Raw genomic sequence first — 57,671 nt, 5'->3', positions numbered from 1 at the left:
AGCCGCTTAATACAATAACTCAAAGAGAACTTCCCGTTTGATGATGTTGCCCGTTGATTTTTCAACGGGCTTTTTTCTTCTGCAAAGCCTACCTGACTCCAAATACATTGACAGTAGCTATAGATCCAATCCGAACAAAAACACTGAGAATGTCCAGCACAATACTTCCGACAAAGTGACCAACCCATAACTTTTCAATGACATAAACCGTTTATATTCCGCTCCCAAACTCTCACCAGCTCATCCTCCGGATGTATGGAGCAAGATATATGAAAGAAAGAATAGCCTGGGTGGATATATCAAGAGGAATGGCTTTCCTCATGATTATTTACTCACATCTCGATTTTACCAATGAAACACTCATGGCGTATTTCACGCCAATGTTCTTAACCACTTTCTTTTTTGTTTCTGGTTACTTGTTCAACACAAAATACAGCTTTATTGAAGTTATCGAACAGAGATTCCGAACCATTCTGATCCCATTTTTTATTTATGGCGTTATCAATATAGTTCTTACACAGATATTAACTTTTGGAGACAAGCCACCAATTGCAGAAGCGTTTTACAACTTCTTTATGCAAATACGCGGGCATGACGATGGTCTTTGGTTCCTGGCGAGCCTGTTTGTGTCTACAATACCGTTTTATTTTATGGTCAAGTACACAAAAGGCGTTGCTTTAATCGCACTTTCGACGCTTTTTATGGCGGTAAATCATTATATAAACTCGGCACCAATCCCCTGGCATATTGAGCTAATCGCACCCTCTGTGTTTTATATGTCGCTGGGTTTTGTTTATAAACAATATGAACAAGTTTTGGCTCGTATAATAACAGCCAAAGTAGCGATAATATCTGCCTTAGTTTATCTTCCGCTAGTTACTGCTCATTATCGAAATTTTGCAGAACATGTAAGCTTTACGACCACGAACTATGTGTTAGATGGTTTAGTCATCACCTTGCTTGGCCTGATTATCTGTATCTATGTTTCTAAGAAAGTAGACAAACTAAGTGGATTTCTAACCTTTATTGGTTCAAATTCGCTGCTTTATTTTTGCTTGCACGGAAAAGTGTTTTCTATACAACAGAAAATTATTTACACCGTATTCAATCAGCTACAGCTGGAGATCACTCCGGCAATACAATTAGCGCTTGGTTTTACCATTACTATTCTGACAGCCATTATTTTGATGCTACCTGTTACTATCATTAACAGATACTTCAAGTGGACAATCGGACGAGGCTTCCGTTTAACTGGTAAGCCATCCCCTCTTCAAGCTTCATAATATAAAATCAACAGAGGGTGTAAGTCGTTTCACCCTCTGTATCTTCCTTCATATTTGAAATATCCCAGCTGTGACATATGCTTTCTAATAAGGGAATAAAAATTCCTATAGAAAAAAGAATAGTAAATAAATGTCATTGGCTAGAGTCAGGATATGATCAGATATCTTTGGGTTGTTTTAGTTCTATTGAGCCACTCTTTATCAGCTTCAGGTCTGAGGATTGATGACGACTTTAAACACTTAAATCTGCCGCCTCCTCTGGCAACGCTAGTCGATCACAACGACCGCAACGCAGAACAAATTTTTGAGCTGACAACCTTTAATTCCAAGTTATATCAAACCTCCATCAATCCAAATACCGATAATTACTGGTATAAAATCGAACTGTTCGCCTCACAACTCAGTAATCCCAAAGATCTAGCTCTGGTGTCTCAAAATCACCTGTTACAACACCTTGATATTTATTTGTTTAGAGATGGGGAGTTAATTCAATCGAAGCTGCTTGGCATCCATAGCCGACCGGCTACAAACGAGCTCTATCAGGGGGTGGTATTCAAATTTACTATGGCACCCAAAGAGCAAATTACGTTGCTAATACGAAAGCAAAGCGATGGCCCTGCGATTTTACCGCTTAGCCTGATGGATACGCAGACATTCGAAGACACTCAGACGCAAACGCTCCTGTTTTGGGGGGCAACCATCGGCATATTTCTGGCCCTGGCAATATACAATGCCGTTGTTTTCTCTCTCAACTTTAACAGCGCACAATATGGCTGGTACTTGCTGTTTCAGTTACTCATGTTCCTGAACTTTGCACCTTTGCACGGGTTTGGGTATCTGCTATTTCCAGACCAGTTTGTGCGCTTGTTGGCCAACAACATGGGTACCATGCACCTAATGTTGTTATGGTGTGCACTTATGTTTGCCAAACATTTTCTTGATATCAAAAAATATCGTCCAAGGCTTGGTATGGCGCTCAATAAAAGTGTCTGGATATTCTTGTTTCTGCTTGTTGTCAATTTTCAAATAACTGAGCTACAAAGAATGTACGTCACCACTGTAATGCTCATCATTGTCAGTTACGTATGTATTAGCTCTGCCATCGTTGCTATTAAACATAAATACTATCCCGCTTCATACTATCTTCTATCGTGGTTGAGCACCTGTTTTGGAGCTAGTGTTGGCTTTCTTACCTACAGTAATCTGATTCCACAAAACATGGTGACAATGCACGCCTTTATGCTTGGCGTTTTAGGTGAACTGTACCTGCTGTCTATTGGCCTTGCCAAACGCCTGCAATATCATGAGCTACAAGACAGACAGCATCGCCTTCTGGATCAAACCCTGAACATGCCAAATCAGAACTTTTACCAATATGCTCTTAAAAAGCAATTCCGAGAACAAGAAGTCGACACAACAAAAATTCGGCTTATTTTGATTTACATGGAAGGTTTGGATCACCTTATTAGTGCATTAGGTACCGATAAGGTAGCCACTGAAACCAGAAGTGTAATGCTGAAGGTCGGCAAAAAAGTATCCAGGCTACCCTGGCAGCTTAATATTCACCTAAACAAAAGCCACTTCGGCATTTCTATTCCACCTATGCAGACCATGGTATTTGTAGATAATGAAGTTAGTGTTGAACAACAGGTTAAAACGTTGCTTGAAATCTGGCGGGTTGAATTAGCGGATACCCTCTATTTTTCAGATATTCACGTGAGAGCTGCAAGTGTTGAGTGTGGCGACGACGATATCACAAACCTTCACCAAAAAGCATATATGGCACTGTTAGAGGCGCAAAAAAGTGGAATGCCATGGCTACCGTACAACAAGCAAATGATTGAGAAAGTAGAAACTCATATTCATATTTTGCACGAGTTACGGCTAGCTATCGCAAATCAGGAAATTGATATTTTTGTTCAACCTAAGGTAGATATTACGAGTAACAAAGTCATCGGTGGCGAAGCTTTGATGCGTTGGCCTCATAAACAACTCGGTATGGTGCCTCCCAACGTGTTTATTCCGTTGGCAGAACAAAGTGGACTCATTCACAGCCTGACTCTTATCGCTATCAACAAGATGTTTGCCTGGATTGTGAACACACCAAAACACTTTAGTTTGTCCATAAACATATCCGCTATCGATCTGATGCAAGAGGATTTTATCAATCACCTCGAACATGCCAGCACCCAGTATGCAGTTGACCCTGCCCGCATTACATTGGAAATAACGGAGTCTCAGGAACTGGATAATTCGAAACAACTAATAAAGAAAATAGGCGCGATAAAACAACTCGGCTTTGCTATTTCGCTAGATGACTTTGGTACAGGGTATTCCTCAATGGCTTACCTCAGCCAATTGGCAGTCGATGAAGTTAAAGTAGATATGATGTTTGTTAAAGAGATACAGAATAATGTCACCAATCAGGCAATCGTTAAAACCCTGCTCAACATGGCTGATATTTTAGGAGCTAGGGTCGTAGTTGAGGGGATAGAGACAAAAGAAGAGCTAGCCATGATTCGTGAATTGGGTGGTTGTGTTGGGCAGGGATATTACTGGTCTCAGGCAATTGCTGTGGAAAGTTTCCAACAGCAATTTCTGGACGCTGAAGCAGATGACAAGGCTTTAGTTAATAGTCGCTAGGGTCTGCTAGCCCTAGCTCCTTCCATGCTCAGACATATAATCGATGTCCGGCCCTAACGGTACCACTTGTGTCGGGTTTATCATCGTATGGCTGAAATAGTAGTGACGTTTAATATGGTAAAAATCGACTGTTTCAGCAACGCCCACGTACTGATATAACTCCCTCATATACCCACGGATATTTTTATACTGTTCTATTTGCTTTTGATTGCACTTGAAATGACCAACGTAAACAGCGTCAAACCGAATCAAAGTGGTAAACAGGCGCCAATCGGCTTCGGTGATTTGATCTCCAATCAGGTATCTTTGATCCGCTAATTTTTCCTCTAACTGACCCAGTGCATCAAAAAGCGCTGTGTAAGCATCTACATAGGCTTCCTGACTGGTAGCAAATCCCGCTTTATAAACACCATTGTTGATATTGTGATAAACGAAGTTATTAACCTCTTCTATTTCACTAGCCAACTCAGCCGGATAGAAATCCAGTGTGTTCCCTGTGACTTCATCAAATGCAGAGTTAAACATACGAATGATTTCCGACGATTCATTGCTCACAATCCGGTTCAGTTTTTTGTCCCATAAAACGGGCACTGTTACTCGACCGGAATAGTCAGACTTATTTCGGGTATAGACCTGATGAAGAAAGTCGTAGTCAAATAAATGATCGCCTGTACTGTGATTAGATTTATCAAAAGTCCAACCGTTTTCCAGCATATCCGGGCTTACAACTGATACCGTTATATGCTCTTCAAGCCCCTTGATTTTTCTGAATATCAAAGTTCGGTGTGCCCAGGGACAAGCAAGAGATACGTACAAATGGTAACGGCCTGATTCAGCCTTAAAACCACCCTCTCCTGTCGGCCCTGCAGAACCATCAACCGTAATCCAGTTTCTCAACTGTGCATCTTCGCGCTGAAAAGTCCCTTTGCTTGATTTGGTGTCATACCACTTGTCATGCCATACACCGTTAACTAGTAAGCCCATCTTTACTCTCCTGTCCCAGGTTTTGCTGATACTAAGGTAAATCGAATATAAGTGCAGTAACGGTGTCGTCACCGCTGTTTTTTAGCTCTAAGCTATCTTGATTTTCAACTTTCGCTCCATCTCCAGGACTCAGGCTTGTTGCATCAACTAAGAGCGTCCCAGTAACCTGATGAACATACACGTTTCTTCCTAGCTCAATATCAAAGTCTATTGTTGAGCCAGGCTCAAGGATAAGCTGATGCAACTTAGCGTCCTGTTTAATTTGTAGTGTTCCATTTTCACCCGTTGGTGTTGCTATAGTAGTAATGCCTTGATCGTGACCAAAATCTTTCTGCTGATAACCCGGTGTTCCACCAAATTCGTTTGGTTCTATCCAGATTTGCAAAAGAGCCAGCTTGTCGACCTGAGATGCATTGTATTCACTGTGATAGATACCTTTGCCAGCGGACATCAATTGAAATTCCCCTGCGGGCAATACCCGTACATTCCCCTCGCTATCTTTGTGTTCAATACTTCCATCGGTGATGTAAGTAATAATTTCCATATCACGGTGGCCGTGAGTATCGAAACCCGCGCCCGGATAAATGAGATCATCATTGATAACCCTTAGGGAAGAAAAACCCATATGAGCAGGGTCGTAGTAGTCAGCAAACGAAAATGAGTATTTGGTATCGAGCCAACCGTAATTTGCCTGTCCTCTATCTTGTGCGTACCGTACAGTAATCATGTTTACCTCTTCATCTTCAATTTTTTTAATCAAAGTACAACACCATCTAATTGTATTGCTTCTTGATATTGAATCTAAGTTTAGTTGTGCTAGATTCATTTAAAAATCGGAACATTTTGAATTATTAATTCAAATTATTTGAACATGGAAGCAGATGCATCAGGCCATCACAATTGAAGCACTTCAGGCGTTAGACGCTATCGACAAAAAGGGCAGCTTTGCCGCTGCTGCAGAGTCTTTGTTTAAAGTACCTTCAGCACTCAGTTATACGATTAAAAAGCTTGAAGAAGACCTTGATATAACGCTATTTGACCGAAGTAAGCAAAGAGCACAGTTAACGCCCGCAGGGCGATTAGTACTGGAACAGGGCCGAGAAATCTTGCTCGCGACGAATAGGCTCATTGATTCAGTTAAGCAACTGGATTCTGGCTGGGAGCGAGAAATTCGTATCGCGCGCGATACCACAATATGCCAAGCGCCACTGTTTGATTTGGTCACTCAGTTCAATCAACTTGAACACAATGTCGACGTTACATTAGGCGTCGAAGTACTAGGCGGCGGCTGGGATGCTCTGCACAGCAGAAGAGCCGATATTGTTATTGGCGTATCCGGAGAGCTACCAAAAGGGCTGTTTAAAACCCACAAAATTGGGACACTCTCCTTTGTGTTTGCGGTATCAAGCCAACACCCGCTAGCAGGCTTCAAAGGTGTGATTGATAATGAACAATTGAGAAAATACCCTTCCGTTGTTGTCGCCGACACTTCGCAGATATTGCCTGTACGCGATAGTGGACTCTTCCAAAGTAAGCAGGTACTCAGAGTCAGTTCCATGGATAGCAAATTGGAAGGACAGCGCCAGGGCTTAGGCATAGGTTTTTTGCCACTACACATAGCAAAACCAATGCTGGATTCTGGTGAACTAGTCGAAAAACAGTGTGCAATCCCTCGCCCGGATCAGGATATCTATATCGCATGGCACAAAGACCAGCAAGGTAAAGCATTTGAGTGGTTTATCGAAAAGCTTTGTCAGGTCGGTTGGTTACAAAACCACTAATTCACTTGAGTTAAGCCAGCAAAAGGCGCAGAATGCGCGGCTACCTTCTAACTGAGTATCCAAACTATGAGTTTTTCCCAACTGGGCCTTTCTTTAGAAATCTTAAAAGCCATCAAAGAACAAGGTTATGACACACCATCCCCGATTCAACTGCAGGCGATTCCTGCTGTATTGGAGGGTAAAGATGTTATGGCCGCAGCCCAAACTGGCACAGGAAAAACTGCAGGTTTTACGCTGCCAATACTGGAAAAACTGAGTAGTGGACCAAGAGTTAAAGGTAACCATATTCGAGCACTTGTACTCACACCGACCCGAGAACTGGCAGCACAGGTTAACGACAGTGTAGTGAAATACAGCAAGTACCTACCACTACGTTCAAACGTTGTCTTTGGTGGCGTAAAGATAAATCCGCAAATGATGAACCTTCGCAAAGGCAGTGATGTACTGGTTGCGACACCGGGCCGCTTATTGGATCTGTACCAACAAAATGCAATTAAGTTTTCTCAGCTTGAGGTGTTGGTACTCGATGAAGCGGACAGAATGCTGGATATGGGGTTCATCCGGGATATTAAGAAGATCCTGGAGTTATTACCTGCTAAGCGACAAAACCTGCTGTTTTCGGCCACCTTCTCCGCCGAGATTCGTGAACTAGCGAAAGGACTGGTAAATAACCCGATAGAGGTTTCGGTAAACCCGGCTAACTCTACTGCAAGAACCGTTGAGCAATGCATTTATCCAGCAGATAAGCGCAAAAAAGCTCCCATGCTCAAAGAGCTGATACAACAAGGTGACTGGCAGCAGACACTGGTATTTTGTCGAACTAAACATGGTGCTAACCGCCTTTCTTATTACCTGAATGATCAAGGCATCACTGCAGCCCCTATTCATGGCAACAAAAGTCAGGGCGCACGAACCAAAGCACTGGCAGATTTTAAATCAGGAGATATCCGGGTTCTGGTAGCAACGGACATTGCAGCTCGAGGTATCGATATTCCACAGCTTCCACAGGTGGTGAACTTTGAGCTGCCTCATGTCGCTGAAGACTATGTTCATAGAATAGGAAGAACCGGTCGAGCTGGTGAAGTTGGTATGGCCTACTCTCTGGTATGCAAAGATGAAGCAGCCGAGCTGTTCGGTATTGAACGGTTGATTCAAAAAGTTCTACCTAGGTTAGAGCTAAAAGGTTACCCGGTAACCAACACCCTACCGGAATCAAAACTGGATACCCGTCCAATGAAACCTAAAAAGCCTAAAAAACCGAAAAAGCCTAAAGCAGACCACACAAACGGACAACGTTCAGGAGAGAATGCAAAAGGCCATAAGCCTGCAGGCAAAAACAAGCGCCATTTTAGTAAAGGAGGGTCGTCAACTTCTAACACTGGAAGCACCGAAAAACGTAGAAACCCACGTCCAAAAAATAAGTCTCGCCGTCCATCTGGAAATCAAGCGTAACCTGAGCGACTCACCACTATTTTGCTCACCTTTATTTGACAGTTAAAAACACCTTATATTACACTTTAACTGTCAATTAAATGGTGAGCATATGAACTTCTATTCAATAAACCAGTTAAGCGAGCTGGTAGAACTGCCTGTCAGAACAATACGGTTTTATATCCAGAAGCAACTGGTCGATCGCCCGATAGGTGAAAGAAAAGCCGCGAAGTACAGCGAACAGCACGTCGAACAATGCCTGCAGGTCAAGAAGTGGAGCCAGGCAGGTTTGTCTTTAGATAAAATCGCACTCGCTTTAAAAGAACCACCCTCCGATATCCCTGAACCTAAAAGAAAGCCAGGGGAAATCAACATGCTTACGTCCATTCATATTGCTCAGGGCATTGAGCTGCAGATAGATCAAAGCATAGCTCGCCTCGAACACACCACCATCCAATTAATCGCTGAATCCATACTTAAAACTCTGGAGAGCAAAGATGACTAATCATTTAAAGGGATTTACCAGCTCGCCCCTGACTGGTGTCAATATTAATATTAAATTCACACTGCCAATGGTAACCACAGAGCTGGTGCAGCGATTTTTTAATGACAGTGATACTGTTATAGAAGCGTGTTATCAGTTCCCTATTCCCCGTGAAGCTGTTGTCGGAAATGTTGAAGTTCTTATCAACGACAAACTCTATAAAGGGCAGGTATTAGAAAAATCCGAAGCCGAAGAACGTTATGAAGAAGGCATAGCAGAAGGCAAACGCACGGTTTTAGTCAAAGACATTGGCGACGGACTGTACGAACTCAATCTGGGAAACCTTGCTCCTGAAGAGAAAGCTGAAATAACTCTCACTATCCACCAGCTCTGCCATGTCGAAAGTGATCAAATACGTTATTACCTGCCTACTGTTATTGCTCCTCACTATGGTGAGAAAGATTTCTTTAGCTCCCCAGAACCTGTTGCCAATGCTCTCGTTAATTACCCTTTTACCGCCCAAGTCGAGACACCTAAGCAAACCAAGATTTGCAATTCATCTCATGCCATTAAGGTGGATGAAAACAGCAACATCCGTTTTTCTGGCTACCTAAATCAAGACATCAAATTCTATCTGAAATGCGAAGAGGTAACCTCAAACTTTATCACAGCGGCATTTGGTGACCAATTCGCGACTCTAGGTAGTATCATTCCCAAAAAAGAAAGCCACTTTGACTCGTACTCAAACCGCGCGATTCAGCTTCTGGTGGATTGTTCAGGGTCGATGTCAGGCGTATCCATTGAGCATGTGTCATCGGGTTTGCAGGAAATATTTACAGAATTTCCGACAAGCAGGCCAGTAAACCTTATTGAGTATGGTTCAGAACCTAACAGTGTCCATAACCAACCTCTTCCCTTAACTGAAGATATACTTGAAGCCGTTAATTCTCTCGACGCAGACTTAGGCGGAACTAACATCGAAGACGCACTTAAATTGGCTATCGACCAACTACAACACTCAAAAATGGACGGTGATATTGTTCTTCTGACCGATGGTCAGGTATGGGAAGACGAGCGAATTAAAGCGTTGACGTCCAAAGCAAAGATTCTTGGTATTCGTATATTCTCGATTGGCGTTGGGTTTGCAATATCTGAGTCAGTACTTCAGCGGCTATCAGGTAAAACTGGTGGAACATTAACGCTGGTTAATCCCCACGAGAACATGGCTAATGCCCTCTATCGGGTAATCATGCAATCTAGCAAGATCAGTCAGCCCGGAACAATCAAAGTATCTCCGGCAATGCCAGCGCGCGACAAGATACACCGCCCAGGTTACTTCTATTCAAAGCAGAGTAGCCCAGTTGCGATGTTGACCGACGATCAACCAGATTCAGTGTCAGCCAATGATTCGGATACGGTCTCTGTGTTACTGGCTCCTGAATCTATGCACGAACCCGTGTCCCAACTAGTCGCAAAGTTACTTATCGATCAGATGGAGAATGAACAGGAGACCGATGCAATAAAACTCGCTACACAAGCCAATATTATTTCACGCTACACTAGCTATAGCATGGTCAGCGATGAAACGGTTGCTCTGGCTGATGGCCTACCTGAACTTGCTGCCGTACCTCAAATGGAGAAGAGGAGTTACTCACAAGCATCATCAACCTTGAAGTGTGAACAAGAGGCCTCTTATCTGGATATACCACCATTTCTTCGCAGAACGGCAGACCCTGAGCCCTTACCAGATATAAGCGATGCGCTGTTAGATGCAATAGAAGCCAAAGGAGACAGCAGGCTGCTAAAACGAGCCAAACGCATCAGAAAAGTGAAGCTTTACTATAATCTAAGCGATCTTGAACAACGTCTGGACAGAAGAAGTGACCATGCCCGCCCGGCGAAAGAGACATTGTGTTACAGCTACCTAGTAAGCCAGGGGTATGATATTGACGAAATCAATAGTTACCAGCTAGAAAGTGAAATGGCAAACTGCGCATCGTTTATATTGGCTCTGGCTGAAGAAGCTAACTACTTCTTTAATACACGGGTATCTAAGCTGCTTAAGGCAAAGTTAATATAGTGTTCGGCCTAGTAATGGCTGCGTAAATGCAGCCATTATACTCAAACGAGCTCAAGATGAGCTCCCGAAGGGGAGTTTTATTGCCTGATATCGCTTAAGAAGCGACGATATTCCTCATTATTGGCAAGTTGGCTAATCCCCTGAGCAATAAGTGCATCTATAGTTTCAGGCGGCAAGCATAAATCAGTCGGTATATTATTAAAAAAATCTTTTTCGCTCTTGTCCGATATTTCTTTCAAATTGATATCAACAAAATAAGAAGATACAGGTGTTCCAGGACTAGAATTTCTTTGGCCAGCTTGTTTAATCGTTTCTTTAATCAAACTTTTAGAAACATCATTATAGCGATGAATCTGTATATCCGTCATTGAATCTATTGTAGTCGCTAGGTTAGGCTCGAAAGAGGAGCTATCCAATTTTGAAAATGGCTTAACCGAAGCATCAATAGATATAACCATTATGTGAGATTTAATATCTGAACGATTAAATTTTAGGTGGCTATCTTTCTTTGCAGTCAATAAATCGCGAATAGCGACTAACCCCAGGTTATCCGTAATCCCACCATCTACCAAGTGTACATATTGTCGCTTCGATTTTTCACTGTAGCTTTTTAACCCTTCAACTGTCGATTTCTCGATACTGCTCGCGTACTCGCTCGACTCTAAATCAAGCAAGTTTGGGGGATCACAGCCTTCGTGGTTCTTTAAGAGAATAGGGCTGAACAAAACGGGAACAGCAGAAGAAGCAGCAACAGCGCTTGCCACCGAATAGCTTGATAGATCTGTACACAATAAATCAAAGTATTCTTGAATAAATGGAAAGTGGACTCCACCACCCATATCGGTAGCATTAATTATGATTAAGGGACTCTCTTCTTGATTGAAATCGGCAAAAGTAGCATCTGCAAATAACTTTTCTCGATAATAGCCTACCACCTCATCAGTTCGTCCATTAAAAGATAGCCACTGTCTTGGGCTAAATGCTCGCCAAAACAGATCCGTGCCTACGTCGTGAGAAAGAAAATCCTCCTCAAAGTTGGTGAATATTTTATCCCCATACAAACCATAATATGCAGCAGTAAAGCTCCCTCCAGAAACAGCGCTAATTACGTCCACTTCACTTAACAACGATTCATCTATGCCATCATGAGTTACGATTTGTTCTTTTAAAGCTTTTAGCACACCATAAGAGAACGCCGAAGCTCTACTGCCTCCACCGGACATTGCTAATATTATTGTGTAATTGCCGTTGTCATGTTTGGCGGCCGCATTTGAATAAGAGTAGTGATCGTTTGAGATGCTGCCATTGGGTAAGCTAATCAACAGGTCGTTAGTTGGAGTTCTATCGGGGTCAGGTACAATTGCTATAACTGTTGCAACCACAATTAAGAGGAGAATAAAAATAGACCGTGAGCGCATGATGTTATCCTTACAGGGCTCGTATATCAAAAACCCAATCAAGGTGTTCTTGATACCTTTCCCTAGTTAAAGCGAGACTTCAGGACGGTAGAAACACTTTCTTGTTCCGAAACACAGAAAGGTACACAATATGTTAGGAGAAAATTTGCACCCATTACACTTTCTAAGTTATTGGATAAGAACTTTTCGCCATGGTTAAACGCCACTAATAGCCCCGCCACAACCAATGAAACTGTCAAAACTCGCTTAAATATCGCGTGTTCTACTGCCGATTTTAGAAACTTATTGATATACATTTTAAGCCTACAAATAGAAATTGAACAATCGTTCAGATAAACTTATCAACGTCCTAGTAGAGATACAAATCCAATTTCTAATAACTCATATCCATTAGTTATTGTCGGAAATTGTGTGATCGTAAGGCGGAATCATAAGATTTAACTCCAGTTGAAGGTGAAAAAGCTGAAAGACAAAGTTTTAGTAAGCTACGTTGAAAATAGTTCGGAAGTGTTTGGGCTGTTCAATCTCATCAAGCATAGCAACAGCAAAGTCTTCAGCACTGATGTTACTTTTACTGCCATCTTTATTGGCCAGCATTGTTCTTCCGGCTAGCCGAAAACTTCCGGTACGCTCTCCTGGTGCTATCATTCCTCCTGGTGCCAACACCGTAAAGTCGATATCTGCAGAGAGCATTTGAGCATAGGCGCGACGCATACCTGTTGCTTCTGGCAGAATGCTCGCTGGAGTCAACTCTAACGCGCTGGTTCCATCTGGCATTTGTAGTGAGCTTCCACCACCCACCGTCAACAAGCGTTTTCCCGCCTTTATTTGAATATCAATAAGTAGCTGAGTAAAAGCTTCCGCTTCTTTGACCGCATCATCTGTGTTACGCGGGCTTAGGGCAGATACAATCACATCGGCATGCGTCGCAAGCTCTATGACAGAAGGAATGTCATATACATCGGCTTTAACACAATCAACCTGGTCGTTATTTTTTATTTTGTCTGTGTTACGGGCAACTGCGATAACGTTATGTTTACGCGATGTCGCTTCGTCCAGAATACGGCTACCGATCATACCACTCGCTCCAATTAGCAATATTTTCATCAAAAATCTCCTTAAGTAATAAATTCAATTAAACAATTAGATATTAAAGTAACTAAATCAGTAATCTGGCTGCTTCTGGATTGTTGTAAAACTCTGTATGGTCAACCTGTTCAATGCTGTCGCCTATCACTTTTAAAATGGTTGGCACTCCGATGGAGCCAACTCGTTGCATCAATTCAATCGCCTTGCTTGAAGCAGCTTTCACTTTGTCGGCCATTACCTCACTACCAACGAGCTCTGCTTTTTCTTTCGGCACTCCCTCTGCAATCAGGGTATCAACAACATGCTGGCGATTTTGAGCTGAAATTCCTTCAACAAAGCCTTTTTCTTCCAAGCGTTTGCAAATGGAAAGCTCCTTCTCAGGACCTAGCTCACGAACCAAAGCAGCGGCTTGTGCAGAATAGGTAGAATCTAATATCTCGGAATCTGAGCGCACGATATTCTCGTTATACGCCTTACTGAAAGTTTGACCTGTTAACTCTTTAATTTTCGCGTCTGCTTTCAAAACGTATTCTCCTTTTCCTTCAGTCATTCGAGGCGCATTTTCCCCCTCAAATAGATGGCGGTGTAACAATTCCACTTCCGCACCGTATCTGATTAGAGCGTCAAATACTGGAGCTGCGCCGTAGCACCAACCACAGTACGTGTCATAGATGATGATAAATTTACTATCGGCCACAACTGCCTCCTCTTGCTTCACTTAATAGTATCTACAAAGGAAAATATACAGGCTCCATTTTGTATGGTATACACAGATAATGTGGAATAACTATTCGCTTTTAACTGACAATGATTTCTGAATTACGCTTTAACTTAAATCGTCTCGCCTATTTTGTTGCTATTGTTGAAGAAAAAACAATCACAGCAGCTGCCAAGAGACTAAACCTCAGTAAGGCTGTAGTGAGTAAGCAGTTACAATTACTTGAAGAAGAACTGGGCGCGACTCTATTGGTCCGTAATACCCGTCATATGCATACAACGGATGTAGGGCAGGCATTTTATCTTCACAGTAAAGATCTACTCAATCAGGCTCGTGCTACATTTGAATCTGTCATTGAAAGAAGTAAAGAGCCTTCAGGCGTGATACGGTTAACGGCTCCGGTAGATTTTGGCATCAACAAACTTGCACCTTTTATTTCCGAATTCAGCCAACGTTACCCGAATATTGAAATCGAAGCACAACTGAGCGATGATCGACTCGATATCGTTGCTCACCGCTTTGATCTGTCATTTCGTATCGGTTGGCTTGAAGATTCTAGCAACAGGGCCCGAAAAATTGGAACCTTTAGGGAAGTCGCAGTAGGCTCAACCACTTTTGTAGATAAATGGCAACCCACTAACCCTTCCGATTTATCCAAGCTACCGTTTGTTTCGTACAATGGGATTGAATCCAGTCATCGTGTGTTTACAAGGGATAGCCAAGAACATGACGTCGCTCTTAACTCAAATGTTACGTTCAATGTAACTGTTGCGGTAAAAGAAGCGCTCTATTCCGGTCAACATTTTGCTATTCTCCCTGATTTTACTATTCAACAAGATATAGTTAAGGGGAAGTTAATTGAAATTCTGCCAGACTGGAAACTTAAGACTGGAGGAATACACGTCGTAAGTCCTCCAAGCCGACTTCGCACGCGTGCAATTCAGATATTTTTAGATGAGTTAACCAAACAAGACAGTCTAATGCTTATTTGAATAAGTTAGCTTATATTAGCTAATCTATTTCTTTTTACAAAGGGCTTCATTTTTGAGTATGTGTATTATGTGTTGAGTTGTAACAAGGTTATGAGTTTTTGATCAGCTTTAATCTAACTTAGATGCGTCTTCAAGAACTCAATAAACACTTTTGTTTTTGCAGGCATCACTCTACCGCTTGGTATTAATGCATTCACAGGGGGGCCAGATATTGATGTGCTAGGGAGAAGTTCTACCATGTCTCCACTTTTTAGCGCTTGGCTAACCGCTTTGTCATACACTTGCGCAATGCCTAAGCCTGATACAACGGCATCAACTAACGCCCTTCCATCATTAAATACCGCTATTGGTGATATTGATATTTCAGAGGTTTTTCCGCTAGCGTCTTTAAAAAGCCACGGGCGGATTTTCCCAGTTGGAGCTCGAAAGGCTACGGAGTTATGATTGCGCAACGCATTTAAGTCTTTGGGGGCACCAAATTCTTCTATGTATCTTGGAGAGGCGCAAAGTATTCTTTTGGCCTGACCTAAGCTTTTAGCAACAAAAGAGCTATCATCCAGTTCTCCAATCCGAACTACAACATCCCATTCTCCTTGAACAGCATCCTCAAATCGGTCTGTAAGAGATAGCTCAACCGTCACTTTAGGGAAATTATCGGTAAATTCTCTCAATGTATTAACGATATTGCGCCCAATTGCGTTAGGAAGATTCACTCGCAGTTTACCTGTCGGCTCGTCTTTTCTTGCTTCTAATAAGAGCCTCGTTTCATTAATGGTATCTAGCGCGTGCTTCGCGGCCTCAAAATAAATCCTTCCTTCTTCCGTCAAACTAACTGAGCGCGTTGTGCGATTAAACAGCTTTAACCCTAGCTCCGCTTCAAGCTTTCTAACGGCTTTCCCAGTTCCTGATTTCGTTGAGTTAAGGGAAGCTGCTGCTAAGGTAAAGCTACTAAACTCAGCGACAGCAACAAATGCAACCATTTCATTCATGAGTGCGTTTTTAAACATAATTGTGTCCAATTAGGATACTATGAATATCAAAATAGCATGTTTACCCCTTAAATAAAAACCAATAATCTTACCTCACTGGTTCGAAGCACAAGCTTATACAAGCAATACGCTTCAATACGGTGCTCAGAATTAAACAGAGTATGTGTGTTCTGAACTTAACCGAATATGAAATCAACTTGAGGAAGAAACATGTCTCTACAAAAACAACTAGATACTTTTAAAGAACAATTCAAGAAGCAAGCTCCTGCACCCGCTTATGAAGCATTCAATCGCTCAACACAAGAGCTGATTGAAAGTGGCCAAGCAGATAATGCCCTAAAGGTCGGAAACGAAGCCCCTGATTTTGTATTAAGTGACTCTGAAGGTAATGACGTCGCCCTTAAAACACTATTGGCTAACGGTCCTGTTGTAATTAGCTTCTATCGCGGCGTGTGGTGCCCATACTGCAACATCGAGTTGCAAGCTCTGGAAGCGGCTGCAAAGGATATTGCAGCCAAAGGGGCAACCCTTGTTGCTATTTCTATGCAGGGTGCTGCGGACAGCCGTAAGTCTCAACGTGACAATAACCTTAGCTTCCCAATTCTGACTGACAATGCTGGAGAACTAGCGAACAAGTTCGGTATTCGTTGGCAGGTTCAGGATTATGTCATCGAGTTTAAGAAAATGTTCAATGTTGTTCTTCCTGATATCCATGGTGATGGTCAATGGAATCTACCGATGCCTGCGCGTTATGTGATAGACACAGACGGAACAATTGCCTATGCGGAAGTAAATCCAGATTACACGCAACGACCAGAGCCGAGCGACCTGTTCCCTGTACTCGATTCACTTACAAAAAAATAAGCTCTGTTACGCAGCGCTAAAAAATTAAGTCGCAATATTAAATAGCTTAGATATTTATTCTCATGATAGGGGTGGCAGTAGCCGCGCTCGCTCACCCCATTAAAAATGAATTTAGAAGGTAAGTAAGATGAAAAAGCAATCCATTAATAAATAAGCGATAAGCTGCAGCTTCTCAGTTAGCTCTACATAAAACAGATCTGATATCTTGATTCAGAAATAGGGGGAGTTGTTCAGTTTCAGTTGGATTGACCACCTTTAGAAACGGTGGTCATCGATCTTTTCGAATACCTAAAGTTATCTGAGGAGCAACCTCAAGTTAAGCTATAACAACCTTTACACCTTTCTCTTCAAATGCCTGAACCTGCTCGCCTTTGATGCCATCATCCGTAACCAAAATGTCGATGGTTTCTGTCGCTAACACTCTGTTAAAACCAACACGCCCCACCTTCGTTGAATCGACAACGGCAACAATGCTTCGTGCGCAAGCCGCCATTACCGCACTGATGGAGTACCCTTCATTAAACGTAGTAATGCCTTTGTCGGGCTCGATGCCATCTGCACCGATAAATAGCATGTCAGCAGAAACACCATCGAGACACTGTTCAGCCTTAGTACCGTGAAGAGATTTAGTCTTGGCACGATAGGTACCACCACAAATAACGAGGGTGGTATTAGGTGCATCAGCAAGAGCCTGCGCAGCAGGTAGATTATTGGTAATGGCAATCACACCACCATGTTCAGCGATGTGATTCGCTACGAGATGTGTTGTACTACCGCTGTCAAGTATTACTGAGCTGCCCGGTGATACCATATCAGCAGCAGCGACGGCAATGCGTTCTTTAGCACTCGCATTAATCTTGTATCGACTTTCGAGCTTAATTTCGCTTTCAGGCTCTTTAATGGTATGAGGCAATGAGTCTAATGACTGTGCCCCACCGTGAAATCGTTTAAGTTTGTTTTCTTTCTCAAGCTTACGAAGGTCTGCGCGAACAGTCACTTCTGAAGTATTAAAGTAATCAACCAGTGCTTTCACTTCAACTCTGCCGTGTAGACTGAGTTGCTGCAATATGTATTCGTGTCTCTCTAGAACGTTCATTCTATACGTAGCCTTGCATTTTCGTTTTGTTTTTATTCACAAAGCGATTATGCATTTTGAAAAGCCTTACGTAAAGAGTCGTAACTCTTCAAAATATGAACCAACCCTAAACTAGAACGACTTCGATTCCTTTTGCCTGAAACTTTTTAATGTACTCTTTCGATATATTGGTATCAGTAACCAATACGTCTATGAGTTCAATATCCAGCACACGGTTAAAACCAACCCGCCCCATCTTAGACGAATCGACAACGGCGACTATTTTGTTGGCGCATGCGGCCATCACCGCACTAATCGTGTAGCCTTCGTTAAACGTTGTAATTCCTTTATCTGGATCAATACCATCTGCTCCCAAAAACAGCATATCAGCCGAGACACCATCTAAACACTGTTCGGTTTTTGAGCCATGGAGAGACTTCGTTTTACTTCGGTAAGTTCCTCCACAAATCACTAAGGTCGTATCCGGAGCCTCTTTTAAAGCATCTGCCGCGGCAAGGTTATTAGTAATGGCAATAATCCCACCGTTTTGTGCAAGTTCCTCGGCTACAAGATGAGTTGTACTGCCGCTGTCTATAATGATTGAGTCGCCAGTTCTTGCAAACTCCGCCGCTTTTTTGGCGATACGCTCTTTTGCACTAGTGTTAATTTCGTACCGACTTTCCAGAGTCACTTCGTTAAGGGAAATATAATTATTGCTGTTGGTAACCAACGGTAAAGTTTGCAGTGCCTGAGCTCCGCCATGATATCGGCGTAGCTTGTTAGTTTGTTCCAGTTTTCTTAAATCACCTCGAATCGTCACTTCAGACGTATCAAAAATCTCAACTAAATCTTTTACTTCTATACGTCCTCGTTCTTCGAGCAACTCAAGAATGCTTTCATGTCGTTCCAGCACATTCATTTGATTCGCCCTCCGGCACGCTAAAAAACAGGAAACCTGCTATCCCCCATGTGCCTAATAACAGGTTTCCCCAGGGGTTAAGAGGCGATTTGCCCGTCAAGATCCCAAAGGTCTTCCCACCCTTTTGCACCTTCCCACAGGAATACCTGTCCTTTAATCAGTCGACAGTTTTTATCGATCTTGGAGATAGCTTCCATTTCCTCGTCCGTTAGAGGATTTTCGGTAATGCATTTCAGATTGGTGTAGTACTCATTTTCACGAACAGAGAACGGAATAGGAACATGACCACGTTGTGCAGCCCATTTAATGCAGACAACCGCTGGATGAACACCCAGGCGTTTTGCCGCCGCAACAATTACTGGATCTTCGATATCAACAGTGTCGTCTTCTGTCGTATCACGATCTGGACGAGTCGGAGAACCTATCGGGCAAAAGCCAATTGGCAACACTTCTTTTGATATTAGATAGTTATAAAACTCTGTCTGCTGAAAATGAGGATGACATTCGAACTCATTTACAACTGGCTTAATACGAGCATCCTGAAGAAGCAGCTCCATTTTTGCCTGGGTCATATTTGATGTGCCGATGCTTTTCACCAGTCCCATATCGACCAGTTGCTCCATCTGACGCCATGTATTCATAAAGTTTTCATGAATATATGGTTTAGCATCAGCGCTACGCGAATCAACATCACAGCCTGGCGCATGATAATTAGGGAACGGCCAGTGAACCAAATACAAATCAAGATAATCTAATTGCAGATCCGCTAGAGTCTGTTTGCACGCCTCGATAACATCATCGTGTTGGTCATTCCATACTTTTGAATCGATAAACAGCTCTTCCCTTGGAATGCCTCCGTCCATCATCTGCTTAAACATTTCACCGATAAGTTTTTCGTTACCGTATACGGATGCGCAATCAAAGAAACGGAAACCAATTGACGCTGCGCCTAATACCGCTTGTGATACTTCTCCTGCTGAAAAACGGTCTGAACCAAACGTACCCATACCTATCGCAGGCATCTTCTGACCATTTGCCAGAACCTTATATGGGATTGAGCTCTGTTCAACTGCGTTCTCTGAGATTTTGAATTGAGACATGTTTAAATCCTTTTTCAAGCTATGCCCCTTTCATCACCAAAAGGGGCATCTCTTGCTTTCTAGTTAATATCTATTAGTAAAGTACTGCTTTCGCTTCTTTAGTACCGATGTTGTCTTTAGTTACGAAAACAACACCTGTATCGATAAACTTCTCAACTTTTTCACCTTTAAGAATCTTGTCGATTGCCATCACGCCTTTGTTACCCATGGCATAAGAAGACTGAACTACGATGCCGTTAAGAGTACCGTCCTTAACGAACTCCTGAAGGTCAGCGTTACCATCGAAACCTACCGCAACTACTTTACCTGAGTAGCCTTGCTGCTTAAGTGCACGACCCATACCAATCGCAGTTGGCTCATTTGAACCGAAGATAGCAACAAGATCCTGGTTAGAAGCAAGTACGTCGATAGTCTGGTTAAGCGCAGTTACCATGTCAGCCTGAGAGTAGAATGGACCAATTACATCTGCACCCGCTTTCTTAACTTCATCCATAAAACCACCATCACGGTCGATAGCAGAACCCGCACCAGGAGTGAATGACATCATTGCTACTTTATCTACTTTCTTGCCGGATGCTTTCAGGTCTGCAAGTAGTCGCTGAGCCGCCAGCGCACCTGCTGCACGGTTGTCTGTAGCAAGGAATGATTGATAGTATTTGCCATCACTCGCAAGACTTGAGTCGATTAGCACGACTGGAATGCCTGATTCCCACGCTTTTTTAACTGAAGGGATTAACGCGTTTGGATCCGATGGCGCAAGAACAATACCAGATACACCACGGTTTATAGCGTTATCGACCATGTTTACCTGCTCTGCTACGTTAGTTTCAGCTTCAGGTCCCTGGAACGTAACACTGTACTGAGGAAGCGCTTTGTCTGCATCCTCTGCACCGCCACGAACGTTTTGCCAGAAGTTAGAGTTCGCAGTTTTTACGATAACAGCGATTTCATTTGTTTTCGCCATTACACCCGGTACCGCAAATACTGTGGTAAGACCTATCATTGCAACCATTGCGAGTTTTTTCATTGTTTCGCCCTCCTTGTTAGGCGCTTTATTCTTTGTAGGTACAGCTTTTGGTTTATTTACTTGGTTTTGACGTAGCTGATCAAAAGCTACGGTCATGATAATCACGCTTCCTATAATGATTTGTTGTACAAAGAAGGAAACGCCATTCATGTTCAGACCATTTCTCAGCACACCCATAATGAACGCACCAATCAATGTTCCAGGGATAGTACCGACACCACCCATTAATGACGTACCGCCAACAACCGCACTGGCGATAGCATCAAGTTCATACATAACACCACCGTTTGGCTGAGCGGTAACCAGCCTTGATGCAAGTACGACACCTGTCAGACCTGCCATCAAACCACTAGCGGTGTATGCGTATACCTTGACTCTGTCAGTTTTAATTCCTGACAAACGTGCTGCTTCTTCATTTGAACCGATAGCATATAGGTAGCGACCTACGCGTAGCTTAGTCAGAGCAAATGTAAACATCGCAGCAATAACAACCATCAGAATGACCGGGTAAGGAATACCAGGAAACTTCACTAGCGGTAGACCATTCGCACCCACTTCAACCACTCTAAATAGAGCTCCATTACCTAGGTTAGAGAATGACTCAGGCATACCGGATACTGGTGCAGCATTTGTTACGTAAAGGGCGATACCGCGCGCAATCATCATCATTCCAAGAGTTGCGATAAAAGGAGGAAGACGTAACTTAGTAACAAAGAACCCGTTTACCGCGCCGCAAGCCGCACCCGTTGCAAGGCCTAGTAACATACCAATAGGAACTGGAACTCCAGCTTTAACGGCCATGCCTGCAGCTACACCAGCGAGCGCGACAACAGAACCGATACTCAAGTCGATACCGCCCGTTAGAATTACGCAGGTTACACCGATACCAATAAAGGCGATGGTTGAGGTCTGCAGACCAATTGTCATTAAGTTGTTTAGCGTAAAGAAAAACTCATTAGTAATCGTGAAGGCGATAAACAGACAGATCAGCCCTCCCAATGCAGCCAGTTTTTGCAGCATCATTTTTTGCTTATCAGTCATTTAAGCCACCTCGTATTCATGCTTGAACATATGTTTTACACCCGTCGCGTAGTGCATTATTTCTTCCTGATCGGTTTTTCTGGTGTCGAGTAATCCTGTCATCTCACCTTCTTTCATTACCAGTACCCGGTCAGACATACCCAGAACCTCGGGCAATTCCGAAGAAATCATGATTACGCCAACTCCTTGTTTAGCCAGCTCGTCTAGTAGTTGGTATATGGCATATTTCGCTCCAACATCGATACCCCTTGTTGGCTCATCGAAAATCATCACGCGCGCGTCGCGGAATAACCATTTCCCAATAACGACTTTCTGTTGGTTACCTCCGCTCAAATTACTAACCAACTGCTCGATAGTTGGAGTTTTGATCTCCATCTTATCGATAAAGGTCTTTGATGCTGTTCGCTCTCTCTCTGAGGAAATAACGCCAAACTGGTTAGAGACTTTGTCCATCGAAGCCATAGTGATATTTTCTTTAATGGACATTTTTACTGCGACGCCATTTAGCTTCCGGTCTTCCGAAAGATACGCAATACCGGCCTTGATAGAGTCGGCGGGTGATTTGATCGAAATCTGTTCGCCGTGGATATAGATGTCTCCACCATCAAGCGGATCCGCACCAAAGATTGAACGAGCTAGCTCTGTCCTCTTTGCACCAACCAGACCTGTGATGCCTAATATTTCACCCTTAAGGACATCGAAATTAAGTGGTTTAAACACTCCAGTTCGCTCAGCATTCATCACGGACATGATGATCTCATCCTGAACCTCTGCAGTTTTGGGAGGGAAGTGGTTGTCCAGTGAGCGTCCAACCATACGCGCGATAATTTCGTCCATAGTGACATCTGCGAATTTATGGTCAGAGACGTAAGTTCCATCGCGGAAAATAGTGATATGGTCACATATTCTCTTTAACTCATTCATCCTATGTGAAATATAAACAATGCATACACCTTGAGATTTAAGCTTATTTACTAGTTCAAATAACTTTTCTATCTCTTTTTCTGTTAGCGCAGAAGTAGGTTCATCCATTATTAATACTTCAACATCAAATGATAGCGCTTTGGCAATTTCTACCATTTGTTGTTTGGCAACAGACAATGTATTTACGATATCATTTGGATCAACGTCTATATCAAATATTTTAAGTAGTTCACCTGCCTCTTTAACCATCTTCTTTTTGTCGATAATGCCATTCACCAGGGGCTCTCTGGCAAAAAATATGTTTTCAGCAACGGATAAATGAGGAATTAAATTCAACTCCTGGAATATCATACTGATTCCGTTTTGTTGCGCTTCTAGTACGGATGAAAATGTTCGCTCTTCACCTTTATAGAAGATGGTTCCTTCATCTGCTTCATGTACGCCTATCAACACCTTCATCAGCGTAGATTTTCCTGCACCGTTTTCTCCCATCAACGCGTGTACTTCTCCTTTTCGTAGCGAGAAATTAACGTTGCTCAAAGCCTGAACCCCCGTAAAGGCTTTGGAGATATTGCGCATTGTCAATAATGTGTTCGTCATACGTAGCCTCCGAGCTACCCGTTCTTGCTTCAATCTAAAGGTGTAACACCTTTTTTAAGAATGATATTTCCGTATTTTCTTGTTGTTCCTGTTACAACAACACAAGTTGCAGATTTGGCTCTCTTATAAAAATCAAATCTATCTATATACGTAATATTCACTTCATCTGGTAGCTCACTAGAGTACTCTTCCACTAAGCCTTCTGGTAATTCATCACCTTCAACTGGTGCCATCATCACGACTTTGTCATCGACATATTGATCCAGTTCAAATAAAGGAATAACTGCATTTAACATTTGAGAAACTTCAATTCCATCGGCTCTAAATATATTCTCGTTACAGCTATATGCTGGAAAGTGCGCATCACTGAATACTATTTCATCACCGTGTCCCATTTTATGTAGCTCCCTTAATAAATCGGGAGATATAAGTGGACTGATATTTTTCAACATTGCTCTTTGCCCATTATTTTCTATTATTAAATTCGTCCCTGGCTTTTGCAGACTAATATCTTTTGCTCTATCACTTCTGCCATAGCCGCTTTCGCTGCCACGTTGTATTCTCGTGGGTCATTTACTTTAGGGTTATCACTGAATACCTGTTTCAGGGTGTCCGCATATGCAATTTTCAGTTCAGTCGCCACGTTCACTTTACATATACCCATATCAATACAGCGTGAAACATCTTCATGTGGTACCCCAGAAGCTCCGTGTAGAACTAAAGGAATATCAATCAGATCACGTATTTTCTTAAGACGCTCGAAGTCCAGTTTCGGCGTTTCTTTGTACATTCCGTGTGCCGTGCCTATAGCGATAGCCAAAGAGTCAATATTGGTATCCTGAACCAGTTTTAATGCATCTTCTGGTACGGTGTATGGATCGTTTGCGACTTCAACAATCAGGTCGTCTTCCTGTCCAACCAACTGCCCGATTTCAGCTTCAACACTGCAACCAAAGCGGTGGCATAGTTCGACAGCCTGTTTTGTAAGCGCAATGTTTTCCTCCAGCGGTAAACCACTACCGTCAATCATGGCCGAGCGAATACCACTACGAACTTTATATTCAATGTCGCCAAGGTCATGATGATGATCCAGGTGAAGCACCACTTGCATATCCCTGTCACGCGCCGCCGTATCTACAATACTGATCATCTCAGGAATACCACCGTACTTATATGTACCAGGGGTTCCAGCAACGATAACTGGCGATCCGAGTCTTTTAGCTGTGTCCAGCACAACGTGTACGGTTTCCAGGTTGTGAACATTAAATGCAGGTATCGCATAACCGTTCTTTTGAGCATCTTTTAGTAGGTAGTTACTGTTAATCAGGTTGTTCATTTCTCTTCTCCCCAAGCAAGTAGTATTTTCCCTTCTGAAGGGGCGCCCTGAAGTTTGCTAACTTTTTCGATGTACTCTGCCGGTGCAAAGCTCCCTTCGGTTAGCATGTCAATATCAATTAAATTCTTCTGGAATAACTCAGCAGTTAGTTCCCACTCTTTCCCTGGATAAGGTGCTGAGTAATTCATCCAACTACCAAACAGTGTCAGTTCTTTTCTCAGAATGATTTCAAACTCTTTGTAGGTCATATGGAGGTCTTTATGCAGCGTACCTACAAGACCAACTTGTGCTCTAGGTCCCGCCAGTTGGGTTGCCAGTTTTACCGTTATAGGTGTACCGGCTGTTTCCAGTATCAGTTGTTCTTCCAAAACGGTTACATTCGCAAGAAACGAATCAATTTCATCTGCATTTAAAGAGTTGATGCAAATATCAGCTCCTAGCTGCTTTGCTTTATCCAGTTTCGCGTCGTTTATATCTACTGCCGTTACTGTCTTAGCACCCAAAGCTTTCGCCGACTGAAGTGCCAGTAATCCAATAGTACCTACACCGATAACAACAACGTTTTTGTCCTGACAACCTCCAGCCATCAGTATCGGATGAATGCCAACTGTAACGGGTTCAAAAAAAGCACCCTGTTTGGCAGAGATTCCTTCAGGTAACACAAAGCAACTTTTTTCCGGTACTGCTACATACTCAGCATTTCCTCCCGGCTTACGAGAACCGACAAAGCTGTAATTCTTACAGAGAGAAAACTGTCCTTTTTCACAACGTACGCAATTGAAGCAAGGAACCAGTGGAGCACAGGAAATAACATCTCCTTTCTTGATAGACGTAACATCGCCTCCCAAATCAACCACTTCGCCAGAGAACTCATGCCCTAAAGTAATTGGGTAGTAATGCGCTCCATCGTTAAAAATTCTTGGCAAATCAGAGCCGCATAGACCTGAATAGAAAACTTTGACCAATACGTCTGTGGACGAAACTTCTGGCACTTCAGTTTCTTCGATTGCAAGTTGATCGTTACTTTCTACAATCACCTGCACCATGTTTTGTTGCATTTTGCTACTCCCATCACGGCAACTTACGTTTTCGTGCTTAATCATATTCTTTCGAATAATTTCTTAGTATCAATTTAACTGGTTCCAAGTATAATAACGAAAGATTTCGATAACCAACGAAAGTTTACGGTTTTGAAATGTCGGTCACACTTTTCGTGTGCTTTCTAATATTTTCTACTCGTAAGGAGTCAAAAGTGTATATCGGTATAGATTGTGGAACACAAGGAATAAAGGTCGCAATTTGGAATGGTGAAACAGACATACTTGGGGTTGGTTATAACACCTACCCCTTAATAAGTGATGATACGGGGTTGAAAGAGCAGGAGCCCTCCTGGTGGCTTGAAAGCCTAATAACAGCAATGGATGAAGCTTTCAACAAAGCTCAGATAGCTCGAACAGAAATTAAAGGAATCGGTGTTTCAGGACAGCAGCATGGCCTTGTACTGCTAGACAATAATAACGAAATAATTCGCCCTGCAAAGCTATGGTGTGATACCCAGCCAACAGATATTTTGAAGAATTTCACATCTGAAAATGCTCTCGATTATAGCAACACCATTGGTATTAATGTTCCCGTTGCTTTCACAATAGCCAAGTTACTGTGGACAAAAAAACACAAACCGGAAGACTTCGGAAAAATTTCGAAAATAATGTTGCCTCACGAATATATAAATTACTGGCTAACTGGAAACTATTTCGCCGAAGCTGGGGATTCTTCTGGCACTGGTTACTTTGATACCTACAGCAAAAAGTGGAGTACTAAACTTTTCGAATTAATTGGAATGCCGGACTCTTTCGTTTTACCTGAGCTCATCAGTTCGGAGCAATGCCACGGAACCATTCGCCCCAAACTAGCTAAACAACTTGGGTTATCAGAATCTGTTGTGGTATCCAGTGGTGGTGGTGACAATATGATGGCAGCAATAGGTACAGGTAACGTATCAAAAGGTTTACTCACTATGAGCCTGGGCACATCTGGAACGGTTTACTCTCACACCTTGGAACAAGTTGATAGTACAACTTACCCAGATCTGAACGCATTTTGTTCTTCGACGAATGGCTATCTACCACTAGCAAGTACAATGAACGTAACCAGTGCTACCACTGCCTTTCGAAACCTGTTAAACACTGATATACCTACTTTTGAACAGATGATATCTAGGGTACCTGTTGGTTCAAACGGAATAACCGTAATGCCATACTTAGCTGGTGCACGCCTACCAAACGTACCCAAAGCGAAAGGGGCCATTTTCGGTTTAACTTCAGATAACCTGAACCAGGAAAACCTGCTTCGTGCCGCGGTAGAAGGAGTGACTTATAACCTTGCGAAGGGTGTTGATGTTCTTTCCCAAGCAGGATTGAGTTTTGATTCTGTAATTCTTATCGGTGGAGGCTCAAATAGTGCTACCTGGCGTCAGATGATTTCAAACGTAACCGGGCTTACAGTGAATGTGCCAGACTCTGGCGAAGCAGCTGCATTAGGTGCAGCAATGCAAGCAAAATGGGCATACAGTCACCGAGTCGACTCTTCCCCTATCAGCATTGCAGATATCTGTTCAATAGGAATTAAGCTTAACCCTTTATTAGCCGCAGCACCTGATCTAGAAGCACATTCGCGCTATCAAGAACTTTATACGCAATACCATCAGGAAGTTGAACAATATGTGAAGGGATTTTAATCCCTTCATAACGAAAAAAGACCTGCTTATTGCAGGTCAAACCCTCTACTGAAAAGTGAGTTAAAGGACTAGAGATTAAACTGGGTTGCAGCCATACGCGTAGTCGCTCAACACCCCTTGAATTTTGCTAATCATAAGATCTTTTGGTGTTGCTTCCATCTGTCCTGCCACTACGTTTTTGTACTGTTCAGGCAAATACTGGCTCAACATGCCAAGTGGTATGCTCTTCATCTCCAGATTAGTTAATAACTTATCCATAGAAGAGGCAATTCTTTCATGAGTCCAATAGTACCGCACTCTATCAGACAGGCTGTAGTTCAGGTCAACCATCGCTTCAGAGTGACGCTCACTGTAGTAAGCTTTCCAGTACGTTTGATCATCTAATAGAACTTCATGAATAACGTCTTTAACATGGCTTTTCTGTTCTGACGGAACAAGTTCATTTTCGATGTCTGCAAGAGCAAATACCGCCTCACGTAAGGCAAAGGTTAACGCCGGACCAACTTTTAAGATTGCATAGTGATCGCGAACCAACTCTCTAAAAGCCTCTTTCGTCTGATAATCAGTCGAATGAGCTTCGTACACATAATCAGTACTTTCGATATATTCCGAAAGCAATTTCGCTTCGTCAGATTTATAGTGAATAACGCTGGAGTGGTCGAACTCCACACCAGGCTGAACCACCACGCCAACTATCCTTTGCAACGCTTCTTCTATTCCTAGTTTTGTAAAAGCCTCAACATGAGTAGAAATGGTACGTGCTGCGTCAGGTACTGTTGTTACGTGTACCGTATTTATTGCTTCCTTTTTCTCCCCCAGGTACAGGTACTTCAGTACCAATCACGTACGTAAGGTTCTCTTTTTGTTCTGATGAAGCTGCATTCTCTGCTACCTGACACAAAATGGCAGCCCGTTCCGCGACAATCACAGGGTCAAGAGGCACTTCATCGTCAGCGCACGACATGGAAGCATCAAGGTGAATCTTACTAAATCCAGCCTTAACGTATTCATGTATAAGCGTTTTTGACTTTTCCATAGCTTCTGCAGCAGGCTCTTTCTGCCAACAATTTGGTCCTAGATGGTCACCACCTAGTATTACCCTATCCATTGGAAAACCAATACTCTTAGCAATGCCTTCTACAAATCGAACAAAGTCAGCAGGTTTCATTCCTGTATACCCACCAAACTGATTAACCTGATTAGACGTAGCCTCAATTAGTACCTTGTTTCCAGTTTCTAATTCAAACTTCAGAGTTGCTTCAATAACTAGTGGGTGAGCAGAACATACAGAATAGATACCGATATGCTCTCCATTCTTATGCCTTTCAACGATGCCTTTCATCTTTCGAATACCTTTCAAATAATCCTGTTAATTATTTTTGATCACAATTAAACGAAAGTAAAGATAAGAATGCGTAAGCAAACATAATTTTGATAAAAATTTTCACCCCATCCTCTTCCCTAGTTCGTTTATAGGAGTACATACAAGAACAAGGACTCAAAAAATGCTTAAGAAAACCATCTCCGCGTCAATCGCGGTAACACTTATGACCGTTTACGGATGTACTGGTCAGGAAAACGTGCAGAGCAAAAAAACAGAGCAAGCTAAAGAAGCAGAGCTAACGCAACGCATGGAACTACAGTCTGTTCGGTTAATGCATCAACCACGTATGGCTAAGTCGATGGCTATGCCTGTTATTGCCGACTTTTCCTATCATGCGGAAAACCGTGATAACTACCTGGACAATCCGAGTAATGGCGTTCAACAGGTTGCTACTACCCCACTCTCAACATTCAGTATCGATGTGGATACAGGAAGCTACGCGAATGTACGAAGCTATTTAAATATGGGAGAAAAACCACCAGCAGACGCGATTCGTGAAGAAGCCTTTATTAACTACTTTCCGTATGATTATCAGGAACCACAAAATAAGGATATTCCATTCAATATACTCACTGAGGTAGCGACTGCGCCCTGGAATAAAAACAGGACGCTGTTGAAAATTGGCCTACAGGGTTACGACATTCCTAAAACTGAACGGAAACCTTCTAATCTAGTGTTTCTGATAGATGTCTCCGGTTCGATGAATCAGCAGAACAAGCTGCCGTTGCTGAAAAGAAGCCTTGCCATGCTAACCAACGAACTAACCAAAGATGACACCATTAGCTTAGTCACCTACGCTGGCAGTACTCAGGTAGTATTAGAAGCAACCAGTGGTGACAACAAGAAGACCATACTAAATGCATTAGAGAACCTTACCGCGAACGGTGGCACTAATGGGGAAGGCGGCATCAATCTGGCTTATCAACAAGCTGACCTGGGTTTCAAAGAAGATGGCATTAACAGAATCCTGCTGGCAACCGACGGCGATTTCAATATTGGTGTTAGTAACATCGATCAGCTCAAACAGCTTATTAAAGATAAAAGGAAAAAAGGCATTTCACTGACCACTCTGGGTTTTGGTCGCGGAAACTATAACGATGCGTTAATGGAACAATTAGCAAATACGGGTGATGGCAACCATGCTTATATCGATACGCTTCATGAAGCCAAAAAAGTTCTCCTTCGCCAGATGAGCGGTACACTTCAGACTATCGCTTCCGACGTTAAAATTCAGGTTGAATTTAATCCTGCAACCGTTAAAGAGTACCGTCTGATAGGCTATCAAAATCGCCTTCTGAAAGATGAAGACTTTAACAACGACAAAGTTGACGCTGGAGAAATTGGTGCTGGACACTCTGTTACCGCACTCTATGAATTAACGCTAGCAGGAAATCAGGGGCAAATTGACGATCTTCGCTATAAAACCGATTCAAAGCTAGCAAATGCCCATTCGGGAGAATTAGCTCAGGTGAAAGTCAAATATAAGCTTCTGGGAGAAGATAAGAGTAGCCGCGTTACACGTGGTGTTTTGTCAAAAGAGATACAACCCGATTTTGAAAAGGCGAGTGAAGAATTTCAGTTCGCAGCATCTGTTGCTGCGTTCGCGCAAAAGCTTAAAAATAACCACTACATGGATGACTTCTCATATCAGCAAATCGCCACTATCGCCCGACAAAATAAAGGTAGCGACCCATATAATTATCGTGGAGAATTTGTCTCACTTGTAGAAATCGCGCAGAGCTTATGAACCAAACCGATGAGCAACTGATGATAGCGTATGGCAAAGGTGATGAAAGCGCCTTTGCCGAACTATATCAGCGACATAAATCGCCCTTATTTCGATATTTCATCCGGCAACTGCCCGGAAATCAAGCTCGGGCGGAAGAGCTGTTTCAGGACACCTGGTTTCGGGTGGTCGATAACCGTAAATCTTATGCTCCTTCTGCTAAGTTTACGACATGGCTTTATCAGATGGGACATAACCTGATAGTCGATGAGTACCGGAAAGAAAAAGTCCGAAATTCGCACCTAACGATCGTTACCGAAATAGAACCTGAGGTACCCGATGACCCAGAGCAAAGAAAAGTCGGAGCATTAAAAGCCTGTGTTAACTCACTGCCAGCCGTCCAACGTGAAGCATTTTTACTTAAGCATGAAGCTGGCTTCGAAATGACACAAATAAGTTCCATCGTAGACAGTAAAAAGGAAACGGTTAAAACAAGGCTTCGATACGCGCTGGATCAGCTCAGGCAATGCCTGACCCGAAAGCTGGGAGATAGAACATGACGACACAATTTGATGATAAAGAGCTAATCTCCTTGTATAAAAAAGGGGCAACTGAAGAGCCTTCAGATTCACTAGATAACCGCATTCTGGATTACGCCAAAACTGACAGGGTGAATAGAAGGCGGTGGTGGCCCTACGTGGGAATAGCAGCATCCATAGGACTAGTAAGTTTGCTGGCTCCCTGGCAATGGCAGGAACAAGCTCAACCGCAGCAGGTCGAGTTTTCTGACGAACTTCAGCTGATGAGTATTATGCCTGACGAAGAACTCATCAAAGAACGAGTGAAAAAGGCTAAAGAAGCCCGGTCAGTAGAGCGCGCGTTAAAAGCCAAGAGCTCCCCAGAACTGCGCCCGATACCTGGACCATTTGTCGTAATCGAAAGACTTATCGAAATGGGTAAACGCGACGAAGCTCGTATTGAGTTACAAAAACTCCTAGAGCAAGAGCCATCGCTTGAAGGTAAGCTACCGGATCACTTAAGGGCTCTGCTAGAAGAGCAGGAATAGAAAATAATAAACGCCCAGCAATCTAGATATTAGCTGGGCGTTTTGTATCAGGAGAAAATTACTTAGTAAGGTAAAGCTTCACAAACTCAGTGATCTTCGCCATATCGTCTACTGCGATAAACTCTTCAGTAGTGTGAACCTTAGACATACCAGTAGATAGGTTAACCGTTGTTAAGCCTTTCTTGTAGAAGTTGTTAGCATCACTACCACCACCAGTACCTGTAGTGAAAGCTTCAATACCCATATCAGAAAAGGTTTCTTTGATAGCAATCACGTGTGTGTTGTCGTCTGCAATAACGAAAGAGTCATAAGCTCTGCTTGATTCGATTTCAACTTCCGCACCGTGCTTTTCAGCAACAGTTTCAAAGGTAGAAATCATGTGCTCAATTTGTGCTTCCAGCTTATCACCGTTAAGAGAACGGGCTTCTGCAACAATCTTGATTTCAGGCATGACAATATTGGTTGCCTGACCGCCGTTAACCATACCGATATTCGCTGTCGTCTCTTCATCAATACGAAGAAGCTTCATTTGATTGATCGCGTCCGCTGCAACCATGATTGCGCTGATACCTTCTTCCGGAGCCAGGCCAGCGTGTGCAGGGCGTCCTTTAATAGTCGCAACGATTTTTTGCTGACCTGGAGCCGCAGTAATGATGGTTCCGATTGGGCCGCCAGTATCCAGAACAATTGCTTCTTTCGATGTTACATATGACATATCGAAGTACTGCGAACCAAATAGACCACCTTCTTCGTGAACGGTGAAAGCCAGTTCAAGAGTTTTGTGCTCAAGGTTTTGTTCCTGAATACTACGAACAGCTTCCATTACAGCTGCTATTCCTGACTTGTCATCACCACCTAGGATAGTGTCACCCTTAGAGCGAATAACTCCGTCTTCAATAATCGGCTCAATACCGATTCCCGGTGTCACGGTATCCATATGAGCACTCAACAAAATGGAGCCCTCTTTCTTACCTTCCAGGCGGGCGTACACATTAAAGCCATTTGTATACTGCTCAGGTACTGGCAACTTGTGAACGGTAAAACCAAGCTCCCCTAACTGTTCAGCCAATATTTCTGCAATTTTCTTCTCGTTAGCCGATTCGCTATCAATATGAACCAGCTGGCAGAAATGTTCAACCAGGCGCTGCTGATTAATTTGTGTCATGTGAGCTTCTCTCATTCTTTTACAAGCGAACACTCCTTATGACATAAGGAACAGGACTGTTATGTGAGATGAATCAATAAAGAGTCTCGAATGACACTATTCTGACATTATCTTTACTGCTTGAATCAGCTAGGCACATCAAGATGAAAAGTTGATATCTAGGTAAACTTGACGAAGACAAGAAGTACAAAGCCATCGTTAGTGCAAGTCCACTTCCTTAGGTAAAAGAGCAAATACCGGAAACCACCGGACAAGAAATGACAAAAGAGGAGTTTATTGGAGCGGAAGACTATCCAGAAATGGCGAATGTAAATAAAGCCCTCATTGCGCTGATTAAAGTATGCTGTTTATTCTTTTTGGAATGTGTGGACACAAAATAGTAATACTTATTAAGTAGATTGGCTTTATGACATAAAACAATTCAATTTCAGATGATCAGAGCTATATATTTCGATCTTGACAATACATTGGTAAACAGAAATGCGAGTATTGATAAGTTTGCTCGTCGTTTTGTTAAAACATTCTCAGCAGAGCTTAAAGAAATAACTCCCTCCCGGGTAAGCAGCATTATCAAAAAGCAAGATAATGGTGGGTACCTTCCTCACAACTCTAAATATAACAAGATCTTTCAAGCGATTGGCAGCGAATTATCTTCTCAATTGAATTGGGCAAGAAGCAAACCCGATGCTGTGTTAAGTGACTTTTGGAAGGAAGAGTTCCCCAAATGTAGTATTGAAATGGAAGGTGCAACGACTTTAGTCAACTACCTGCACCAGAAAGGATATCACCTTGGTGTTATTTCCAATGGAGCAGAAAATAGTAGGGTATCAACGATTAAAGCGACGCCATTCGGCCACCTGTTCTCGCAAATAGTAAGTTCTGAAAAGTTTGGAATAAGTAAGCCCGACTCTTCCATATTTGAACATACTTTGTCACTCGCTAACTACAAGGCACATGAGTGCGTATATATCGGAGATCACCCCATCAATGATGTGCACGGTGCTAGCAATGCAGGGTTAAAAGCAGTGTGGTTAAGGGGCTTTCACAAAGAGATATCTCTTCCAAGCGGTTCAGTCACTATCAACCGTTTAAACGATATCATTGACGTACTGAACCTATAAAGAAAACCTGTAATGGCGCTTGAATAGTTACTCGGTAGCAGCAGACCATCTATGTTACCATCACACAAAATCTATTCTAATCTTTGGCAAAACTTTGGCTCGAAAATCACTTCTGTTAATCCTATTTATTATTGTTTCTTCTGTGGTTTATGCTGATGAAACCTCAGACAACTGTGGGGAAAGTTGTCATATCATCAAACCATATGTTGATACGGCAGCAAACCAGCAGCATTTGCTTTCATATAAGCACCAGCACAATGGTGATTTATCTTGTGTTGATTGCCATGAACAAACGGAGGATGATAAAAACCGAGAAGCCGATAAATTCCACTCAGGAGAATATGAGTACCCATTTTACCCAAGAGATTTCGGAAACCAGTTCTGTTTAGAGTGCCACGATGACTATGAAGGGTTGATAGAGCAGACAGCTCCATTTGAAGAAAAGCAGTTGATTAACCCTCACCGAATACATAATTCTCGAATCGAATGTGCAAGCTGCCACAGAGTGCATCGACGCTCAAGATTTACCTGCTCCGAATGCCACAAGGAAAACTGGAAAGCTATTTTACCCGGCTGGCAACTAGCCGAGTGATGATTCGATAAAGACTATTTACTCTAAATGTTAACTTTATAAGTACCGCATAACTCCTAGTTATTAACACGTTACGATCAAGCATTTTACAACGCCGTGCGTACATCACTAATAGCTAATACAGATTGGTAGAAACGATGTGTTTAGCATATGATTGCCTTTAATTTGGAATACGCATCACATTTCGGGCAAGAGTATGCACCATTATCAATCAATTTGTAGGCTTACCGTTTTACTGCTGACAGTTATTATTGGTCCGCTTTTTACAATATCTGCCAATGCAGACACGAAAACGACTGTGCGAGAGGAAACAGTAGTCATAGGCGTTATTAGCTCAAACCCCAAAAAAGCGTTTAAGCGTGCTCAACCCTTTGCTGATTACTTAGCCCACAGTTTATCAAACCACGGCATCAACAACGGACAAGTTATCGTCGCTCGAAATGCTCGTCAAATGGCCCGATGGATAAATAGCGGTCAAGTCGACCTGGTGTCGGAGACAGTTTTTGCTGCACAAGAGTTGATCCAACTTTCGAATGCAGAACTTTTAGCAAGACGATGGAAAAGTGGTGTAGCCGAATACCATTCAATATTTTTCTCCAGACTAAATAATGGTGTGGACTCATTAGATGACTTATTAGGCAAAACCGTTGTCTTTGAGGACACTGGCTCAACCAGTGCGTTTCTTATCCCCGCAGCAATATTACTTGAACAGGGGTACGAGCTATATGAGTTGAGTTCACCAAGGGAGCATCCACCAGCAGACAAGATCGGCTATTTTTTCTCAGACGAGTATTCAAAGTCCGGGGGTGAAGCCAATATGATGAGCTGGGTTCATCGCAATATTGTAGCGGCAGCTACCTTTAGCAATCTTGACTGGGATAAAGAGATTCCTGAGCAGATAAAACACCAGTTACAGGTCATCCATACATCGCAGGCGATCCCGCGCTCACTAGTTCTGACACGTCCCAATTTGTCTTCAGATTTTAAGCAAAGCATCCTTAAGGTACTGCTTTCAGCTCATGAAAGCGAACAAGGTAAACAGGCTTTGAAAGCTTACAAAAAGACAAAGAAGTTTGACCCTATCACACCAGAAATTGAACAAAGTATTGTGTGGGCGGAAATGCAAAAAACTCTGGTTGATGAGCACATATCCCGCTAGCTGAGAGAATCGAGACCTATGAAGTTAAAAAGTAAACTGGTACTAGGAAACATGCTTATGGTTGTATTGACCATGGGTTGCCTTTCCTTGTCTCAGTGGCTGATATCTTCATACTATAGCGACGAAATTCTGGAAGAAACGGCTAACAACATTTCAGATAACTTCAATGCTCATGCGCTAATACAAGCAGAACAAACGGTAACCTACCTTTCGGAAGCCCTTTTTAACCCGATGTTCTTTTATGATATTGACACCATTCAATCTATCCTGGAACCAGCACTAAAGAACGAAGATTTACTCTTTATAAAAGTCTTTGACGCTGACGGTCTTATCGTCCATACAGGAAAGGATTTGGTTCTCGATTATGGTACAGCTTTGGATATGCCAAAGGTACAAATGAGTGTATTGGATAACCAAGAAGCTTACTCTGAAATCACGTCATCGAGCCTTATTGTTGCCCGCCCGCTCTCGATAAATAAAACACAGCTAGGCGGTATCGTGATGAGCTACTCCCTAACGGCAGTACAAGAAGATATCGAGAAGAATAGTACCATCATTGGGGATATCACTGAGACAAGCCGAAACTACAGCGCAGCATTTAGCTTGATGTTGACGGTACTTATGTGCTTAGTCAGCTTGTTCTTTTCGGTATTGATAGCTAAGACGATGATTCGTCCCATCTATAAACTCTTAAAACATTCAAAACGCATCAGTAGAGGGAACTACCAGATATCAAACAATATTCAGCGAAGCGATGAGTTGGGAGAACTTGCTCTAGCGTTTGATAAGATGGATTCAAGTCTCAAACAACGAAGTGAAGAAGTCGAATTTTTAGCCTACAACGACCCGCTTACGCACTTACCAAATCGTACCCAATTTCTTAAATCTCTCGAGCTAGAAGTGAATAGATGTGAGCTTTCCAATGAAATGTTTGCCATTCTCTTTCTAGATTTGGACGAGTTTAAGCGAGTAAACGATAATCTTGGTCATCAAGCGGGTGATGAACTGTTATGCGAAGTCGCTAGCACACTGAAAAATGCCATTCGAAAAACTGAGCAAGCAGCTAGTATGGGACAGCCTCAATGCCAGGTAGCAAGAGTTGGCGGCGATGAGTTTTTGCTCCGCCTTTCCGGAATTTCGAATAAGGAAGCTGTCTCGAAATTTGCTTCTGATATTGTAAATACATTCAAGCAGCCGATTTATCTCAGTACAGTAGGTGAATCTGTTGTGGTTGGGGCGAGTATCGGAATCGCCCTATACCCCTACTCAGGACAAACTCCTGAAGATATTGTAAAGAGCGCGGACATGGCAATGTACCGTGCCAAGGATAGTGGGAAAAACGGATATTGTTATTTTAATTACGAAATTGAACAGAAAATATTGGCGAAGGGACTCATCGAAAAAGAGCTTAGAATTGCTATAGAGGACTTCTCCCAATTTCAGCTTGTTTATCAGCCGAAAGTTGAGTTGAAGACGAGCAAAATAATAGGTTCCGAAGCTTTGCTGCGCTGGAATCATCCAACGAAGGGCTATATTTCGCCCGATGAGTTTATTCCTATTGCAGAAGCAACTGACATCATTCATGTTCTCGGTGAGTGGGTAGTAGAGCAAGCCTGTAAAGATATACAAAAATGGGTATCTACAATGGTTCTTCACCCCGACTTTCACGTAGGTATCAACTTGTCGGCAAAACAGCTCTATGGAGACAAAACGCTCAAAGCCTTTAGAGATCAAATAAAGGCATATGGCATTGACGCTAATAGATTGCATATTGAAGTTACTGAGACCGCTTTAATGTTTGATAAAGTCAGCGCTAAGAATACGTTAGATAGCCTGCGAACTATGGGAGTTGAGGTTTGGTTGGACGACTTTGGCACGGGATATTCTTCGCTTGGTTTCTTAAGAGAATTTAATATTGACGGATTAAAAATAGACCGAAGTTTTGTTAATGATATTGACAATGATGCGAATGATCGCGCCTTATGTGCCGCTGTTGTATCAATGGCTCATCAGCTCGGTATTAAAGTCGTGGCAGAAGGTATAGAAACGGTGTCACAGTCTAGTTTTCTAACCCAGGCAAATTGCGATTATGGACAAGGTTATCTGTTCGCAAAACCAATGCCAGCTGAAGACATAACAAACGAACTAGGTTATGTGCCTCCTCATTCTGTTGATAATAATATAATTTATCTAAAGTGAATTTATTCGGGTTAACTTGACTTTGATATCTGATTCTGCGCTTCCATAAATCAATATTTGGAGTTGTAATACTATAAACAGCTACTATACTGTTTATTTATGTGATATAAATCACACCAAATACAACAGTTAGATGGCTAGTAACATGATTGATTTTGAAATAGGCGACTTGAACTTAGATGAAGATGAGTTTCTAAAGCAGATAAACACTGCGATTGAAGAGCTGGATCAGGCGATAAGAGAGTCTTAACAACACACAATTTTCAAACCGCAACTCTGGTAGATTTTCGCCGTACCAGGTAGCACACATCAGTAAAACTAGACCTCACTCTGAGCATCTTCAAATTAGTGTTTTTACCGAAACTCTGACTTCCATCATACTCCCGCATGCAAAATACTTTTATCTCCTGATAATCGCTATGATAAATTCCTTGTAGATACGTCAAATATGAACAGTTAGGAAAATATCATGGCTTCAGACTACAACGGCACCAGCGCCGCTTATGCGCGTAAAGAGAGCGGATATAGAGAGAAGGCGCTAAAAATGTATCCCTGGGTATGTGGAAATTGTGCCAGAGAGTTTGTTTATTCAAACTTACGCGAATTGACGGTACACCACAAAGACCATGACCACACCAACAATCCGGAAGATGGCAGCAATTGGGAACTTTTATGTCTCTACTGTCATGATCATGAACATTCCAAATACACAGACCACGATCTATACGGCGCAGATCCGGTAGCACGCCCAGACGACCATCAAAGTGCAACTCACAACCCATTCGCCGATTTGGCTAATATGATGAATAAAGGTAAAAAGTAACCGTTTCAAGACAGCGGCTACAAATTAAAAAAGACGCTCTAAAGTATGGCCTTTAGAGCGTCAAATGCCTGTAAACGCAGTGTTTTATTATAATCCCATTTCGCTTCTTATTTGCTCAACCCAGGTGGCGACACGATCATCACTCAGGCTTGCCTGATTGTCTTTGTCTATCACCAAGCCAACAAAACTGTCTTCATCCACTGCTGTTGATTCATTGAACTCATACCCATCAGTTGGCCAACTGCCAACTATCTCAGCTCCACTCTCTACAACACAGTCATAAAGCTCTCCTAGCCCGTCGACGAACTCATCCGGGTAGTTCACCTGATCACCTAGTCCAAACAAACCCACTTTTTTACCAGATAAGTCGATATCGTCGAAATTGGGAACAAACTCTTCCCAACTTTCTGCCTGACACTCTGAAGATAAGCCAGGTAGTAACCCCTCACCATAGGTAGGTGTACCCATAATAAGGTAGTCATACTCATCAAACGCAGATGCTTCCACTCTATTTATGTTTAACGGCTTATCTGCGAGTTCATCACCCAGTTTTTGATAAATCTGCTTAGCGACTTTTCTGGTGCTTCCAGAATCTGTTCCGAAAAAAATTCCAACTTTTGACATCTTCAACTCCTTGAAAACTTGTATGTTCCTTATAGCTACTGCAAACCCCATTCCAGATATAACCAACTGTATTTGCTGGACTTTATTAAAGCAACACAACTCACTAACGACACTTTGTAATAAACCCGACAATGAAGGTCGGTTTACCTTAGTCATCGTCATCTTCGTCTGGTTGCCAGGTTATTGGGCGATATATCTCGACTCGATCACCTTCACTCAGCACAGCTTCTAGCGCTGACAACTTTCCAAATACACCAACCTTCTGTTTATCGAGATCGATAGTAGGAAACATACTCAGTAGTCCTGACATATGTATGGCGGTCATCAGAGTCGCGCTTTCTTCAACCTCGACAGGTATCCATGCTTGTTCGTTTGATAATGCATATACAACACTCACTTTCATAAAATCACCTCAGAATCCACACTATCCAGCCATCGGCTCAGGGGTTGCCTGTTTACGGTGTGCGATAATTTGCTCTGCTTTCTGCTTAATGCCCAGCATCGCTCCTAGAATAAGGAACCCTCCAGGAGGCAAGATAACCAGTAACAAACCTCGATATTCAGGGATTACCGTCAGCTCCATAAATGAAAATGACTCCCCTATAAGTAGACTTGCGTTGGCAAACAGCGTCCCACTACCAAGTACTTCTCGTATACCGCCAAGAAGTACCAGTACCCAGGTAAAACCAAATCCCATAGCAGCGCCATCAACAACAGATGGCACCAATGCAGACCGACTGGCAAATGACTCAACCCGCCCTAATATGGCGCAGTTGGTAACAATAAGAGGAATAAATAGCCCAAGTACTTTATGTAATGGATGTAGCCAGGCGTTTAATATGAAATCGGTTAGAGTCACTAATGTAGCGATGATTATGACATTGACGGGAATACGAACGGCTTTACTAATAAAATTCTTTCCTAGAGAGACCAGCAAGTTCGATGCAATCATGACAGCAGTTGTTGCTAGTCCCAGGCCTAAACCGTTTGTTGCACTGCTCGTCACAGCCATTAAAGGGCATAAAGCAAGTGACTGGTTAAGAACAATATTATTTTTCCAAACGCCATCTTTTACAATATCAGGATAACTGGCCATATTACTTTTCCTTCTCTGACTCTAATGCAAGTAAAGCGTTGTGGACGCCTTTTACTACGCTTCTAGGCGTGATAGTTGCCCCTGTGAACTGGTCAAAATCACCGCCATCTTTTTTAACTTTCCATACCGGAGTGTTTGAAAGCGAACGATCATTAAAACTCAGCACCCAATCACTTTTGGCGAGTTCAACCTTATCCCCTAGCCCTGGCGTTTCTGTATGGCTTAGAATACGAACGCCCTCTATCTTGCCGGGTGTATCGACACCTATCAAAAATCGAATTTCGCCGCTGTAGCCATCCTCACCGCCACTAATCACATAATGAGTTAGCAGTCCCGACTCATTTTTGACCGGGTAGATCTGGTAAGTTCGCCCTTTGAACTCAGCGATACTCCCCTCATCAAACACCCTATTAGCGAATGACTTGCCGTTTAATACTTCCGACAGCAGTGCATTTTGGTCCTCTTGCATTCGTTGATCGATTACAGGAGAGGTCACTGCTTGCATAACCACTAACAGTATTGCTGCTACACCTGCACAGGTGGACAAAAGCAAGCTCTGGTATGGAATCTGGTCCTTCAATTTATCAAACGTAAGTTCCATCATTTTTCCTCCACAGTCGCTACCCGGCTACCAAATATGTCGGGTCTTAAATAGTGGTCGATTAAAGGCGTAGCAGAGTTCATTATCAGCACAGCAAAAGCGACGCCTTCGGGATAACTGCCAAAGCTTCTTATCAACCAGACTAAAAGCCCGCAACAAGCGCCATATACCATCTGTCCCTTAATACTCGTCGGCGATGTAACGAGATCGGTTGCAATATAGAAAGCCCCCAGCATGGCAGCTCCACCAAACAGGTGCGTAGCTAAAGGAAGAAACTGTTCAGGAGAAAAAAGTGAAGCGAAGAAAGCAGGAAGACCTAATCCTAAAAAGAAAAACATGGGAATAACCCAGTGGATAATCCCTTTTCGAATCATATACAAACCTCCCAATAGAATTAGGAAAGCACTGGTTTCACCCAAACTACCAGCCTGACGACCAAAAAACAGATTTTGAACATAAAGCGACTGAGCGGATTCACCCAAAGCGGTTGCAGACGTTACCCCGTCCACTAGGAACCACTGCTCTGGAATTACTATTTGGTTGTTGCTGAAATCGATAGGAGTAGGTGCCGCCCAATCTGTCATTTCTACCGGAAAGCAGATCAACAACATCACTCTGGCAAGCATGGCAGGATTAAAGAGATTCTGACCCAGACCACCGTATATTTGCTTCCCAAGTACAATAGCAAAAACCGAACCCAGAACAGCAACCCAAACCGGAGTGGTTGGAGGCAGGCTCATAGCCAGCAATACTGCGGTAAGAAATGCCGACCCGTCGAGGCATGCCATAGTGTTTCGAGCCATAACTTTAAGACACAGATACTCCGTTACTACTGCTGACAAACAGCAGGTCAGTATGACTAGCGCACTGTTTTGACCAAACTGGTAAATTCCGAAAACCACTGCAGGTAGCAAGGTCAGGATGACCGTATACATAATTCGGACACTTGAATTCTCACTGTGTGAAAACGGCCCTACTGCTGATTCATAATTAATCATTCATGACCTCCTCTTTCTTTTTTGCGGAAGCACGAGGCGCTCTTTTCTTGCGGCCTGCCGCTTTTGCTGCTTTAGCTGCCCGTTTCGCTTCTGCTTCTTTAGCTAATCTAATGGTTCTGGCTTCTGTTAATGCTTTGGCTTGTGCTGAGCGCTTCTCTTTCATTTTGTTCGCGTTAATTGCGCCTTTGGCATGCTGGAAATACTGAACAAGCGGGATACTTGAAGGACACACGTAGCTACAGGCACCGCATGAAAGACAGAAGTTCACACCGAGCTTCTCTGTCATTTTGAAGTCTGACATTCGTGAATAGGACGCCATCTGAAAAGGCATCAACCCCATTGGACAAGCACGAACACACTGTCCGCAGCGGATACAATCCTGATGAGGACGCTCTTTGACCTCGTCTGCAGTTAACGCGAGAATGCCACCGACACATTTATCGACTGGAATTTGGGGAGACAAAATAACCTGTCCCATCATAGGGCCACCAAAGATAAGACGCTCCGTATCTTCGCTAAAGCCATCGCAGTAAGTCAGAATTTCATGCACTGGCGTCCCCACAGGCACTTCGATATTTCCAGGTTTAGTAATGCCTTTTCCTGAAACGGTGATTACTCTGGAAACCAGTGGTCGATTGAAACGAACCGCGTTATATACCGCTTGTGCAGTAGCGATATTGTTAACCAGAATACCTATAGATGTAGATAGCTTACCGAGTGGAACAGTGACTCCAGTAACTGCTTTTACAAGATGTCTTTCAGATCCCATCGGGTAGATACTTGGAACACTCATTACCTCGATGTTCTCGTCATCTGACGCCAATGAACTCAGTTGTTCAAATGCTTCCGCTTTGTTGTCTTCAACACCAACGATTGCTCTCTCAGCACCGCTAGCCTTTAACATCAAACGTATACCTGCAACCACTTCTGAGGCCGCTTCTCGCATAGTTAAGTCATCACAGGTTAAATACGGTTCACACTCACCGCCATTTATCACTAAAGTATGCACCTTAGCCTGACGAGCAAACTTCAGCTTTGACGCGGTTGGAAACCCAGCCCCACCCAGCCCCACAATACCAGCCTCTTCAATCTTGTTGATAATCTCTTCGCTGCTAAACCGGTAGAAATTCCCTTTCGTTGTTTCTGTCACCCACGATTTATCCTGATTCGCACGAATGATGATGGTGTCGCATTTCACTTTCGAAGGGTGTGCGGTTATGTGCTTTGTTATGGCTGTCACTATGCCATTTACTGGCGAGTGCATTGGAGCAATCATGGGCGTTTTGCCAACCGCGATTTTTTGTCCACGCTTAACATGATCCCCCGGCTTAACCAGTGACTGGAGTAGTGCCCCATTTCGAAGTTGGAGGGGCAAATACACATTTTTCGGCCAAAAATCCTTTGCAATACCCCCGTTATTAGACATTGATTTATAAGTTTTTGGGTGGATTCCTCCGCTAAACGGAGCGTTAAATATCGATCTCATAACTCCTCCTTTAACTCGCCAATTCGGTAGGCTTGATTTGCGCAGGTTTTGGCCAGTACCAGGTCGAAACATCCGGCACTTGCTGGACGATCGTCAGGCAATCCTGAGGACAAACCTTGGAGCATAGCTGGCATCCAGTACACACATCCTGGACTACGGTATGAATTTGTTTCGACGCACCGACAATGGCATCAAACGGACAAGCCTTATAACAGCGGGTGCATCCTGAACACATTGCTTCATCTATCTGAGCAACCCACTGAATATCTGCTTCATCCATTTCAAGGGAAACGCCTAGCATCTCAGCGATTGCACCCGATAACGCCGCTCCCCCCGGTGGACATGATGTTGGGTTAAGTTCCCCTCTAACCATCGCCTCAGCGGCCTGTCGACATCCGGCTTCCCCGCATTGACCGCATTGACCGCCGGGCATTAACGCCTCAATCTTGTCCACCAGAGGGTTACTTTCAACACTGAATACTTTTGCTGCATAGCCAAGCGCTGCCCCTAGAAACGCGCCAAGCAAAATGAAAAAGATAACTGAAATCAAAACGAACCTCCTTTTACACCATTCCAGAAAAGCCCATAAAGGCCATAGAAAGAAGCCCGGCAGTAATAAAGGCTATTGGCGAACCCTGTAATGCAGCTGGAACACGATTAATGCTTAATTGATTACGAAGTCCTGCAAACAAAACAATGACTACCGTAAACCCAATAGCAGAGCCCACACTGAACATCAGAGTATGGATAAAGGACAAACCATCCTGTATCGCCAGTAGTGCGACACCAAGAACCGCACAGTTAGTGGTAATTAGAGGAAGAAAAACTCCTAAGGATTGGTACAGTGATGGATCGTGTTTTTTGACATAAAGCTCTGTGAGCTGAACAACCGCAGCAATTACCAGAATAAACGCAATAATGCGCATAAACTCCATTCCCAACGGAACGAGAAAAAAGGTATCAATTAACCAGGTTGTGATTGATGCCAGAGTCAACACAAAGGTCGTGGCTATTCCCATTCCAAGCGCACTTCCAATTTTCCCTGACACTCCCATAAACGGGCAAAGGCCCAAAAACTTAGCCAGCACAACGTTGTTTACGAATGCCGCACTTAATAAAATCAGTATTCCTTCTGACATGTTTTTCATCCTTGAACAGTGCAGATAGCTACATAACTGCACAAGGTATGCCACTGAGAATTCGTTGCACCAAAGCGGGGCGAGAATGGCATAAACGCTGATAAAATAAGGCGCTTTAACGGTTCAATACGGCGTGTATTGGCCTTGTAATAAACCGGACAATCTCTATTTGATTGTCATGAATTGTCTTAAATCAAACAAAATTCAATTTTGTAACCCTACTTAAACCTCATTTTTTATATGGAATAATTCGTGCATATGCCTGTTTATGTGTATCGAACAAGGAAGAAAGATATGGAGCAAACGGATGGCTTAGTATCGAAAGAGTCAAGATACAGTTTCGGTTCAGGAGCGTATGAGCAGATACTGCTTAATGCACCTGTTGCAATCAGCATTACAGATGCGCAAGGGAACATTTTATTAGTAAATCAAAGCTTCTTAGACATTACCGGCTACATGGAGCAAGAGCTGATCGGAAAAAACAGCTCGATCCTTTCTTATAAAATGACACCAAAAAGCGTGTATAAAAACCTTTGGGAGACAATATCTTCAGGACAACTATGGCAGGGTCGCCTGATAAACCGACGTAAGAATGGATCTTTTTACGTCGCCGAAATTTCAATCTCACGCATAGAGAATGAATCAGGTAAACACTTTTATTACGCCATACAGAAAGACATTACTGAGACCCACAGACTCCAGACCCATCAAAAAAATCAGTCTGCTCTATTTCAAGCGGTTCTGAATTCCGCCCCAATAGCGATGGCTTTGATAGATAAAAATAGTCAGGTTCTGTTTAGTAATCAAAGGTGCGAGGTTCTGGAAAAGCAGCTTGAAACCTCTCCTTTAACCTTACTTGTGAAAAACCTAAAAGAAGATTATGACTGCGACTCGATAGAGGATTTCTTAGGGGAAAAAACACATCGTTCGAAAAACATACATATCGATGAAAGAGAAGCTAGTGGTGAAAAGTGGTTTGATTTTTCTTTGGTAAAAATACCGGTCACCGATACGAAAGCAGAAGCCTATTTTCAGAAGAGTGACGAGTACTATACCCTCATAGGCGTTCAGGACCGCACCAAAGAAAAACTCTTTATGGAAGAGAGGCGCTTAAACACCATTACCTTAATGACAAACGACAACAAGTTTGTTCATTCTATGCAAGAAGTGATGATGGCAACTCTGCATCAGCTTCAGGGCCCGCTCAACATGATTGATTCGGCGGTGACTATTCTAAAACAAAGCAACCATTCATGCCCTGGTTTACAGGCGATGGATGAAGCCATGCTGAACGCTAATCAAGCACTAGAACAGGTTCAGGATGCAATACCAGAGAGAACACATGAATCTGCGCAGCCAGTAAATCTGAACCAAACCGTTCGGGATGTAATTTCAATTTCTACCAACGAGTTACTCAACCGTTCCACCAGAATCGAATTACATCTCGATCCGACATTACGTTCAATTAACGGTAAACCACACCGACTACTGTTGGCAATTAAGCAGTTAATCGATAACTCTCTGGACGCCATCCACTGTTCCCACAACCCAGACCGGGCAATTGTCGTATCAACACTCGATAAAGGTGACGAGACCATTGTCTGCATCGAAGACAGCGGAAACGGTATCAGCGACGATATACGAATTAAGATGTTTCAACCTTTCTTCAGCACCAAACCTAAAGCTCATATTGGATGCAGAGGGGTTGGCCTAGCTATTGTCAATCAGGTTCTGAATGAGCACGCAGCGATGTTTGAAGTGGGCAACAGTGAGAAGTTAGGCGGCGCGAGTATCCAGCTCATCTTTCCTAAAATAACAGAATAAAGGCGGTGACTATGACGATCGAATATTCAATCGCTGAACTGGAAAGAAGGTTACTTGCAGCGATGTACCGTATAAGTAGCCAGCTCAATGTCAGTTTGAACTATGGAGAATCAGCTAAGCGTGTGCTTGAGATACTCCATGAAGAGTGCAATCTGTTATGTGGATTACTGACCATAAAAGACCACGAAAAAGAGACCATGTTGGTTAAATCATTCCATTCCCCGGATTACGAGAATGGAACAATGGATAAGCAAATCAGCTATAAAGCCGGTGAAGGTATTATTGGTGACCTGCTTAAGCAGGGCGATTCCATCGTGATTCGAAATTTGGGTGACGACATGCGCTTTACCGATAAGCTCGCCATCTACGATTACGATAAACCATTTATCTGCGTACCCCTGAAAAATGCCAACTCAGAAATCATTGGTGCATTATCGGCTCAGCCTAACTGTCAGTCAGATCAGGAAATCAGCATTCTTAGCCAGTTTCTGGAAATGGTCGCAAGCCTGATAGCAAAAAATGTCCAATTGGCTCATCAGGTTGAAAACAAGCAGAAACAACTGGTTCAAGAGAGAGATGGCTTAAAGCGTAAAGTCAGAAATAACTACAGCTTCGATAATTTGGTGGGTCACACTAAGGTTATGAGGCGTATTTTCGACCAGATTAGGCTTGTATCTCCCTGGGATTCAACCGTACTTCTACGAGGCGAGTCCGGTACTGGTAAGGAAGTGATAGCAAACGCAATACATTATAACTCTCCCAGAGCAAACTTCCCTTTCGTAAAACTAAATTGTGCTGCTCTGCCTGATAATCTTCTTGAATCTGAACTTTTTGGTCATGAAAAAGGCGCATTTACAGGCGCGGTTAAGCAGCGAAAAGGTCGTTTCGAAATGGCGCATAAAGGCACCATCTTTCTCGATGAGATTGGTGAAACCAGCCCGGCGTTTCAGGCTAAGTTATTACGCGTTCTCCAGGAGCAAGAGTTTGAGCGAGTTGGTGGCACCGATACCATTTCAGTAGACGTTAGGGTAATCGCAGCAACAAACCGAAATCTCGAGGCCGAAGTCTCTTCTGAGCAGTTTAGAGAAGACCTCTATTACCGGCTGAACGTGATGCCAATGTATCTTCCTGCTTTAAGAGAACGTCTTGGTGATATTCCTGAGCTCGCTGACTTTATGATGAAAAAGCTGGGCAAAAAGCAGCATCGAAAACTGTCTATATCCGAATCTGCTATTCGCTACTTAATGGAATACTCCTGGCCAGGTAACGTTAGGGAGTTGGAAAACACCCTAGAGAGGGCTTCTATAATGAGCGAGTCAGGAACCATTACACCGGATCTAATCTCCTTCCCACAGTTTGATTTCTCTCCTCCGGTAAGGAGCGCAATCAAGCCAACTTCTACCGTTGCAGAACCGATTTCAAAAGAGCAAAAAATAGCCGATGAACGTCAGACGGTAATAGATGCTCTCGAGCAGTCAGGATGGGTGAAAGCCAAAGCAGCAAGGTTGCTCAATATGACCCCAAGACAGATAGCTTATCGTATTCAAATAATGAATATTGAGATGAAGCAAATCTGACACAAGCACCAGAGCGACAATTGTTACATTTATGACAATTGTCGCTCCCTCGCATCAGCACACACAATTAACTTATTGTTTTTATTGATACAAAACCTGGGAACAGCTATTGCAACAATACCTCTAAAATCCCTTATGGAAGAGGTAATCAATGGACAAGTCACTGAATGAGACAAGAACCGAGTCTATGGATGGCGGTAAAGTTACTCATTTTTTTCGCAAAGAAGTTAGGGATAAGATAGAAAAACACCCTTGCTATTCGAAGGATGCTAGTAAGTATGCTCGCATGCATTTACCCGTTGCGCCTGCTTGTAATATCCAATGTAACTATTGCAACCGCAAATATGACTGTAGCAACGAATCCAGACCAGGTGTTGTTTCGAAATTATCAGACCCACATGGTGCTCTTAGACAATTTCAGGCGGTAACCAAAAGAACCGACGCTTTATCTGTTGTCGGAATCGCAGGTCCCGGAGATGCATTAGCCAACCCCCAAAGTACCTTCGCGACGCTAAAGCTAATCCGGGAAGAAAACCCGGATGTACAACTTTGCATTTCCACCAACGGCCTGGCTCTCGCGGAACATATTGATAATCTGATTGAAGTTGGGGTGAATCACTTAACCATTACTATCAACTGTATCGACCCCGAGGTAGGCAAAAACATCTATCCCTGGATCTTTTTCAATCACCAAAGATATCGCGGTGTTGAGGCAGCAAAGATATTGATTAAGCGTCAGTTAGAAGGATTAAAGCTGGCATCTGAAGCCGGTATGCTGGTGAAAGTGAACACCGTATTAATTCCGGGAGTAAATGACTTTCATATTTCAGCGGTATCAGAAAAAGTCCGAAGCCTGGGCGCTATGCTGCACAATGTTATGCCACTTATTTCGGAGCCAGAACATGGAACCTTTTATGGACTGACGGGGCAACGAGGTCCCACAGACGATGAAATAGAGCTAGCAAGAAAAGATTCCGGAAGCTTTATGCCTCAGATGACGCATTGCCAACAATGTCGGGCAGATGCTGTAGGTACACTTGGAGGAGGATGCTCCTCTGGCGCAGAGACTGAATCTAACGACCAGGCCGCTATCTACCGCGTCGCAGTAGCTGCCACAAGCGACTCGCACGGAGACATCATTAATACTCACTTCGGATACGCTGAACAATTCGAAATTTACGAATTTGTTCATTCGACACAGAGTTTTAAGCATGTCGAGTCGCGAATTGCATCAAGGTATTGCTCCGGAGCTAGCGAATGTGGAGATGACGAGTCGTATAAGCAGACACTTATCGACGCAATTTCCGATGTAGATGAATTACTATGCTCCAGAATTGGTATCACGCCCTGGCGAGAGCTAGAGAAACAAGGCGTCACACCCAACATAGATTTTGCCTATGCCAGCGTTAATCAGGCACTTGAAACCATCGCGATGGGTTTAGACACGAGTATAGCGGAGGCTGAAAATGACGTATTCAATTACTGATAAGTGTACGGGATGTCACGCGTGTAAATCGGTATGCCCTAACAACGCGATATATAAAATCGAAACCACATCTAAAGATAGGTTTGAGATACACAGCAAGCGTTGTAATGGTTGTGTTGAGCAGTTCGACCACCCGCAATGTGCGAGTATCTGCCCAATAGAAGAGGCAATCTTAAATGAGAAGCAGATACCTGTTAACCCGAAAGGAAGCTTGACGGGTATTCCTATCGCTTAGCGATATCTGCCTTGACTACATACGTAAAATAAACCGGACGACCGTATCTATAACCCTGCGTTTTATATTGCCATCCATACATTCTGATGACGCCACCCTGACATAGGGTGAATACAATCACGTGGATTTTTTCACTAGTAATGGAAGTAAATATGAAAACGCAGTTGGCGACCATTAGTTCTGCCGTTTTATTGCTGGCAGGCTGCAATAGTGGCTCTGACAATAATAAAACCGCATCAGTATCATTCTATGTATCCGACGCTCCCGTAGAAGAAGCAGAGGAAGTAGTAGTAGCTTTTGATGCTCTGGAATTAATACACGAGAGCGGTCAACGATATCAGTTAAACGTTGTTGATACCGATGAGAGTCAAGATTATCAGCAGATAGATTTACTTGAATATCAAGGAAGCGATTCAAAGTTAATACTGTCAGATGAGCCTATTCTAACAGGTACGTATCGTGAGTTAATTGTTCACATTAAGCCAGAGTCTTATCTGAACTGGGTAACGAATAATGGAGTGCATGATCTGAAGGTGCCAAGTAATAAGTTAAAACTAGGAGGTTTTGAAGTAACAACAGACTCGGTTCAATCATTTACAATAGAATTCGACTTGCGCAAGTCTCTTGTATTACGAGGTAATGATTGGAATAACAATGGTTATAACCTGAAACCACACGGGGTTAAAATCGTAGATAATCGTTCTGCAGCATCTCTTCGAGGTAATATTGAACCCTCGTTATTCTATCAGGGAAGTTCATGTTCTGAGGATGGTGGTAACGTAGTTTACCTATATCAGGGACACGGCCACAATGGCAATACTCTGATTGATAACTTTGATCCAACTGATGCTGATTACGATGACAATATTGAACTCCCAGAGAACTACGTCGAACCATATGCGTCAGTCGAGGCAGAAGAAAACGGCGACTACCAATTTGGATTTATACCTGCTGGAAATTACACCGTAGCCTTTACTTGTAGTGCTTATGAAGATGACCCGGTTCAGTATGACCAAATCGAGATTGCAAACCCTAGTGATCAGGTTTCAGAAGTTATCCTTGAGCCAACAAAAGAGCATAATCTAGACTTTCCGGTTGTTCCTTAATAAAAAAATAGAGTTTTTCTAGGGATTCCCCTTTCTGCTTGTTGTTCGGCAACATATTAAATAGTTCGATAAACAGCCCATGAGTTTCCTGACATAACCTGATTTATTCAGGTATGCATTGGGCTGTTATCAATTAACCGGAAACTCGATGATAAATTGGGTACCGGATTTACCATCACTTTCTACTCTGATAGTCCCGCCCTGCATCTCTATTAATCCTTTAGAAATACTAAGTCCCAGCCCCATCTTGCCTGACTTCCCACTTCTGGATGAATCTGATCGGTAAAAGCGGTCAAAGACAAACAGTAAATCATCGGGGTGAATACCACACCCAGTATCGCTTACCTTGATGGTCAGATAGCTTTCGTTGCAGTATGAAGAGAGTTCTATTTTGCCGCCTTCTGGAACATAACGTACCGCATTACTTATAAGATTTCCTAAAACCTGCACCATCCGTTCTTCATCTAACTGAGGTTGGGGCATCGCCGCCGAACAATTAAAGTTCAGCGTAATCTGTTTTTTTTGGCACATCAGCTGATGCATACGGGTAACTCTTTCTAGAAGAGACGATATCTCCGTCGGCGAGGTGTAAATAGAAAGCGTTTTGGCATCGGTTTTGGCTAGCAGGCTCATATCTTTTAGAAGCCTCTGAACATGTTCAAGCTCGTCTGCTATCGTATTCACCCGCTCTTGATTGAGTTCAAGACTTCCGTCTTGAGCCATCTCTATATATCCAGAAATAACTTGAACAGGAGTACCAAGATCATGAGCTATATCTGCAGTTAACTGACGTCTTTGTTTATCCGCATTAGAAAGATCTTTGCTCATTTTGTTAAAGGTATTAGAGAGATCACCGAACTCATCATCACTGTGAGTTGAAACTTCCTGACGAAGATCTCCAGAAGCTATAGCCGCGCTAGCTTTGGTCAAAGACTCGATAGGCTTTAAGGCACGTTTAGCAATTATAACCCCTAGAATAAGAGAGAGCAGAATACTAACAGCAACGGAGATGAGTAGGACATCCAGCGTATTTTCTAAAAATAACTGAAGTTGTGAGCTTAGGTTTATCCCTGTAGCTTCCGGGGGATAACCCAGGCTATAACTTCTCCTCGATACCTTACAGGACGTGCTCTGGAAAGATACGCTTCAGAAAGAATATCTCCGGGCTGAAACTCGAGGTATTTTAATAACGCTCGCCGATCTGCGGTCACTATGCCCGCTTTTTTCTCTCGTCCGCTACTCCTTTCGGCTCGCTTATTATCAGGAATTGGAGGATGAAGTGATTTAAAGTACTCAGGAAAACCTTCCCAACTTTTCTCCGCTGCATACCAGTGGCGAACTTCCTGGATCATTTCTTTCGTCAAATAGTCCTGAGCTAACTTCTCTACACGTTGTGCAGACGTAAAATAGGTAAGTACGTAAATAGTAAGTGCAGTCAGCACACTTATTAAGAGATAAGTCGCTATAAGTTTGTTACGTACCGGAACTCTCACTGATGTATCGTCCTTAATCTATATCCAACACCAAAAACCGACTCAATCTCAACGTGTCCTTTGAGCCGAAGTTCAAGTTTATTTCTAAGATTTCGGATATGAATCTTCAGCGTCGACTCGGAACCACTATACCCCTCTTCAATAAGATGACTGCATATTTCGGCCTTATTAACCGTATGCTCTACTGACTTCATCAAGAAACTTAGTAACGCAAGTTCAGCCAATGTCAGATCAACCGGATTTAATTCATCATCGATCCAAAGTTCATTGGTCACAGTGCTTAGCGAAAGGTTTCCAACCCTAAGGAGTGGGTCTGTCAAAAGTTGTCGGGTGGTTCTTTTCAAAACCGCCTGAACACGCACGATCAGTTCGCTCATCTTGAATGGTTTGCTGATATAGTCATCCGCTCCCAGCTCAAAACCTTTAACGATATCTTGTTCTTGTTGCTTTGCTGTGATCATGATAACCGGCAAGTCGCTTGTTTTTCGCAGCTCGCTAATAAACTCATAGCCATTCATCTGCGGCATCATGACATCAAGAAGTATCAGGTTTGGAGTATGTTTCTTCAAAACTAATTGTGCGTCACGCCCGTTGGAAGCACACAGAGCATTATACCCTCTACTGATAAGTACTTCCGAAAGCAGTGTTTGTACATTGAGTTTGTCGTCAACGATAAGGATCGTTTGAGTCATTGTTATTCTCTACAAGTAACTGGCTCCGTCCAGTATATACCTGCTGAGAGTTAAAAGGTTTAGATATCGTTTAGAACTAGAAAAATTAACTATATCCTTCTCGCTCCTCGCGCTTGTAGGCTGGAGCGAGCTAGGGTGCTTATTACCTTTATCCAGGTTGCTTTGGTGTTAAGTGAACTTGTTTTTAATGTGGAGAACAGCGCTTACAATAAGTGATACAGTGGAAACAGCAAATAACACATACATGTTTAAAATCCATGCACATGTAGCGGTTAGAAACGCAATAAATGAAAACATTCTGCTGAATGACATTACATGGCCAAGCTTTCTATTTTTCATAACGCCTCCCAATCTGACGGGTAGATACATCAGTGATTTTATATCACATGCTGATTGTCTCCTTTCCTTGTCGAAACCACCTAAATAACCAGCTAAATAGTTATCAAGAAAGATAAAATATTGAACCCGTAGGCAAATTTTAAACTAGCTAGACTCAAGTTTTTTGATCATCAAATCCCAATCGCCCCCATGGATCGAATTAGGATATTCCACCACAGGCAACGAATGCACTTTTTCATAGCCTAGTTTCAGATATAGATTTTTTGCCGCTACATTTTCAGAGGCTACGATGAGACTCATTGATCTCGCCTTAAAGGACTTAGCTTTGGATTCAGCTTCTATCATTAACTGATGAGCGACTCCCCGCCCCCGAAACTCTTCCTTTGTGGCAATTGCATTTATGTACCAACTTCCCGGTACTTTCTCTTCCAACAAAACCAGAGGCCTTACAACATCAGGAAATTCTTCAATGTTATCTATGATATATGGATCATCCAGCTGATAAGAAATAATCATTCCCGCTACAGAATCCTGTAGTTTTATCACCCTTGCGTTCTTATAGCTAAATCCGCCCTCCTCTCTTGCAGCTCGTCGTTTGCCTACATCGAAAGGAGATTCTGAGTCTTCGACCATACCTGACCAGAGATATTCAGGTATACCTTCTCCCGCCAAATTGATCAAATATGCCAGGTCTGCAGCATCTTCTTTAATCGCGTCTACTATTTTCATAACAGAGCTCCGTTCCGATTTAATGTGTAGCATAGGAATTTTACTCGCTGGAAAGAGAGTCAATATGATTAATCATAAGCTGCAGCGCTACTTCAAAAAGCAACTCTGCAACTTATCTACACTAAACAAGAATAACGTCGTTACGCATACTGTAGAGTACAAATAAAACTTCTTCCTGTTCGCGTTGAGCTACACCATTTTTCTGCATCGCTTCCAGCGCATCATCTAGCACAGCCACAAACTCTATTGCTGAAATATTCATGCCCTTATGCACCGCCCTCATATCCTCACCTTTATACAGGTTTGGACCTCCAGTACCCGTAATAAAAAACTCCGATACGGTTTTTTTCAACTTATTGATATCTGAGTCAGCAAATCTATTGGCGATAGCACTGTTACTCAGGTGCAAGTCAACTATATCTGCCGAGATCTGCGTGATTTTTTCCGTTCCGCCAAGTCTTTCAAATAACGTCGCGCTCATAGCTCATATCCTTATCTACTTTTGTTGAGGTTTACTTCCAATCGGTACCATGATGTGTGCGTAAGGTGTCCCCTTCCACATAACATATGGGCCACCATTAAACGGGTCATCACTGATTCCCTCTAATAATTCAGAGGGAACAACTATCATCAAATGAGGCCCCTCTTTAACCCAAACGTCTCCATTATTAGGATCGGTTGCCGCCGGGTTGGAATTACTTACGTAAGCGTCACCTTGCATCATATAAGAGATGCCGATTCGGTCTGTTTCAAAAGGCTTCCCTTCCGCAGCCGACTTAAGTAACTTCTCCCACACTTCGTCGTTACACATTGGGTGGGTATCCCCAGGCATTACAGGTATACCAGGAACACAATGCCAATGAGGACTGCCCTCTCTTAGAACATTTCCATCAATATCTATAATGGTCGCTTTGCTACTCAAGTCATGATGTGCGGCACTTTCAGCTCGCTCTACCTTGCTCATCTCGGTTGTCGATGAACAACCAATCAGAACAAGTAACATGGTTCCGGTTAATACACGAAGCGAATTCATAGCTCCTCCGTTTGCTTAGTGAATGAACAATAGTAAACATAGTTACTGCTGATAGTTTTATTAATGAGATTTTAATGAGAATCGCTTCTGCAAACGTTTATCTAAACTATTATCAATAACAGTATTAATAGTCAGGTTACTGTTATGAATGGATTCATAGAAAACTCGAGAGCACCTGAACTAAAATTTCTTGAGCAGGTGCTAAGCGAAGAAGGTCCGGATATTGTGGGGCTTTATGGCATTGCTGGTGTTGGAAAAAGTACTCTGGTGCGCCATTTTGAAACGATTCATAAAGAAGTTTGCATCACTATAGACTGCCAAACCGTCGAGCCGACACCAATAGCATTTATCCGAAAATTGAATTCGTTATTAAATTCAGAAGGCGAAGATCTGGCATTGATTAAAAGCACCATCAATCCAGGCACTATTCTCATCCTTGATCAATTTGAATCATTCGGTTTAATCGAGACATGGTTAAGAAAAGAGTTCCTGCCGAAAATGTCTGGAACGCTCAAGTTGCTTCTGTCAGGAAGGTTGCACCCGGACAATCAATGGATCATAGATCCACCAGCTAACTCTAAGTACTGCCCTCTTAAACTTGAATGCCTGCCGTTTACTTTTGCCATCGATTTTCTTGAAACCCAGGGGCTTTCTAAAGTTCAGGCCATGGGTGTTAATCAGTTCGCTCATGGTCATCCTGTTGCCCTAAAACTCGCTAGCGCGGCCATGTTGGAACAACCAGAAAGAAATTTACACCAGATCCCTTCAAACGCTGTGATTAACACTCTGGTGCAGTTCTTTGTGGATGACATTAAACAACCAGAGTTACGTGATGCGTTAGAAGCCGCGTCTATCGTTCGCCGGGTCAGCGAGTCGGTGTTAAGCGCGATGCTGAAAGCTGACTCCCGAACAGGAAAAGCCCTGTATTCAGGATTAGAAAAAATGGAGCTAGTTGAGGCTAGGGAAGACGGACTTGTCTTACATGAAGTACTAAGAACAGTACTATCTTCCAATCTGAAAGCACGTTCTCCAGAAAGATATGCCATATACCGCAAGCGTGCGACCCAAATCTTGCTGGAAGAAGTGAAACACGCGTCTGCTGGTCAATTATGGCGTTATACCGCGGATATATTATATCTGGTTGATAACAGCGTGATCAGAAGTGCTTTTTCCCACCAGACGACTTCAGAGAATACAGTGTGCTTCCCGCTCAGGATGAAGATAAACCGGAAGTGATGAGAATTATTGCCTCACATGAACCACACTCTACTCTTGATACTTATTCACACTGGTGGGACAGACAGCTTAACACTTTTCATTGTGTTAAGGATCAAAGCAATAAAACGGTTGGATTTTATTGTCTGATAAAGCCCTCTGACGTATCTGATCAGCTACTGAATGCTGACCCCGTTACCGCTGACTGGTTAGAGGACATTTCCTCCAATAACGAGAAAAACTCTCCTACAGAACAAAATTTATTTATCCGTCGGTGGTTATCTCAGAAGGAAGGAGAAGGCTTATGTGGTATTCAGGCTGCGTGTTGGCTGGACATCAAGAGAAATTACCTCGAAATGCGGCCAAATCTTAGAAAGGTCTATCTGACTTTAAATAACCTGAAGCCTTACGCATCGATAGCTACAGAACTTGGCTTTCAGGTCCTGGAAAAAGTAACCGAAATTGACGATACCCAGTACTTCTCTGCGGTACTGGACATGGGGCCAAACTCCGTAGATGGTTGGGTTTCCACCCGGCTACTTCAGGAAATCGAGCACAAATCAGAGCACAACATATTCCCAACCTGGTTTGATTCTAAGGCACGACAGCTATGTGTTAATAAAGATCGTGTAGACCTGACACCACTGGAGTTCGAGACGCTCGATCTATTGATAAAAAACGAAGGAGCTGCCGTTTCAAGAAAGACACTTCTTAAAGATGTATGGGGAATAGAGTACGAAGGCTCCAGCAATGTTGTCGATACTATTGTTCTCTCTCTTAGAAAAAAGCTACAAGAAAAATCAACCGTCATTCAATCCGTCAGAGGCACTGGCTACAGATATGAGGGCGAGAGCTGAAGGAAGTTGCTCTCATTTGGTAGGCGATTTGTTTATCCGAAACAAGTTGTCTCACTTTTAATCCATAGAAGGTAAGTAAATTATGTCCAGATATTACATCGATTGCAGAGATTATCCGGGTGATGTGAAGTGTTCAGTGGCTTTGGCTGCAGACTCTAAGGAAGAGTTGCTTCAAGCCGTTGTAGAACATGGATGCAAGGTACATGGTTATGAAGATACACCAGAATTTCGTGAAAATATCATGAAGGAGTTTAAAGAAGGTACTCCACCTGTTTAATTCCATTCCGATGTTCCGACGATGTCTAAGCCCTGCGACGTCATAGGGCTTAGATAGCAGCCACTCTATGCGAAACTAGCAAATCGCTACCGCTTTTATCTGACACCACAGCTC

Annotated in this window: 57 protein-coding genes and 1 pseudogene (2 of these 58 running past the window's edge); 26 read left to right on the top strand and 32 right to left on the bottom strand. The window is 42.9% G+C overall.

The features are described 5' to 3' along the window. The 3 genes from P7F88_RS02795 to P7F88_RS02785 all read left to right on the top strand — a co-directional run. Positions 1 to 10 carry the 3' portion of a sucrose-specific PTS transporter subunit IIBC gene (locus tag P7F88_RS02795; RefSeq protein WP_277821830.1) on the top strand. The gene continues 1,436 nt to the left of window position 1, outside the view, so only the last 10 of its 1,446 coding nucleotides appear in the window; its start codon lies beyond the left edge, outside the window; it ends in the stop codon at positions 8 to 10. A 259-nt stretch (positions 11 to 269) separates the two neighbouring features. Next, complete coding sequence (locus tag P7F88_RS02790) at positions 270 to 1,283, top strand: acyltransferase family protein (protein ID WP_277821829.1); 1,014 nt, start codon at positions 270 to 272, stop codon at positions 1,281 to 1,283. 153 nt (positions 1,284 to 1,436) lie between these two features. Beyond that, positions 1,437 to 3,926, top strand: a complete 2,490-nt coding sequence (locus P7F88_RS02785) for an EAL domain-containing protein (RefSeq protein ID WP_277821828.1) — start codon at positions 1,437 to 1,439, stop codon at positions 3,924 to 3,926. 12 nt (positions 3,927 to 3,938) lie between these two features. On the opposite strand, the gene P7F88_RS02780 is transcribed toward P7F88_RS02785, so the two are convergent. Both P7F88_RS02780 and P7F88_RS02775 read right to left on the bottom strand, forming a co-directional pair. Continuing rightward, positions 3,939 to 4,910: a glutathione S-transferase family protein gene (locus tag P7F88_RS02780; RefSeq protein ID WP_277821827.1), complete on the bottom strand. Its 972-nt coding sequence runs from the start codon at positions 4,908 to 4,910 to the stop codon at positions 3,939 to 3,941. A gap of 31 nt (positions 4,911 to 4,941) precedes the next feature. After that, complete coding sequence (locus P7F88_RS02775) at positions 4,942 to 5,637, bottom strand: pirin family protein (RefSeq protein ID WP_277824522.1); 696 nt, start codon at positions 5,635 to 5,637, stop codon at positions 4,942 to 4,944. Between the two features lie 154 nt (positions 5,638 to 5,791). On the opposite strand from P7F88_RS02775, the gene P7F88_RS02770 reads away from it, so the two are divergent. The 4 genes from P7F88_RS02770 (at position 5,792) to P7F88_RS02755 (ending at position 10,686) form a co-directional block, all read left to right on the top strand. After that, positions 5,792 to 6,691: a LysR family transcriptional regulator gene (locus P7F88_RS02770; RefSeq protein WP_277821826.1), complete on the top strand. Its 900-nt coding sequence runs from the start codon at positions 5,792 to 5,794 to the stop codon at positions 6,689 to 6,691. 66 nt (positions 6,692 to 6,757) lie between these two features. Further along, the gene (locus P7F88_RS02765; RefSeq protein ID WP_277821825.1) at positions 6,758 to 8,143 is read left to right on the top strand and encodes a DEAD/DEAH box helicase; all 1,386 of its coding nucleotides are present in this window, start codon (positions 6,758 to 6,760) and stop codon (positions 8,141 to 8,143) included. Between the two features lie 91 nt (positions 8,144 to 8,234). Continuing rightward, positions 8,235 to 8,627 carry a helix-turn-helix domain-containing protein gene (locus P7F88_RS02760; protein WP_277821824.1) on the top strand — a complete coding sequence of 131 codons (393 nt, stop codon included), beginning with the start codon at positions 8,235 to 8,237 and terminating at the stop codon, positions 8,625 to 8,627. Further along, a complete protein-coding gene (locus P7F88_RS02755) occupies positions 8,620 to 10,686 on the top strand; it encodes a VIT and vWA domain-containing protein (protein ID WP_277821823.1) in 2,067 nt (688 codons plus the stop codon). Before P7F88_RS02760 ends, P7F88_RS02755 begins: the two co-directional genes overlap by 8 nt. A gap of 77 nt (positions 10,687 to 10,763) precedes the next feature. Here the strand turns inward: P7F88_RS02755 and P7F88_RS02750 are convergent, their stop codons facing one another. The 4 genes from P7F88_RS02750 to P7F88_RS02735 all read right to left on the bottom strand — a co-directional run bounded on the left by P7F88_RS02750 (position 10,764) and on the right by P7F88_RS02735 (position 13,890). Further along, positions 10,764 to 12,104, bottom strand: a complete 1,341-nt coding sequence (locus tag P7F88_RS02750; RefSeq protein ID WP_277821822.1) for a patatin-like phospholipase family protein — start codon at positions 12,102 to 12,104, stop codon at positions 10,764 to 10,766. A 62-nt stretch (positions 12,105 to 12,166) separates the two neighbouring features. Further along, positions 12,167 to 12,400, bottom strand: a complete 234-nt coding sequence (gene nrtS / locus P7F88_RS02745; RefSeq protein WP_277821821.1) for a nitrate/nitrite transporter NrtS — start codon at positions 12,398 to 12,400, stop codon at positions 12,167 to 12,169. A gap of 181 nt (positions 12,401 to 12,581) precedes the next feature. Continuing rightward, positions 12,582 to 13,211 carry an NAD(P)-dependent oxidoreductase gene (locus P7F88_RS02740; RefSeq protein ID WP_277821820.1) on the bottom strand — a complete coding sequence of 210 codons (630 nt, stop codon included), beginning with the start codon at positions 13,209 to 13,211 and terminating at the stop codon, positions 12,582 to 12,584. A 52-nt stretch (positions 13,212 to 13,263) separates the two neighbouring features. Continuing rightward, positions 13,264 to 13,890: a DsbA family protein gene (locus P7F88_RS02735; protein ID WP_277821819.1), complete on the bottom strand. Its 627-nt coding sequence runs from the start codon at positions 13,888 to 13,890 to the stop codon at positions 13,264 to 13,266. A 110-nt stretch (positions 13,891 to 14,000) separates the two neighbouring features. Here P7F88_RS02735 and P7F88_RS02730 point away from each other — a divergent pair, with 110 nt between their 5' ends. Next, positions 14,001 to 14,903 (top strand): LysR family transcriptional regulator, encoded by a 903-nt coding sequence (locus P7F88_RS02730; RefSeq protein ID WP_277821818.1) that lies wholly within the window; start codon positions 14,001 to 14,003, stop codon positions 14,901 to 14,903. A 113-nt stretch (positions 14,904 to 15,016) separates the two neighbouring features. On the opposite strand, the gene P7F88_RS02725 is transcribed toward P7F88_RS02730, so the two are convergent. Then, complete coding sequence (locus tag P7F88_RS02725; protein WP_277821817.1) at positions 15,017 to 15,910, bottom strand: LysR family transcriptional regulator; 894 nt, start codon at positions 15,908 to 15,910, stop codon at positions 15,017 to 15,019. Positions 15,911 to 16,102: 192 nt separating this feature from the next. On the opposite strand from P7F88_RS02725, the gene P7F88_RS02720 reads away from it, so the two are divergent. Further along, entirely contained in the window at positions 16,103 to 16,756 is a 654-nt protein-coding gene (locus tag P7F88_RS02720; RefSeq protein WP_277821816.1) for a peroxiredoxin-like family protein, read from the top strand. A 316-nt stretch (positions 16,757 to 17,072) separates the two neighbouring features. On the opposite strand, the gene P7F88_RS02715 is transcribed toward P7F88_RS02720, so the two are convergent. From P7F88_RS02715 to P7F88_RS02680, 8 genes are all read right to left on the bottom strand, one after another. Beyond that, a complete protein-coding gene (locus P7F88_RS02715; RefSeq protein ID WP_277821815.1) occupies positions 17,073 to 17,852 on the bottom strand; it encodes a DeoR/GlpR family DNA-binding transcription regulator in 780 nt (259 codons plus the stop codon). A 106-nt stretch (positions 17,853 to 17,958) separates the two neighbouring features. Continuing rightward, positions 17,959 to 18,750: a DeoR/GlpR family DNA-binding transcription regulator gene (locus tag P7F88_RS02710; protein WP_277821814.1), complete on the bottom strand. Its 792-nt coding sequence runs from the start codon at positions 18,748 to 18,750 to the stop codon at positions 17,959 to 17,961. 77 nt (positions 18,751 to 18,827) lie between these two features. Further along, positions 18,828 to 19,850 carry an aldo/keto reductase gene (locus P7F88_RS02705; protein ID WP_277821813.1) on the bottom strand — a complete coding sequence of 341 codons (1,023 nt, stop codon included), beginning with the start codon at positions 19,848 to 19,850 and terminating at the stop codon, positions 18,828 to 18,830. Between the two features lie 73 nt (positions 19,851 to 19,923). Next, positions 19,924 to 21,918 carry a substrate-binding domain-containing protein gene (locus tag P7F88_RS02700; protein ID WP_277821812.1) on the bottom strand — a complete coding sequence of 665 codons (1,995 nt, stop codon included), beginning with the start codon at positions 21,916 to 21,918 and terminating at the stop codon, positions 19,924 to 19,926. Continuing rightward, positions 21,919 to 23,442 carry a sugar ABC transporter ATP-binding protein gene (locus tag P7F88_RS02695; RefSeq protein ID WP_277821811.1) on the bottom strand — a complete coding sequence of 508 codons (1,524 nt, stop codon included), beginning with the start codon at positions 23,440 to 23,442 and terminating at the stop codon, positions 21,919 to 21,921. Positions 23,443 to 23,471: 29 nt separating this feature from the next. Then, complete coding sequence (gene fucU, locus P7F88_RS02690; protein WP_277821810.1) at positions 23,472 to 23,894, bottom strand: L-fucose mutarotase; 423 nt, start codon at positions 23,892 to 23,894, stop codon at positions 23,472 to 23,474. A 26-nt stretch (positions 23,895 to 23,920) separates the two neighbouring features. After that, on the bottom strand, positions 23,921 to 24,778 hold the full coding sequence (gene gatY, locus P7F88_RS02685; protein ID WP_277821809.1) for a tagatose-bisphosphate aldolase subunit GatY: 858 nt from the start codon (positions 24,776 to 24,778) through the stop codon (positions 23,921 to 23,923). Further along, complete coding sequence (locus P7F88_RS02680) at positions 24,775 to 25,836, bottom strand: alcohol dehydrogenase catalytic domain-containing protein (RefSeq protein WP_277821808.1); 1,062 nt, start codon at positions 25,834 to 25,836, stop codon at positions 24,775 to 24,777. Before P7F88_RS02680 ends, gatY begins: the two co-directional genes overlap by 4 nt. A gap of 194 nt (positions 25,837 to 26,030) precedes the next feature. Here P7F88_RS02680 and xylB point away from each other — a divergent pair, with 194 nt between their 5' ends. Beyond that, positions 26,031 to 27,515 carry a xylulokinase gene (xylB, locus tag P7F88_RS02675; protein ID WP_277821807.1) on the top strand — a complete coding sequence of 495 codons (1,485 nt, stop codon included), beginning with the start codon at positions 26,031 to 26,033 and terminating at the stop codon, positions 27,513 to 27,515. A gap of 75 nt (positions 27,516 to 27,590) precedes the next feature. Here xylB and gatZ read toward each other — a convergent pair. Beyond that, positions 27,591 to 28,866, bottom strand: a pseudogene (gatZ, locus tag P7F88_RS25735) (tagatose-bisphosphate aldolase subunit GatZ). Between the two features lie 154 nt (positions 28,867 to 29,020). Between gatZ and P7F88_RS02660 the strand changes: the two are divergent. The 3 genes from P7F88_RS02660 to P7F88_RS02650 are packed head-to-tail and all read left to right on the top strand — an operon-like array spanning position 29,021 to position 31,691. After that, a complete protein-coding gene (locus P7F88_RS02660; RefSeq protein ID WP_277821804.1) occupies positions 29,021 to 30,646 on the top strand; it encodes a vWA domain-containing protein in 1,626 nt (541 codons plus the stop codon). Further along, positions 30,643 to 31,185 carry a sigma-70 family RNA polymerase sigma factor gene (locus P7F88_RS02655; protein WP_277821803.1) on the top strand — a complete coding sequence of 181 codons (543 nt, stop codon included), beginning with the start codon at positions 30,643 to 30,645 and terminating at the stop codon, positions 31,183 to 31,185. Before P7F88_RS02660 ends, P7F88_RS02655 begins: the two co-directional genes overlap by 4 nt. Next, on the top strand, positions 31,182 to 31,691 hold the full coding sequence (locus P7F88_RS02650; protein WP_277821802.1) for a hypothetical protein: 510 nt from the start codon (positions 31,182 to 31,184) through the stop codon (positions 31,689 to 31,691). Before P7F88_RS02655 ends, P7F88_RS02650 begins: the two co-directional genes overlap by 4 nt. A gap of 58 nt (positions 31,692 to 31,749) precedes the next feature. Here P7F88_RS02650 and P7F88_RS02645 read toward each other — a convergent pair whose 3' ends face one another. Then, positions 31,750 to 32,856, bottom strand: coding sequence for a M20/M25/M40 family metallo-hydrolase (locus tag P7F88_RS02645; protein ID WP_277821801.1), 1,107 nt, complete (start codon positions 32,854 to 32,856; stop codon positions 31,750 to 31,752). A gap of 431 nt (positions 32,857 to 33,287) precedes the next feature. Here P7F88_RS02645 and P7F88_RS02640 point away from each other — a divergent pair, with 431 nt between their 5' ends. The 5 genes from P7F88_RS02640 (at position 33,288) to P7F88_RS02620 (ending at position 38,750) form a co-directional block, all read left to right on the top strand. After that, on the top strand, positions 33,288 to 33,977 hold the full coding sequence (locus tag P7F88_RS02640; protein ID WP_277821800.1) for an HAD family hydrolase: 690 nt from the start codon (positions 33,288 to 33,290) through the stop codon (positions 33,975 to 33,977). A gap of 94 nt (positions 33,978 to 34,071) precedes the next feature. Continuing rightward, positions 34,072 to 34,569 carry a cytochrome c3 family protein gene (locus tag P7F88_RS02635; protein WP_277821799.1) on the top strand — a complete coding sequence of 166 codons (498 nt, stop codon included), beginning with the start codon at positions 34,072 to 34,074 and terminating at the stop codon, positions 34,567 to 34,569. 298 nt (positions 34,570 to 34,867) lie between these two features. Beyond that, on the top strand, positions 34,868 to 35,728 hold the full coding sequence (locus P7F88_RS02630; protein WP_277821798.1) for a phosphate/phosphite/phosphonate ABC transporter substrate-binding protein: 861 nt from the start codon (positions 34,868 to 34,870) through the stop codon (positions 35,726 to 35,728). A 57-nt stretch (positions 35,729 to 35,785) separates the two neighbouring features. Next, on the top strand, positions 35,786 to 37,927 hold the full coding sequence (locus P7F88_RS02625) for a bifunctional diguanylate cyclase/phosphodiesterase (RefSeq protein ID WP_277821797.1): 2,142 nt from the start codon (positions 35,786 to 35,788) through the stop codon (positions 37,925 to 37,927). A 469-nt stretch (positions 37,928 to 38,396) separates the two neighbouring features. Beyond that, a complete protein-coding gene (locus P7F88_RS02620) occupies positions 38,397 to 38,750 on the top strand; it encodes a YajD family HNH nuclease (RefSeq protein ID WP_277821796.1) in 354 nt (117 codons plus the stop codon). A gap of 87 nt (positions 38,751 to 38,837) precedes the next feature. On the opposite strand, the gene P7F88_RS02615 is transcribed toward P7F88_RS02620, so the two are convergent. From P7F88_RS02615 to rsxA, 8 genes are all read right to left on the bottom strand, one after another. Then, positions 38,838 to 39,374 (bottom strand): flavodoxin, encoded by a 537-nt coding sequence (locus P7F88_RS02615; protein WP_277821795.1) that lies wholly within the window; start codon positions 39,372 to 39,374, stop codon positions 38,838 to 38,840. 148 nt (positions 39,375 to 39,522) lie between these two features. Beyond that, positions 39,523 to 39,777, bottom strand: a complete 255-nt coding sequence (locus P7F88_RS02610; RefSeq protein WP_277821794.1) for an RnfH family protein — start codon at positions 39,775 to 39,777, stop codon at positions 39,523 to 39,525. A gap of 21 nt (positions 39,778 to 39,798) precedes the next feature. Next, positions 39,799 to 40,470, bottom strand: coding sequence for an electron transport complex subunit E (locus P7F88_RS02605; protein ID WP_277821793.1), 672 nt, complete (start codon positions 40,468 to 40,470; stop codon positions 39,799 to 39,801). Between the two features lies 1 nt (position 40,471). Continuing rightward, positions 40,472 to 41,074: an RnfABCDGE type electron transport complex subunit G gene (locus P7F88_RS02600; protein WP_422127338.1), complete on the bottom strand. Its 603-nt coding sequence runs from the start codon at positions 41,072 to 41,074 to the stop codon at positions 40,472 to 40,474. After that, positions 41,071 to 42,069 carry an RnfABCDGE type electron transport complex subunit D gene (locus P7F88_RS02595; protein WP_277821792.1) on the bottom strand — a complete coding sequence of 333 codons (999 nt, stop codon included), beginning with the start codon at positions 42,067 to 42,069 and terminating at the stop codon, positions 41,071 to 41,073. The genes P7F88_RS02600 and P7F88_RS02595 overlap by 4 nt, the downstream gene beginning before the upstream one ends. After that, complete coding sequence (gene rsxC / locus P7F88_RS02590) at positions 42,062 to 43,555, bottom strand: electron transport complex subunit RsxC (protein ID WP_277821791.1); 1,494 nt, start codon at positions 43,553 to 43,555, stop codon at positions 42,062 to 42,064. The genes P7F88_RS02595 and rsxC overlap by 8 nt, the downstream gene beginning before the upstream one ends. A gap of 10 nt (positions 43,556 to 43,565) precedes the next feature. Then, on the bottom strand, positions 43,566 to 44,105 hold the full coding sequence (locus P7F88_RS02585; RefSeq protein ID WP_277821790.1) for an RnfABCDGE type electron transport complex subunit B: 540 nt from the start codon (positions 44,103 to 44,105) through the stop codon (positions 43,566 to 43,568). Positions 44,106 to 44,118: 13 nt separating this feature from the next. Next, the gene (rsxA, locus tag P7F88_RS02580) at positions 44,119 to 44,694 is read right to left on the bottom strand and encodes an electron transport complex subunit RsxA (RefSeq protein WP_277821789.1); all 576 of its coding nucleotides are present in this window, start codon (positions 44,692 to 44,694) and stop codon (positions 44,119 to 44,121) included. A gap of 294 nt (positions 44,695 to 44,988) precedes the next feature. Here rsxA and nifL point away from each other — a divergent pair, with 294 nt between their 5' ends. The 5 genes from nifL (at position 44,989) to P7F88_RS02555 (ending at position 50,922) form a co-directional block, all read left to right on the top strand. Further along, the gene (nifL, locus tag P7F88_RS02575; RefSeq protein ID WP_277821788.1) at positions 44,989 to 46,518 is read left to right on the top strand and encodes a nitrogen fixation negative regulator NifL; all 1,530 of its coding nucleotides are present in this window, start codon (positions 44,989 to 44,991) and stop codon (positions 46,516 to 46,518) included. An 11-nt stretch (positions 46,519 to 46,529) separates the two neighbouring features. Further along, the gene (gene nifA / locus P7F88_RS02570) at positions 46,530 to 48,095 is read left to right on the top strand and encodes a nif-specific transcriptional activator NifA (protein ID WP_277821787.1); all 1,566 of its coding nucleotides are present in this window, start codon (positions 46,530 to 46,532) and stop codon (positions 48,093 to 48,095) included. Positions 48,096 to 48,246: 151 nt separating this feature from the next. Further along, complete coding sequence (nifB, locus tag P7F88_RS02565) at positions 48,247 to 49,581, top strand: nitrogenase cofactor biosynthesis protein NifB (protein WP_277821786.1); 1,335 nt, start codon at positions 48,247 to 48,249, stop codon at positions 49,579 to 49,581. Next, entirely contained in the window at positions 49,562 to 49,816 is a 255-nt protein-coding gene (locus P7F88_RS02560) for a 4Fe-4S binding protein (protein ID WP_277821785.1), read from the top strand. Before nifB ends, P7F88_RS02560 begins: the two co-directional genes overlap by 20 nt. Positions 49,817 to 49,968: 152 nt before the next feature. Then, the gene (locus P7F88_RS02555; protein WP_277821784.1) at positions 49,969 to 50,922 is read left to right on the top strand and encodes a DUF4382 domain-containing protein; all 954 of its coding nucleotides are present in this window, start codon (positions 49,969 to 49,971) and stop codon (positions 50,920 to 50,922) included. 129 nt (positions 50,923 to 51,051) lie between these two features. Here P7F88_RS02555 and P7F88_RS02550 read toward each other — a convergent pair whose 3' ends face one another. The 6 genes from P7F88_RS02550 to P7F88_RS02525 form a co-directional block, all read right to left on the bottom strand. After that, positions 51,052 to 51,885: a HAMP domain-containing sensor histidine kinase gene (locus tag P7F88_RS02550; RefSeq protein ID WP_277824518.1), complete on the bottom strand. Its 834-nt coding sequence runs from the start codon at positions 51,883 to 51,885 to the stop codon at positions 51,052 to 51,054. A gap of 101 nt (positions 51,886 to 51,986) precedes the next feature. Further along, positions 51,987 to 52,415 carry a hypothetical protein gene (locus P7F88_RS02545; protein ID WP_277821783.1) on the bottom strand — a complete coding sequence of 143 codons (429 nt, stop codon included), beginning with the start codon at positions 52,413 to 52,415 and terminating at the stop codon, positions 51,987 to 51,989. After that, positions 52,412 to 53,107, bottom strand: coding sequence for a response regulator transcription factor (locus P7F88_RS02540; protein ID WP_277821782.1), 696 nt, complete (start codon positions 53,105 to 53,107; stop codon positions 52,412 to 52,414). Before P7F88_RS02540 ends, P7F88_RS02545 begins: the two co-directional genes overlap by 4 nt. Before the next feature lie 483 nt (positions 53,108 to 53,590). Further along, the gene (locus tag P7F88_RS02535) at positions 53,591 to 54,175 is read right to left on the bottom strand and encodes a GNAT family N-acetyltransferase (protein WP_277821781.1); all 585 of its coding nucleotides are present in this window, start codon (positions 54,173 to 54,175) and stop codon (positions 53,591 to 53,593) included. Between the two features lie 121 nt (positions 54,176 to 54,296). Continuing rightward, positions 54,297 to 54,656, bottom strand: coding sequence for a group I truncated hemoglobin (locus P7F88_RS02530; RefSeq protein WP_277821780.1), 360 nt, complete (start codon positions 54,654 to 54,656; stop codon positions 54,297 to 54,299). A 15-nt stretch (positions 54,657 to 54,671) separates the two neighbouring features. Then, the gene (locus P7F88_RS02525; RefSeq protein WP_277821779.1) at positions 54,672 to 55,208 is read right to left on the bottom strand and encodes a hypothetical protein; all 537 of its coding nucleotides are present in this window, start codon (positions 55,206 to 55,208) and stop codon (positions 54,672 to 54,674) included. Positions 55,209 to 55,352: 144 nt separating this feature from the next. Between P7F88_RS02525 and P7F88_RS02520 the strand changes: the two genes are divergently transcribed. The 3 genes from P7F88_RS02520 to P7F88_RS02510 all read left to right on the top strand — a co-directional run bounded on the left by P7F88_RS02520 (position 55,353) and on the right by P7F88_RS02510 (position 57,557). Further along, positions 55,353 to 56,444: an ATP-binding protein gene (locus P7F88_RS02520; RefSeq protein WP_277821778.1), complete on the top strand. Its 1,092-nt coding sequence runs from the start codon at positions 55,353 to 55,355 to the stop codon at positions 56,442 to 56,444. Next, complete coding sequence (locus P7F88_RS02515) at positions 56,408 to 57,280, top strand: winged helix-turn-helix domain-containing protein (protein WP_277821777.1); 873 nt, start codon at positions 56,408 to 56,410, stop codon at positions 57,278 to 57,280. Before P7F88_RS02520 ends, P7F88_RS02515 begins: the two co-directional genes overlap by 37 nt. 82 nt (positions 57,281 to 57,362) lie before the next feature. Further along, positions 57,363 to 57,557: a DUF1059 domain-containing protein gene (locus tag P7F88_RS02510; protein ID WP_277821776.1), complete on the top strand. Its 195-nt coding sequence runs from the start codon at positions 57,363 to 57,365 to the stop codon at positions 57,555 to 57,557. A gap of 75 nt (positions 57,558 to 57,632) precedes the next feature. Here P7F88_RS02510 and modC read toward each other — a convergent pair whose 3' ends face one another. Further along, on the bottom strand, positions 57,633 to 57,671 hold the end of the coding sequence (gene modC, locus P7F88_RS02505) for a molybdenum ABC transporter ATP-binding protein (RefSeq protein ID WP_277821775.1). The gene runs 1,059 nt beyond the window's last position; the window shows 39 of its 1,098 coding nt (coding positions 1,060–1,098); its start codon lies off the right edge, out of view; its stop codon occupies positions 57,633 to 57,635.

It is taken from the genome of Vibrio hannami, assembly GCF_029589055.1.
Classification (GTDB): domain Bacteria; phylum Pseudomonadota; class Gammaproteobacteria; order Enterobacterales; family Vibrionaceae; genus Vibrio; species Vibrio hannami.
This window is presented reverse-complemented; position numbering and strand designations above follow the sequence as displayed.

Bases quoted from the DNA above. Each gene is read 5' to 3' on its own strand.
- P7F88_RS02510 (WP_277821776.1), top strand. From the start codon at position 57,363: ATGTCCAGATATTACATCGATTGCAGAGATTATCCGGGTGATGTGAAG.
- P7F88_RS02780 (WP_277821827.1), bottom strand. From the start codon at position 4,910: ATGGGCTTACTAGTTAACGGTGTATGGCATGACAAGTGGTATGACACC.
- P7F88_RS02720 (WP_277821816.1), top strand. From the start codon at position 16,103: ATGTCTCTACAAAAACAACTAGATACTTTTAAAGAACAATTCAAGAAG.
- P7F88_RS02695 (WP_277821811.1), bottom strand. From the start codon at position 23,442: ATGACGAACACATTATTGACAATGCGCAATATCTCCAAAGCCTTTACG.
- rsxC (WP_277821791.1), bottom strand. From the start codon at position 43,555: ATGAGATCGATATTTAACGCTCCGTTTAGCGGAGGAATCCACCCAAAA.
- gatY (WP_277821809.1), bottom strand. From the start codon at position 24,778: ATGAACAACCTGATTAACAGTAACTACCTACTAAAAGATGCTCAAAAG.
- P7F88_RS02530 (WP_277821780.1), bottom strand. From the start codon at position 54,656: ATGAGCGCGACGTTATTTGAAAGACTTGGCGGAACGGAAAAAATCACG.
- P7F88_RS02640 (WP_277821800.1), top strand. From the start codon at position 33,288: ATGATCAGAGCTATATATTTCGATCTTGACAATACATTGGTAAACAGA.
- P7F88_RS02655 (WP_277821803.1), top strand. From the start codon at position 30,643: ATGAACCAAACCGATGAGCAACTGATGATAGCGTATGGCAAAGGTGAT.
- P7F88_RS02770 (WP_277821826.1), top strand. From the start codon at position 5,792: ATGCATCAGGCCATCACAATTGAAGCACTTCAGGCGTTAGACGCTATC.
- P7F88_RS02650 (WP_277821802.1), top strand. From the start codon at position 31,182: ATGACGACACAATTTGATGATAAAGAGCTAATCTCCTTGTATAAAAAA.
- P7F88_RS02555 (WP_277821784.1), top strand. From the start codon at position 49,969: ATGAAAACGCAGTTGGCGACCATTAGTTCTGCCGTTTTATTGCTGGCA.
- P7F88_RS02700 (WP_277821812.1), bottom strand. From the start codon at position 21,918: ATGACTGATAAGCAAAAAATGATGCTGCAAAAACTGGCTGCATTGGGA.
- P7F88_RS02595 (WP_277821792.1), bottom strand. From the start codon at position 42,069: ATGATTAATTATGAATCAGCAGTAGGGCCGTTTTCACACAGTGAGAAT.
- P7F88_RS02760 (WP_277821824.1), top strand. From the start codon at position 8,235: ATGAACTTCTATTCAATAAACCAGTTAAGCGAGCTGGTAGAACTGCCT.
- P7F88_RS02710 (WP_277821814.1), bottom strand. From the start codon at position 18,750: ATGAATGTGCTGGAACGACATGAAAGCATTCTTGAGTTGCTCGAAGAA.
- P7F88_RS02540 (WP_277821782.1), bottom strand. From the start codon at position 53,107: ATGACTCAAACGATCCTTATCGTTGACGACAAACTCAATGTACAAACA.
- nifL (WP_277821788.1), top strand. From the start codon at position 44,989: ATGGAGCAAACGGATGGCTTAGTATCGAAAGAGTCAAGATACAGTTTC.
- P7F88_RS02680 (WP_277821808.1), bottom strand. From the start codon at position 25,836: ATGCAACAAAACATGGTGCAGGTGATTGTAGAAAGTAACGATCAACTT.
- P7F88_RS02560 (WP_277821785.1), top strand. From the start codon at position 49,562: ATGACGTATTCAATTACTGATAAGTGTACGGGATGTCACGCGTGTAAA.
- nifA (WP_277821787.1), top strand. From the start codon at position 46,530: ATGACGATCGAATATTCAATCGCTGAACTGGAAAGAAGGTTACTTGCA.
- P7F88_RS02645 (WP_277821801.1), bottom strand. From the start codon at position 32,856: ATGACACAAATTAATCAGCAGCGCCTGGTTGAACATTTCTGCCAGCTG.
- P7F88_RS02525 (WP_277821779.1), bottom strand. From the start codon at position 55,208: ATGAATTCGCTTCGTGTATTAACCGGAACCATGTTACTTGTTCTGATT.
- P7F88_RS02535 (WP_277821781.1), bottom strand. From the start codon at position 54,175: ATGAAAATAGTAGACGCGATTAAAGAAGATGCTGCAGACCTGGCATAT.
- P7F88_RS02750 (WP_277821822.1), bottom strand. From the start codon at position 12,104: ATGCGCTCACGGTCTATTTTTATTCTCCTCTTAATTGTGGTTGCAACA.
- P7F88_RS02620 (WP_277821796.1), top strand. From the start codon at position 38,397: ATGGCTTCAGACTACAACGGCACCAGCGCCGCTTATGCGCGTAAAGAG.
- P7F88_RS02615 (WP_277821795.1), bottom strand. From the start codon at position 39,374: ATGTCAAAAGTTGGAATTTTTTTCGGAACAGATTCTGGAAGCACCAGA.
- fucU (WP_277821810.1), bottom strand. From the start codon at position 23,894: ATGTTGAAAAATATCAGTCCACTTATATCTCCCGATTTATTAAGGGAG.
- P7F88_RS02765 (WP_277821825.1), top strand. From the start codon at position 6,758: ATGAGTTTTTCCCAACTGGGCCTTTCTTTAGAAATCTTAAAAGCCATC.
- P7F88_RS02755 (WP_277821823.1), top strand. From the start codon at position 8,620: ATGACTAATCATTTAAAGGGATTTACCAGCTCGCCCCTGACTGGTGTC.
- P7F88_RS02725 (WP_277821817.1), bottom strand. From the start codon at position 15,910: ATGTTTAAAAACGCACTCATGAATGAAATGGTTGCATTTGTTGCTGTC.
- P7F88_RS02600 (WP_422127338.1), bottom strand. From the start codon at position 41,074: ATGATGGAACTTACGTTTGATAAATTGAAGGACCAGATTCCATACCAG.
- P7F88_RS02610 (WP_277821794.1), bottom strand. From the start codon at position 39,777: ATGAAAGTGAGTGTTGTATATGCATTATCAAACGAACAAGCATGGATA.
- P7F88_RS02660 (WP_277821804.1), top strand. From the start codon at position 29,021: ATGCTTAAGAAAACCATCTCCGCGTCAATCGCGGTAACACTTATGACC.
- P7F88_RS02605 (WP_277821793.1), bottom strand. From the start codon at position 40,470: ATGGCCAGTTATCCTGATATTGTAAAAGATGGCGTTTGGAAAAATAAT.
- P7F88_RS02715 (WP_277821815.1), bottom strand. From the start codon at position 17,852: ATGAACGTTCTAGAGAGACACGAATACATATTGCAGCAACTCAGTCTA.
- P7F88_RS02705 (WP_277821813.1), bottom strand. From the start codon at position 19,850: ATGTCTCAATTCAAAATCTCAGAGAACGCAGTTGAACAGAGCTCAATC.
- rsxA (WP_277821789.1), bottom strand. From the start codon at position 44,694: ATGTCAGAAGGAATACTGATTTTATTAAGTGCGGCATTCGTAAACAAC.
- P7F88_RS02785 (WP_277821828.1), top strand. From the start codon at position 1,437: ATGATCAGATATCTTTGGGTTGTTTTAGTTCTATTGAGCCACTCTTTA.
- P7F88_RS02790 (WP_277821829.1), top strand. From the start codon at position 270: ATGAAAGAAAGAATAGCCTGGGTGGATATATCAAGAGGAATGGCTTTC.
- P7F88_RS02730 (WP_277821818.1), top strand. From the start codon at position 14,001: ATGATTTCTGAATTACGCTTTAACTTAAATCGTCTCGCCTATTTTGTT.
- P7F88_RS02520 (WP_277821778.1), top strand. From the start codon at position 55,353: ATGAATGGATTCATAGAAAACTCGAGAGCACCTGAACTAAAATTTCTT.
- nifB (WP_277821786.1), top strand. From the start codon at position 48,247: ATGGACAAGTCACTGAATGAGACAAGAACCGAGTCTATGGATGGCGGT.
- P7F88_RS02625 (WP_277821797.1), top strand. From the start codon at position 35,786: ATGGTTGTATTGACCATGGGTTGCCTTTCCTTGTCTCAGTGGCTGATA.
- P7F88_RS02775 (WP_277824522.1), bottom strand. From the start codon at position 5,637: ATGATTACTGTACGGTACGCACAAGATAGAGGACAGGCAAATTACGGT.
- P7F88_RS02740 (WP_277821820.1), bottom strand. From the start codon at position 13,211: ATGAAAATATTGCTAATTGGAGCGAGTGGTATGATCGGTAGCCGTATT.
- nrtS (WP_277821821.1), bottom strand. From the start codon at position 12,400: ATGTATATCAATAAGTTTCTAAAATCGGCAGTAGAACACGCGATATTT.